Raw genomic sequence first — 57,671 nt, 5'->3', positions numbered from 1 at the left:
CGTCGGCCTTGGCCTCACCGGCGCCGGCGGAGGCACCGCCCGCGGCCTGCGCGCCCTGGGCGTCGGCGTACAGCGCCTGGCCCAGCTTCTGCGAGACGGCGGCGACCTTCTCGGTGGCGCTGCGGATCTCGGCGGTCTCCTCGCCCTTGAGGGCTTCCTTCAGCTCGCCGACCGCGGCCTCGACCTCGGTCTTGATCTCGCCGGGGACCTTGTCCTCGTTGTCCTTGAGGAACTTCTCGGTCTGGTAGACCAGCTGCTCGCCCTGGTTGCGGGCCTCGGCGGCCTCGCGGCGCTTGTGGTCCTCCTCCGCGTAGCGCTCGGCCTCCTCGCGCATGCGGTCGACCTCTTCCTTCGGGAGCGAGGAGCCGCCGGTGACGGTCATCTTCTGCTCCTTGCCGGTGCCGAGGTCCTTCGCCGTGACGTGCATGATGCCGTTGGCGTCGATGTCGAAGGAGACCTCGATCTGCGGGACGCCACGCGGCGCCGGCGGCAGACCGGTCAGCTCGAACATGCCGAGCTTCTTGTTGTAGGCCGCGATCTCGCGCTCGCCCTGGTAGACCTGGATCTGCACCGACGGCTGGTTGTCCTCGGCCGTGGTGAAGATCTCGGAGCGCTTGGTCGGGATCGTGGTGTTGCGCTCGATCAGCTTGGTCATGATGCCGCCCTTGGTCTCGATGCCGAGGGACAGCGGGGTGACGTCGAGGAGCAGGACGTCCTTGACCTCGCCCTTGAGGACACCGGCCTGGAGCGAGGCGCCGATGGCGACGACCTCGTCCGGGTTCACACCCTTGTTGGCCTCCTTGCCGCCGGTCAGCTCCTTGACGAGCTCGGCGACGGCGGGCATGCGGGTGGAGCCACCGACGAGGACGACGTGGTCGATCTCGTTGATGGAGATGCCGGCGTCCTTGATGACGTTGTGGAACGGCGTCTTGCAGCGCTCCAGCAGGTCGGCCGTCAGCTGCTGGAACTGGGCGCGGGTGAGCTTCTCGTCCAGGTGCAGCGGGCCCTCGGCGGACGCGGTGATGTACGGCAGGTTGATCGAGGTCTCCGTGGAGGAGGACAGCTCGATCTTGGCCTTCTCGGCGGCCTCGCGCAGGCGCTGGAGGGCCATCTTGTCCTTGGACAGGTCCACGCCGTGACCGGACTGGAACTGCTTGACCAGGTAGTCGACGACGCGCTGGTCCCAGTCGTCACCACCGAGGTGGTTGTCGCCGTTGGTGGCCTTCACCTCGACGACGCCGTCGCCGATCTCCAGCAGGGACACGTCGAAGGTGCCGCCACCGAGGTCGAAGACGAGGATCGTCTGGTCGTCCTTGTCGAGGCCGTAGGCGAGCGCGGCCGCGGTGGGCTCGTTGACGATGCGCAGGACGTTCAGACCCGCGATCTCACCGGCCTCCTTGGTGGCCTGGCGCTCGGAGTCGTTGAAGTAGGCCGGGACGGTGATGACCGCGTCCGTGACCTTCTCGCCCAGGTAGGCCTCGGCGTCCCGCTTCAGCTTCTGCAGGATGAACGCGGAGATCTGCTGCGGGTTGAAGTCCTTGCCGTCGAGCTGGATCTTCCAGTCGGTGCCCATGTGGCGCTTCACCGAGCGGATGGTCCGGTCCACGTTCGTGACCGCCTGGCGCTTGGCGACCTCGCCGACGAGCACCTCGCCGTTCTTGGCGAAGGCGACGACGGACGGCGTGGTCCGGGCACCCTCGGCGTTGGTGATGACGGTGGGCTCGCCGCCCTCCAGAACGCTGACGACGGAGTTAGTCGTGCCCAGGTCGATGCCGACCGCACGTGCCATGGTTGATTCCTCCAGCTGACTTGAGTGGAACAGGCTCAAGTGTGCACGAGGAGACCCGCTGGGTCAACAGACCTGAGCCAACAAGGCTCAACTCTTATCCGTTCCTTACACGCAAGTGCCCGCTGACCTGCGTCGATGGCGGGCGGCGGCCCTGCGGAGCGGGAATCAAAAGGAGCACGAGAACGGCGAAGGCGACCCCACCGGCCACCCAGAGCACGGCCGAGTCCCCCGTCCAGCCGGTGTGCACGAGCACCCCCACGAGCACCGAGGAGAAGGCGCCGGCCCCCAGCAGCACCACCGACGCCTGCGGGGCGAGCCCGAGCCGCCGCAGCCGGTGGGCGAGGTGGTCGGGACCGCGCCGCAGCAGCGGGCGCCGGGCCACTCCCCGGGCGAGGACCACGAGGAGGGCGTCGGCGACGGCCACGGCACCGAGGCAGAACACCACGGCCGCGCTCGGCCCGATGTCGTACCCCGCGCGCGTGAAGACCACCGCCGACGACAGCACGAACCCGGTGAACAGCGAGCCGCAGGCGCCGAGCCCGACCCGCGCGGGGTGCCAGTTGTGCATCAGGAAGCCGGTGAGCGCGGCGGCGACCACGCTCAGCAGCACGGCGAGCCCGTCCATCACCTCGGCGGCGGCACAGGCTCCGGCACCGAAGGCGGTGACCACGCCGACCGTCCCGGCCAGCCCGTCGGCGTGGTCGAGCCCCTTGAAGGCGAGGGTGGCGAGGACGATCCAGCCGATGGCCAGCAGCCCGCCCGGCACGCCCGTCTCGTCGTAGGGCACCACGCAGACCGCCGCCACGGCCGTACCGGTGACGAGCACGCGCGCGCGGAGCCGCCACACGTCGGCCACCAGGCCCAGCCCGGCGACGGCGGCGGCCGCCACGAGCAGCCGTCCGACCCCGTCCCCGAGCGGGGCGACCCGGGTCCACTCACCCGTTCCGGCGACCAGGCAGGTGACGATCACGACCGCGAGACCGCCGAGGAGGGGCAGCGGCCGCTGGCGGCGCCGGTCCAGGATTCCGGCCCTGCGGGCGGGCAGCCGGAGCGCCGCCGCGAGCACGGCGGTGAAGAGAAGGGCTGCGGTGGCGGCGGCGATCCCGTAGAGCACGGCTCTAAGGTAGGGGCGAAAGTATCAATTCGGTACGAATAACACGATCCGATTGACGGGCGGCGACCCAGATCACCCCGCGCTCTGCTGCATCCCGACGGAAGATGGGGGTAGTCTCAGACGGACTGCATAAGTTACCGCTTAGTAATGTCGATCAGCTCAGACAGCTCGTGTCGACCGAGGCCGCCTCAGGAGCCCCAATGCAACTCGCCGCGATCATCGTGTCGCTGGTCCTGATCGTGGTCGGCGTGGCACTGTTCGGCCGCGCCCTCCTGCAGATCTACAACTTCATGCGGCTGGGCCAGCCGGTGCCGGCCGGCACGCGGACCGACGATCCCACACAGCGCACCCTCACCGTGGTGAAGGAGTTCCTCGGCCACACGCGGATGAACCGCTGGGGCGTCGTCGGCGTGGCGCACTGGTTCGTGGCGGTGGGCTTCTTCACGCTCCTGCTGACGATCGTCAACGCGTTCGGGCAGCTGTTCAAGGCGGACTGGCTGCTGCCGGTCCTCGGCGACTGGGCGCCGTACAACGTCTACGTCGAGTTCATCGGCACCATGACGGTGATCGGCATCCTCGCCCTGATCGTCATCCGCCAGCTGAGCCACCCGCGCAAGCCGGGCCGCAAGTCCCGCTTCGCCGGCTCCAACTTCGGCCAGGCGTACTTCGTCGAGGCCGTCATCCTCATCGTCGGCGTGTGCATCTTCATGCTGCACGCCCTCGAAGGCGCCCAGCACCACGTGGACGGCTACGAGGCCTCGTTCTTCATCTCGTACCCCGTCGTCTCCTGGCTGGAGCACGCGGACGTCTCCACGCTGCAGAACCTCACCTACTTCTTCGCCGGCCTGAAGATCGCGACCTCCTTCATCTGGATGATCACGGTCGCCCTGAAGACCGACATGGGCGTGGCCTGGCACCGCTTCCTGGCGTTCCCGAACATCTGGTTCAAGCGCAACGCCACCGGCGAGACCTCGCTCGGCGCCCTGCTGCCGATGACGTCCGGTGGCAAGCCGATCGACTTCGAGGACCCCGGCGACGACGACGTCTTCGGCGTCTCCCAGGTCGAGCAGTTCTCCTGGAAGGGCCTGCTCGACTTCTCCACCTGCACCGAGTGCGGCCGCTGCCAGTCGCAGTGCCCCGCCTGGAACACCGGCAAGCCGCTCTCCCCGAAGCTGCTGATCATGTCGCTGCGGGACCACGCCCACGCCAAGGCGCCGTACCTGCTGGCCGGTGGCGGCAAGACCATGGAGGGCGAGGAGAAGGCGTCCGAGGAGCAGCTGAAGGACGTTCCCGCCGCCGCCCTCGCCGAGGCCGAGCGCCCGCTGATCGGCACGGCGGAGGAGAACGGCGTCATCGACCCGGACGTGCTGTGGTCCTGCACCACCTGCGGCGCCTGCGTCGAGCAGTGCCCGGTCGACATCGAGCACGTCGACCACATCGTCGACATGCGCCGCTACCAGGTGATGATCGAGAGCGCCTTCCCGTCCGAGGCGGGCACGATGCTCAAGAACCTGGAGAAGAAGGGCAACCCCTGGGGCCTGGCCAAGAAGCAGCGCCTGGAGTGGACCAAGGAGGTCGACTTCGAGGTCCCGGTCGTCGGCAAGGACATCGAGGACCTCACCGAGGTCGAGTACCTGTACTGGGTCGGCTGCGCCGGCGCCCTGGAGGACCGCGCCAAGAAGACCACCAAGGCCTTCGCCGAGCTGCTGCACATCGCGGGCGTGAAGTTCGCGATCATGGGCGGCGACGAGAAGTGCACCGGTGACTCCGCCCGCCGCCTGGGCAACGAGCCCCTCTTCCAGGAGCTCGGCATGGAGAACGTGATGGCCCTGAACACGGCGTTCGGCGAGGAGCTGGACGACGAGGGCAAGGTCGTCCCCGAGTCCGCGAAGCCCAGGTCGGCGAAGAAGATCGTCGCCACCTGCCCGCACTGCCTCAACACGATCGGCAACGAGTACCCGCAGCTCGGCGGCGACTACGAGGTCATCCACCACACCCAGCTGCTCCAGCACCTGGTGGACGAGGGCAAGCTGGTCCCGGTCACCCCGGTCGAGGGCATCATCACCTACCACGACCCGTGCTACCTGGGCCGCCACAACAAGATCTACACGCCCCCGCGCGAGATCATCGGCAAGGTCCCCGGCCTGCGCAACGAGGAGATGCACCGGCACAAGGAGCGCGGCTTCTGCTGCGGCGCCGGCGGCGCGCGCATGTGGATGGAGGAGCGCATCGGCAAGCGCATCAACAACGAGCGCGTCGACGAGGCCCTGTCGCTGAACCCCGACATCGTCTCCACCGCCTGCCCGTTCTGCCTCGTCATGCTCACGGACTCCGTGAACGGCAAGAAGAACGACGGCAAGGCCAAGGAGTCCATCCAGGTCGTGGACGTCGCCCAGCTGCTGCTCGACTCCGTCAGGACGCCGGCCGACCCGGCGGGCGAGGCCGAGGCGCAGAGCGAGCCGGAGCCGGAGCCGGTGAAGTAACGGCCCCTGGAACCCGACGGCGCCCCCTGACCCGCACGGTCAGGGGGCGCCGTCGTCCGTCCGTCAGGCGCCCTTGGGCGCGGCCTGCTGCACCACCTCGAACGACCACAGGGTCGAGCCGGAGGCCGCGGGCTTCGGACGCTCGCCGCCCTCGCCGCCGCCCTGGTGCGCCGACTTCATCGGCCCCTCCATCCACGCCTGGAAGGACTCCTCGTCACGCCAGCGCGTGTAGACGAGGTACTGGTCGGTGCCCTCGACGGGCCGCAGCAGCTCGAACCACTCGAAGCCGTCGGAGTTCTCCACCGCGTGGGCCCGCGAGGCGAACCGCTTCTCCAGGACCTCCCGCTGCTCGGCGGGAACGGTCAGCACGTTGATTTTCACAACACTGGGCACATGACACCTCTCGTCGAACGGGGCCCCGGCTGGACCCCTCATCCGGATCATGTGCGCGCAGTGTCCTACATGCGACGGTCAAAGAAGCGTGAGGACGACTCCGCGTCGTGCCCTGAAGTGTGGTCCGCCTGACCGCGCCGGCCCCCGGGGACCGTGAAGACGTGGAACGGCTCGGGCAGGCAGCGCGCCGATGTGCCGCCCAGGCGGACACGGGCGAGCGGCAGGCCGGACCAGCCGCCGCTCAGGCCGAGTCGCAGGAGACGCCGCCCGGCGCCGAACCGGCGGTGGCCTCCGGTCTCCACCGGCGGTCACAGCGGCCCCGGGAAAATTCACCGAACTCATGTACAACCCTTACGCCCCGGCGCGAGTCTCATGATCGCCGGCCTCCTGTGAACCGCGGAGCAACTCGCGTCGAACACAGGGAGACCGCACCCCATCGACTGCGGATGCCCGCCAGGCATCCCCCGCATGCCGTAGGAGAAACCGCATGCACAAGCACCGCCGACTCGCCCTCGCGACGGCCACCGCGGCCGCACTGACGGGCGGTCTGCTCACCTTCGCCGCGTCGCCCGCGACCGCCGCGGATTCCGTCAAGGTCGCGAAGGCCGACTTCAACGGCGACGGCATCGGTGACGTCGCCACCTCCGCCGCCGGCGCCTACGTCAGCGGCCACAAGGACGCCGGCCAGATCGTCGTGCTGTACGGCACGGCCACCGGCGTCTCCTCCGCCAAGCGCACCGTCATCAGCCAGAACACCACCGGCGTCCCCGGCACCGCCGAGGCCGGCGACGGCTTCGGCCAGGAGACGGCCTACGGCGACTTCAACAACGACGGCTACGACGACCTCGCCGTCAGCTCCCCCTTCGAGAAGGTCGGCACCGACACCAACGGCGGCGACCTCGTCATCCTGTACGGCTCCAAGACCGGCCTGACCGGCAAGTCCGCCCACCTGGTCGACCCGGCCGCCTCCTCCCACGACTACTGGGGCAAGGACCTCGCCGCCGGCGACTTCGACGGCGACGGCAAGACCGACCTGGTCGTCGGCAGCTCCGCCGCCACGCTCTACCTCTACAAGGGCGGCATCAGCGCCTCCGGCACCGCGGGCAGCGTCACCACCGTCAAGCCGCCCATCCTCTCCGGCAGCAACGACTACCCGTTCGGCCCGATGAGCCTGACCGCCGGCGACGTCAACGGCGACGGCCGCACCGACCTGGTGGTCGACGGCTACGAGACCACCACCCAGTACGGCTGGAACACCAACTACTGGCTGCCCGGCACCGCGAGCGGTCTGACCGGCTCCTCCGCCAAGGCCCTCAAGCCCGGCATCATCACGGCGATCGGTGACATCAACGGCGACGGCTTCGGCGACATCGTCAGCGGCGCCGGCTGGGACGCCACCACCGAGGACGGCACCCCCGTCCCGGACGCCTCCAACGGCGGCCGGGTGAACGTCACCTACGGTTCCGCCTCGGGCCCGGCCGGCACCACCGGCATCAGCCAGAACACCGGCAGCGTCCCCGGCACCTCCGAGAAGGGCGACTCCTTCGGCTGGGACCTCGACCTCGGCGACATCAACGGCGACGGCTACCAGGACCTCGTAGTCAGCGCCCCGCTGGAGGACATCGAGGGCGTCACCGACACCGGCGCGGTCACCGTCCTGTACGGCTCGGCGTCCGGCGTGAACACCGCCTCCGGCGCCCAGTCCTTCAACCAGAACACCACCGGTGTCCCCGGCGGCAACGAGAAGAAGGACCTCTTCGGCATCGACGTCAAGCTCGACGACGTCACCGGCGACGGCAAGGCCGACCTGGTGATCGGCGCGAACGAGGACAGCGGCGACGGTGCCCTCACCTACCTGCCGTCCAACGGCTCGAAGATCACCACCTCGGGCAGCCGCTTCATCGGCGCCGGCAGCGCCGGCGTCTCCACCTCGGGCACCCCGCAGTTCGGCTCCGTCTTCGCCGACTGACCAGCCCTCGTCCCGTTCATCCCCGGCCGGGCCCGCGCGTCGCGTGCCCGGCTCCCTCCCACCCGGAGCCCCGCCTTGCGCAAGCGCGTCCTCCTGCTGGCCGCCACCCTGACCACCGGCCTGCTCACCGCCCTGCCCGTCACCCCCGCCTCCGCCGCGCCCTCCCGGCTCAGCGGCGACTTCAACGGCGACGGCTACCTGGACATCGCCCTGAGCGCCGCCGGCCACCAGGTCGGCTCGGCGCAGCAGGCCGGTGCGGTCGTCGTCCTCTACGGTTCGTCCTCGGGCGTCTCCGCCGCCAAGCGCACCGTCATCACACAGAACTCCACCGGTGTCCCGGGCACCGCCGAGGCCGGGGACCTCTTCGGCCAGAGCCTGGCCGCCGGCGACCTCGACGGCGACGGCTACGCCGACCTCGTCGTGGGCGCCCCCGGCGAGGCCATCGGCGACCGCGACGCCGTGGGCAGCGCCACCATCCTGTGGGGCGGCGCGTCCGGTCTGTCCGGCGGCGCCCTGGTGCCCCAGCCGTCCACCCTGGACGAGTGGGGCAACTTCGCCGCCGGCATCGCGGTCGCCGACTTCGACGGGGACGGCAAGAACGACGTCACCCTGACCGGGCGGACCGAGACCCGCCTGTACAAGGGCCCCTTCACCCGCACGGGCACCCCGGTGAGCAACGTCCGGGTCGGCGAACTGGGCAGCACCACCGAGGTGTTCGCGGGTGACCTGAACGGCGACCGCGCCGCCGAGCGCTTCTACCCGTTCCTCGTCGACGGCGACGAGGGCGGCGACGTCACGTACTTCACCTGGAACGGCTCCAAGCACGTCATGAAGGACCTGCCGAAGGCCGACGGTCTGCCCGGCTCGATCGGTGACATCAACGGCGACGGCTACGGCGACGTGGTCCTCGGCGACCCCACCGACCCGGGCGGCTCCAAGAAGTCCGGCCACAAGGGCGGCCAGATCTCCGTCTGGTACGGCGGACCGAACGGCCCCGACCCCGCCCAGACCCCGACCGTGATCCACCAGGACACCGCGGGGGCGCCCGGGACCGGCGAGGCCGGCGACCTGTTCGGCTCGTCGGTCGGCACCGGCGACATCAACGGCGACGGCTACGCCGACGTCGCGGTCGGCGCGCCCGGTGAGGCCATCGGCACCATCCGCGAGGCCGGCGCGGTGACGGTCTTCCTCGGCTCCGCCAAGGGCCTGACCACCAAGGGCGCGAAGACCTGGACGCAGGACACGGAGGGCGTGCCCGGCGGCTCCGAGACCGGGGACCAGTTCGGCCAGTCGGTGCGGCTGACCGACATCAACAAGAACGGCAAGGCCGACCTGATCATCGGCGCGGGCGGCGAGAACGGCTACGGCGCCGTCACGATCCTGCGCGGCACCGCCTCCGGCCTGACCACCGACTACGCCAAGTTCATCAGCGCCCGCGACGTCTCCGTGCAGGGCCTCGGGAACTTCGCGTGGGCCATCGCCCCGTGACGTCCCCCCTCCCCAGACCTTCCCGGGGGAACCCCGTGCGCACACGCGCCCTCGCCGTCGCGCTCGCCGCCGCGCTGGCACCGCTCGCCCTGGCCGTGCCCGCCGCCCACGCGGCCCGGGCCGCCGCCCCGTACGACTTCAACGGCGACGGCCGCGCCGATCTCGCGGTCGGCGCCCCCGACGCGACCGTCGGCGGCCGGTCCAAGGCGGGTGCCGTCTCGGTCGTCTACGGCAGCTCCACCGGGCTGAGGACGGCCACCCGCACCCTGATCACCCAGAACACGGCCGGCGTGCCCGGCACCGCCGAGGCGGGCGACGCCTTCGGCAGCGCCGTCGCCTCCGCCGACCTGGACAAGGACGGCTACGCCGACCTGCTGATCGGCGCGCCCGGCGAGGACGTCGACGGCGACACCAACGGCGGCACGGTGGTCGTCGTCTGGGGCGGCCGGTCCGGTCTCTCCGGGGCCCGCACGGTCGTCAACTACTGGGAGGTGGAGACGGACCGGTACGGGCAGTCCCTGGCCGTGGGCGACCTCGACGGTGACGGTGACCTCGACGTCGTGATCGGTTCCACCGGCTCCAGCGCCCTGAACTTCGTCAACGGCCCCGTCACCCGGTCCGGCTCCTTCCAGGGCGGCTCGGGAGCGGGCTTCCCCGCCCCCTACTCCCCGTCGTACGGCGTCACCTCCGTGTCCGCCGGGCGGGTCTCCCCCGCCTGGTCCACCAGCCTGGTGGTGCACGGCCGGCAGCCCCGCACCGGTGCCGCCGTCACCCACCTGGTCACCGACCCGTCCCTCGGCAACTTCACCGACTGGTGGCAGGAACTGCCCGCCGGCACGGTCTCGGCGATCGGCGACATCGACAAGGACGGGTACGCCGACATCGCCGTCGGCAACCCTGCGGAGACCTCCGCCGATCCGGCGGGAGCCAAGGGCGGCAGGGTCACCGTCGTCTACGGCGGACCGGGCGGCGAGGACACCACCCGCGCCCCGCTGGTCCTCACCCAGGACACACCGGGCGTGCCGGGCGCGGCCGAGACCGGCGACGCGTTCGGCGGCGGCGTCTTCCTGGGCGACGTGGACGGCGACGGCTTCGAGGACCTGGCGGTCGGCGCGCCCGGCGAGGACTCCGGCGCCGGATCGGTCACCCTCCTGCGGGGCACCGCCCACGGGCTGACGACCAAGGGCGCGGTGTCGTACACCCAGAACACCGCGGGCGTCCCCGGCACCGCCGAGAAGGGCGACCGCTTCGGCGCCCGGGTCCTGCTCGCCGACCACTCCGGTGACCACCGCGCCGAGCTGACCGTGGCGGGTCCGGGCGAGAACGCGGCCGACGGCGCGGTCTGGTCGCTGCGCGGCGCCCCCACCGGGCCGACGACGGCCGGAGCGCTCTCGTTCGGCCCGTCGGCCACCGGCATCTCCACGTCGGGCACCCCGCGGTACGGCTCGGTCCTCAACCACTGACGCCGCACGGCATCACCGGGGGCACCTGGGGCGAACCCCGGGGGGAACCCTGGCAGGACCCTGAACCGCCCGCTGACGCTCCCTTAGGGGATGTCACAGGTCGGCCGCAAAGCCGGGCCCGGACCGCCGGGCCCGGCACACCGGTCCTCAGGACCAGGTACGTTCGTTGACGTGGCTGGATTCAGGATCGGACGCGGGGGCCGGGACAACCGCACCCCCCAAGGACAGCAGGCGCCGCAGGGACCGTCGTACGGGCACGGGCAGGGACACGGGCCCGCCCGGCCCGGGGGGCCGTCGTACGGACGGCCGGGCCCCTCCGCTCCCGCGGGCCCCTCGTACGGCTACCCGTCGGCACCGCAGCCGCCGTACCAGCGGCAGGGGCAGCCGTACGGGTACCCGGGGCCGGCCGACGACGGACCGGAGTACTTCGGCGACGGCGGCCACCACCCGGGCCCCGGCCCCGGCGCGCACGACCCCTACGCGGCCGACAACCCGGGCCACACCCAGGCCTTCTCGGTCGACGAGGCCGCCGGCTACACCCAGGGCGCCACCTACCAGGCGGGCTCCGCCACCGCGCCGGCGGCGCCGCTCGGCCCGCCCCTGCACTGGAAGGAACTGCTGAAGGGGATCGTCCTGTCCCCGAACGACACCTTCCTGCGCATGCGGGACTACACGATGTGGACGCCCGCCCTCGTCGTGACCTTCCTCTACGGCCTGCTCGCGGTCTTCGGCTTCGACGGCGCCCGCCAGGACGCGATCAGCGCCACCCTCTCCAACGCGGTGCCGATCGTGCTGATCACGGCGGTCGTGATGGTCCTCGGCCTGTTCGTCCTGGGCGTGGTCACCCACACCCTGGCCCGCCAGCTCGGCGGCGACGGCGCCTGGCAGCCCACGGTGGGCCTGTCCATGCTGATCACGGCGCTCACGGACGCGCCCCGCCTGGTCGTCGCCATGTTCTTCGGCGGCGACGCCGGCTTCGTCCAGCTCCTCGGCTGGGCCACCTGGATCGGCGCGGGCGCCCTGCTGACCCTGATGGTGTCCCGCTCCCACGACCTGCCGTGGCCGAGGGCGCTGGGCGCGTCGGCGATCCAGCTGATCGCGCTGCTGTCGATCGTGAAGCTCGGCACGTTCTGAGTGCCGACGCGCGGAAAGGGCCCCCGGCGGGAAAGCCGGGGGCCCTTTCCGGTGTCCGTGCCCGGGATCAGGCGTCCAGGACCTGCCCCGTGCGCTTCACCACGGGCGGCTCCACGCTCCACGGGAAGTTGATCCAGTCGTCGGTCCGCTTCCACACGTACTCGCACTTCACGAGGGAATGGGACTTCTCGTAGATCACGGCGGAGCGCACCTCGGCGACGGTGTCGAGGCAGAAGTCGCGGACCAGCTTCAGGGTCTTGCCGGTGTCGGCGACGTCATCGGTGATCAGAACCTTCTTGTCGGAGAAGTCGATCACGTTGGGGACGGGCGCGAGCATGACCGGCATTTCGAGGGTCGTCCCCACACCGGTGTAGAACTCGACGTTCACCAGGTGGATGTTCTTGCAGTCGAGGGCGTAGGCGAGCCCGCCCGCGACGAAGACACCCCCGCGCGCGATGCTGAGCACGATGTCGGGCTCGTACCCGTCGTCGGCGATGGTCTGCGCCAGCTCGCGGATGGCGGCCCCGAACCGCTCGTAGGACAGGTTCTCCCGCACGTCTGCGCTGCTCATGCTGTGGTCGCCCTCACACCTGGGTCCGATGGAAATTGAGATAGGACCGCGAGGCGGTCGGCCCGCGCTGCCCCTGGTACCGGGAGCCGTAGCGCTCACTGCCGTACGGGGACTCGGCGGGCGAGGTCAGCCGGAACATGCACAGCTGCCCGATCTTCATCCCCGGCCACAGCTTGATGGGGAGCGTGGCGAGGTTGGACAGCTCCAGGGTGACGTGCCCGCTGAATCCCGGGTCGATGAACCCGGCGGTCGAGTGCGTGACCAGCCCCAGCCGCCCGAGCGAGCTCTTGCCCTCCAGCCGGGAGGCGAGATCGTCGGGAAGCGTGATCACCTCGTACGTGGAGGCGAGCACGAACTCCCCGGGGTGCAGGATGAACGGCTCGTCGCCCTCCGGCTCCACCAGCCGGGTCAGATCGGCCTGCTCGACGGAGGGGTCGATGTGCGGGTACCGGTGGTTCTCGAACACCCGGAAGTACCGGTCCAGCCGGACGTCGATGCTCGACGGCTGCACCATGGTTTCGTCGTAGGGATCGATCCGTACCCGCCCGGCGTCGATCTCGGCCCGGATGTCCTTGTCTGAGAGAAGCACGTAGCGAGGATACGCAAGGCGTGCGGAGCCGTCGCAATCGCGACGGCTCCGCACGCCCGCTGTCACACGCCGGCTACAGCCGGTTCCTCTCCCGCCGCGCCCTTACCTCTTCTCCAGGACGACGGGGACCGCGCTGCGGAGCCGGGCACACCGCGGGCACCGCACGAGCCGGCCGGGGCCGAGCCGCTCGGCCTTCTGCATCGGGAACGAAGCGGTGCTGAAGACGTGCCCGTCCGCGCATCGGACGACGGTGCGTTCCATCAAGTCCCTCAAGTCCCTTCCCCAGGAGCCTCGTCCGGCGTTGCTGCCCGGACGACAAAGGCACATTACGGGATCAAAGAGACGACTCTCCAGGCGGCACTCCGGCCCCACCGGGACCGCCCACGGTACGCCCCAACTCCAGCCGCCCGCAGCCGGTTACCCCGCCGCCACCGACTCATTCCTCCGGGCTCCGGACACCGGGGCCCGATGATGATGTAGAGTGAGCGAGCATCCGGACACCGGACCCTCCTGGGGCCGTACCGTCCGTATTACGCGGGTGTAGTTTAATGGTAGAACATCAGCTTCCCAAGCTGAGAGCGCGAGTTCGATTCTCGTCACCCGCTCCATGAGAAACCCCCAGGTCAGAGACCCGGGGGTTCTTTGTTGTCCAGACCAGTGGGCGGGCTGCGCACCACATCCGCACCATGAGCGGCGGCTAGCTGCCGGTGGACCTCTCCTTGTGGTGCGCGCTCTTGTCCGTGTGGTGCTTCGCACGCTCGACGCGGACCATGTCGTCCAGCTTGCGAGTGGCGCCGGAACGGGTGGACAGCGTGTGTCCGGTGTGGCGAAGGTCGTAGAACCGGAAGTCGTCGGAGAGGCCGGCGGTGGTTCGGGCGCGGCGCCACTTCCGTCCGAAGGAGGTGCGACGGAGGGGCGCCCCCTTCTCATGGGTACCGCGCCGGCTACCGGCGGGCGGCCAGAGAGCGGACGTTCTCCAGCAACGCGTACAGCAGGAACGGGGGCTCCGTCGCGACGGTCCGGGTGGTCTCCAGGTACGTCGCCGAGTTCTTGCCGTCCACGCCCTGGCCGGTGCGGACCAGTTCCTTCCTGCGCTCCTGCCAGGACGGCCAGTGCTCGTCGAGATAGGTCTCCAAGGTGTCCTCGAAGACGGTGTAGCGGCGGGCCGACTCGTCGGCGGGTTGGGGAGTGGGCGCCGCGCCGAGGTACTGGAGGAGGTTGGCGTTCTTGGTCCGGTTGTGCCGGGCCTGGCTCTCGGCCTGCCGCTCCGCTTTCTCGCGCTCGTACGAGTCGCGGTGGCTCACTGCCTCCCGCTTGCGCTCCTCCATGCCCGCGTCACCGTCGAACACGACGTGGCAGGGGACTCCCAGAGCGCTGTACAGCGCGTCGGAGAGCATGAGGTTGTCCTTGCCGTTGACCTGGATGACGCTCACGCCCTCCGCGCCCAGGTTGATCCCCGACCGCTCCGCACAGCCGGTGATCACGCCCTCGTCCCCGCCGCCCTCGACCAGCACTACCGCGTGGGCGAAGAAGCCCTCGGCCAAGGCGCCGCCGAGCGTGCCCTCGGTCCGGCTGCGGATCACCTGCTTGTCGACCAGCCCGTCCAGGGCACGGCACAGGTCCTCCTCCGTGGCCTGCCACACCTCGGTGACCGGGTGCTCGGCCCCGGCGTCGCGGCTGAGTCGGCGGATCTGGTGATAGCCCTTCGGGTCGATGAAGACAGGGTTGTGGGTGGCGTACATGATCTGGGTGCGCTCCCGCGGCGAGGACGCGACCAGCTCGCGCAGCACCTTTGCGAACGTCCGGGCCTGCGGCGGGTGCTGGAAGAGCTCCGGCTCCTCGATGGCCAGGCACAGCGTGCGCACGCCGCCGGCCGAACTCCTGCGGTCGGCCAGGTACTTCAGCGCCGCGATGATCAATGCCCGCTGGAAGCCGTGGCCCTGCCGGTAGACCGAGGTCTGGGCGGCGCCGTCGCGGATGCTCACCTGGAAGGTGGTCCGGGCCGGCCTCGGCACGTGCACTGTCGGGGTGACGACCACCTTGCGCCCGGTGGTGAACTTGGCGACCTCGGCGGACAGCGCGTCCGACACCTCTTCGAGCACCGGACCGTAGACCTTGGTGTGCAGCTCCTGGCGTGCCAGGTGGGCGTTCTCCTCGATCTCGCCGAGCTGCTCGTTCGCCTGCGAGCGGTCCACGGCGTGATCGAGGATGCGGCCGACCGCGGTCGTCTTCTGGTCGTCCGCCTCCTCGTACGCCCGCAGGTCGGCGGAGACGAACACGAAGTCGATCAACTGGGCGAGCCGGCTCTGCCCGGCGAAGCCGAAGAAGTGGGTGTCCTCGACCTCGGCCTCGGTGAGGCGGTCGCGGTGGGCCAACTCCCAGGTCTGCATCGCCTCCAGGGCTTTGTCCTTGCTTCCGGCGGCCGACAGCCCGAGGCTGGGGTCGCTCTCCCGCAGCCGGTCGTAGGCGCGGCGCAAGTCCATCGCCTTCTCGTTCCGGCGTACGTCCTCGAACGGCCCGTACGCCAGCGCCTTGCCAGTGATCTTGTCCTCGCCGTTCTGCCACGTCCGCCAGATGCTCACGCTCCGCGCGCCCTCGGGCGCGTACCGGCCAAGGACCTGCCGGTCGTGGTCCGTGAGGCCGTCGAACTCGACCTCCACGGTGATACGGCCGTCGGTGGATCCGGAGTGGACGTCGTCATCGCTGAGCGAGACACCCCGTTCGCCGTTGAAGAACCAGTCGAGTGCGCGCAGCACGGTGGACTTGCCGACACCGGTCGGACCGATGAAGGAGGTGATGTCTTCGAAGGACACGTCCACCTTGTGCAGACAACAAAAGTTCTCGATGCGAACGCGCTTGATTTTCACGGTCGTCCTGGGTGTCCGATACTGGCGGGGCATTTAAATGCCCATGTGACGAACGTGACGCTAGCAGCAGTCGTGACGGCGGATCTGTCGATTTAAGACAGTCCGAGCAGTTCCGCATAGCGGACAACGCCGTCCATGCGGCGCGACTTAGGGGTCATTTTCTCCCCTCGCGGGCACTTTCTCCTGGTCTTCTCGGGGTGACGTCGCCTGCCGTGAGGGCCGCGGGCACGCAAACGGCCACAAGTGGAGGTTTCAATTCCACTTGATGACGGGCTGCGTGAACTTCTGCGCCTACCGGGCCCTTGCCGTATTTGGCGAACGTCCGCCTTCCCTGCAGGACGGTTCGATACGGCAAGCGTGAACTTCGCGCCGCGCGCGCCGGGCCTCGCCAAGGCCCACGATCCCAAGCTCGTAGCGCAGTCCGCGGGCAAGTTTGCCGGTGATGTACTGGCCACCCGTGAGGATCTGCCCGCAGAACACTTCGAGGGGGCGGATTCCGAGGTCTTCGAAGCTCTGTTCACCTCACTTCCGCCGGTGCTGGCCACGTTGGCGCTCCACGCACTCGCTTTGGGGGAGGGAACTCTTCGGCAGTCGACGGTGGAAGAGGACTGGACGCGGTTCACCGAAACTGCAGCGAAATCGGTTGATGGTCAGGATGGCGGCACAGGGGATGTCGCTGCGGGAAAAGAGCGGCGGGGGAAACCCCGTGGCCGAAGCAGGCAGCGCGGTCGACGAGCGGAGCCAGGAGGCGGCGTCCCTTCCCACGCCATACACGTCAGTGACGCTTCAGGCCCCGATGGCCGACCTTCGCAAGTCCCCGTCCACAACCTGTGGGGGAAAGCACCTCAGGTGATGTCGTGGACATTGTGCTCGAGCAGATCGGTTGCGTGCCGGGCGATTGCCCGGTAGTCGGCATCGTCGTGGAGAACAGCCAGGCCGTGGTGGGCGGCGGTGGCGGCGATGACGAGGTCCACCGCCGAGGCGCTGCGATGCTCCCCGGCGTGGGCCATACGGTGTTGCACCGCGCTGATCCAACGCCCCGCGTGCTTCGGCACCGACACGTCGGGATAGAGGTCGGTGAACATCTCCGCGATCTCGTCGTACTCACGGCCGTTCCGGGCGCTGTGCAGGAACTCGGTTCGCTGCACGTAGCAGGATGCGATGGCACCGGCGTCGATCGCGTCGTACCAGGCCGACTGCAGTTTTGGTTCGCGAAGCAGCCGGACCAGACCAGAGGTGTCGAGCAGGTAGATCACCGGCTGTGCTTCTCCGCCCGGTGCAGGCGCTCGGCGTCCTCGACGGCACCCCACTCACGCGCACGCTCGAAGTGACGGCTGATGCGCGCCGCACGCTCCTGCTGTTCGGCGTAGAAGTGCAGAGCCAGGTTGACCGCCTCCTTCTTGGTCCTGACCTTGGCCAGGGCCATGGCACGCTCCAGGGCGTCGTCATCGATGTCGATCTGGGTCACAGACATACGAGCACCTCCTACGCAATGTTGGTGATGTACGTAGAAAAGTATGTCACCAACATTGACTGCGCCACATCCGAACGTCAGATGTGCGATCCAGGCGCCCTCGCTTCCCAAGCTGAGAGCGCGAAAAACCCCCAGGTCAGCGACCCGGGGGTCGATCACCTCATCGATCCGTCACCCGAGGATCGAGGACGAGTCGCAGCCGAGGCTGGCGCGGCTGGCGACGGTGAAGGAGATGCTTCCGGTGTTCTCCCAGATGTTGTTGATGTTGGCGAACAGCCACCTCGTGGTCAGGCTGTGGTCGGCCGACGAGAGGGTGGCCGTCCGGCCCTCCGTCCCGGGCCTGATGCGGAACGTCACCGCGGTGTCCGCCAGCTTGTACGGCGGTGTCTCCTGGGCGCTCAGTGTCGTCCCGGAGAAGCTGCCCGGTCCCGTCACCGACACCACGTCGGCCACCGCCATCACCGAGGCCAGATTGACCCGGTGGATGTGGTACTGCGCTCCCACGGGATTGCGTGTGGTGTCCGGGCGCCATCTGAACGTGAACGTCGATCCCGGCGCGATCCGGCCGCCGAACGGGTTCGGTGACGACCACTCGTTGATCGCTCCCTCGCCCAGCCGGGTGCCGAAGACGTTGCGCCAGTAGAAGCGGGGGTTGAGCCACGCGTTCCCCGGCTGAATGCACTCCGGGTCCCGCGCGGTCGTGGCCCGCGCCGCCGCCGCTGCGGGCCGGGCCTGCGCCGTGGCGGCGTTCGCGGGCAGTGACGACGCCAGCAGCATCGCTGCGGCCAGCGTGCCCAGGGTCCAGGTGCGCCGCCTCCCCCGTCGCAGCCGTGGCACCGACGAGGCAGCGCGCCGGATACGGCCCGGCAGGGGGTTTTCTGCTCCGTACATCTCCAGCCTTTCTCTGCGCGTGACCCGTCGGTGGCGCCGGTCGGGCCGGCGGGACCACCGACGGGCCGGTTGACCGGGTGGCTCAGTCCTCGTTGGGGTCGAGGACGCGGCCCTTGAGCTTGATCGGGTTGGCGGCGCCCACCTTGAGCTGGCCGTCGGTGTAGCGGCCCGGGGTCGCGCCGTCGACGGCGGTCACCTGGGCGCCGTAGCCGAGGCACTCCTGGTTGGTGGACAGGTACGGGTTGTGGGTGAAGGTCAGGGTGCGGCCCCCGTCACCGAGGGTGCCCTGGGTGGTTTCCAGGTTGCCCTTCGCCTGGAGCGTGTTGACGTCGTGGTAGGCCCAGGACAGCCAGCCGGTGAACACGAAACCGGTGGGCGCCTTCAGGGTGAAGGTGATGTCCCCGGGGTTGACCGGGCCGGGGACGGTGCTGAGGATGCCGAAGCTGAGGTGGGCGGGGACTCCGCCCGGCGCGTCCTCGACGATGCCCTGCTGGAGGATGTAGAGCTTGTTCTCCGATCCCGGCTGGACGGGGGTCTGGGTCTGTGTGGCCATCGTTGTCCCTTCTGTGGGTGGGTGTGTCCGCGTGAGCGGATCCGCCGGTGGCGGGCTTGGAGACCGGGCCCGCTCATGGACCGTCGGGGTGGGGACGGGCGTCATGAGCTAGGCGGCGGACGGCGTGGGGTCGGTCGGTGCGTGGTCGGCCAGGAGCGGGCCGAGGACGGACAAGGCGCCCAGGGCGATGTCCTCGTAGAGGTAGAAGCCCGCTTCCAGCGGCGGCAGTTCCGCGTCCGTGTCGTCCGTGACGGGTTCCGGGTCGGTGGCGTACCCGTCGCCGTCGTCGGGGGCGGCATGCGGTTCGAGCAGGTCGGTGATGTCCTGCGCGGCACCCAGGAGGGTGCTGCGGGCTGTGGTGGCCAACAGGCGCAGGGGGAGGTCGAGGGCGGCGGTCGTCCGCTGACCGGGAACCAGCTTCGCCACCGTCGGCACCTCCTCGGTGGACGCGGCGGCCATCAGTCGCACGGGGAGCGTGCATGCGGCGACGATCCGCTCGGTGGACATCAGGGGCGGGGGGTCGCCGTCGACCATGAGGTCTTCCCACTCCATCAGGTCGAAGAGGAACTGGCCGCCCTTGTACAGGGGCCAGGGCCGTACGGTGTCGAGCAGGAGGCGGGCGCGTTCGGGGGCGTCGCGGCGCAGGGCCACGCCGTGCCTGGCCAGGGTGCACAGGCACTGGCGCAGGCCGCTGTTGACGTGGCCGAGGAAGGCGAAGGCCCGGTGGTCCGTGGAGGTCAGCGGGCCGGTGTCGGCGGGGCCGTCCGGCGGGGGCGGGGTGGTCGTCACAGTGGCCTCGAGGTGACGTAGTGGGCGATCTGCCGCAGGACGGCTTTGCCTTCGTTCTCGGGGATGAACCGGAGGTCTTCCTCGAAGCGGGCGATGCCCTCGGCGGCGAGCCGGTCGGCGAGTTCGGTGGCGTACTCGATGGAGCCGTGCCGGCGCATGGCGGCGAGGAGTTCCTCGGCGTGCTGCTGGGACTTGTCGGTACGGCGCTGCCGCAGGATGTCGAAGAGGCGGGGGCGTTCGTGGGCGTACGCGGTGCGGAACAGGTGGATCAGCATCACCGTGCGCTTGCCTTCGAGCAGGTCGCCGAGGGGCTCCTTGCCGTACAGGGCCTCCTCGCCGACCAGGTTCAGGATGTCGTCCTGGATCTGGAAGGCGATGCCGATCAGGCGGAACGCCTCGTCGAACCGGCCCAGCACGGCGGGGTCGGTGACGCCGGCGCAGACGGCACCGATGCGGCACGGGCTGATGCAGGTGTACCAGCCGGTCTTCTTGGTGCTCATGATGAAGTAGGCGTCGTCGGTCTCGGGGACGACCTCGTGGCGGATCCAGCCCAGTTCCATGGCCTGCCCCTCGATGGACTCCCGGCACATGTGCACCGCCTCGTGGATGAGGCCGAGGGTGCGGACCAGACCGAGCGTTTCGAGGTTGGACAGGACGGCGTCGACGGCGAGCAGGTTCATCCCGTCGCCCACGTTGACGGCCAGGCCCAGGCCGTGTTCCTCGTGCATGGTGGGCAGACCGCGCCGGTGGGTGGATTCGTCGGCGATGTCGTCGTGGACGAGGAAGCCGTTGTGGAACAGTTCGAGGGCCGCGGCGGCGCGTACGGCGTCGTCGGGGCGTCCGCCGAAAGCGGCACAGGCGGCGATGGTCAGGGTGGGACGCAGGCCCTTGCCCTGGCGGGCGGGGTAGGAGCGCATGAGGTCGTACAGCTCGGCACGCGGTTCGCGGTCCGGCAGCAGCCGTTCGATCTCCTCGTTGGTACGGGCCCGGCACCGGAGCATGGTCTCCATCAGGTCCGCGTCCCGGACGGTGTCCTCCAGCGACCAGTCGGTGCTGGTGCGGCCGTCCCACAGCAGGCGCGGCGCGGTGACGGTGGTGTCCCCGATCAGCGCGGGCGGCGCGGGCACGTCCTCGGGGGAGCGCCGGGCGAGGAAGTCCAGGGCCGTCCAGTCGACCGGGTCGGCGGCCGGTTCCCGGACGGCGGGTGTCGCGCTGCCCCACAGCTGGGGGGCCTGTTCGCGGTACACCCCCCACAGTTCCTGCATGCTGCGCAGGCCCGCCGCGCGCTGGGACAGCAGGGTGAACGCCCGCCAGACGGCGAGGGTGTCCTCGCGGGAGCCGCGGACGTCGAGGCTGTCGGGCAGGACCTGGTCGACGGGCGGGCGCTGGAGGTCGAACAGCAGGTTCATGGCCCGGTCGTCGAAGGCGGCCTCGACGTCGGGGTCCGGGCAGCGGCCCCGGTCCACCACGATGCGACTGTGCCGTGCGGTGAGCGTGGCGTGGCTGCCGTCGTTGAAGTGCAGGCCCAGCCGGATGCCGCGCAGGTGGCCGGCCGCGGCGGCGAGGATCGCCGGGGCCCGGTCGGACAGGGCGGCGACCGTCTCGTCCAGCAGCCGGGCCCCGGTGAACGCGGGGGCGGTCTCAGTCACGGGCACCCCCGGCGAACTCCACGATGCCCCCGGTGTGGAAGCCGATACGGCGTCCGCCGACCCGCCCCTCCACGGTGCACGGGCCGAGGGTCTCGTGCACGCTGAACGGGTGCAGGCTGGTCTCGGAAGGGTTGACGATCCGGCCCGCCGTGTGCGAGCGGAAGTCCAGGACGAGGCGGTCGTCGCCGAGTCGGGCGGTGATCAGCAGCCGGCCGGGCACCGCGGCCATCGGCGGGGTACCCAGCAGGCCCGCCAGCGGCGGCACCATCACGACCCGGTCGCGGTCCAGGGTGCCGCTCACCGCCACGCGCAGGGTGCGCCGCGGGAAGTGGCGGACCATGCGCCCGTCCCGCCACAGCATCACCGATCCGTTGGCCGCGTCCGCGGGGTACGCGGGCTGGATCAGGGTGAAGACGACGGCCGCCGGCGGGGCCTGGTCGGCCGGGCCCGAGGGGTCGTTGACGAATCCGAACACCCAGCCGCCGAGCGTGGGCCAGGACCACCGGCCGCGTACCCGCTCGTGGTAGCCGAGCAGTTCCGTCTCCGTCGCCGTGCCGTCGCCGTGCCGCAGGGTTCCGGCGCCCAGGACGCCGGGCTCCGACTGCCAGCGCAGATGCTCGTCGTCCCCGAACGGAGCGCACTGGGAGGTGCAGGGCCTGCTGGTCCGGGTCAGCCGTACGTCGATCGCCGGGACCGCCGACCGGGCCGCCACCCGGAACGCGCCCTGTTCCCCGTGCGGGTGCGGTAACCGGAAGGCCGACCAGGGCAGTTCGGGCTGTTCGGCGTTGAACTGCGTCGCACTCCAGCCGTGCCCCTCCCCGTAGAGGAGCAGGATCGCCATGTGCTGCCCCTCGGCCGCCGTGCCGGTGCCGCTGCGGCGCCCGGTGGCCGGGGCGCCCGGATGCGCGAAGACCGAGCCGGTGGAGGACCCGAGGACGGACAGGTTCGCGATGAGCGCCTGTCGCCCGCACCGCGACAGGAACGCGTAGTGCAGCCACTTGCGGTCGAGCGGGTGGGCGAGCGGGGCACACGGGAAGGGGCCCGGCGGACCGAGCCGTGGAAGGGCGGGCGTGGACACGTTTCGAACGCTAACCCAAGGTCGCCGATCATGTGCAACCCGTGACATTCGTGAGGGTGAGCTGGGAGCACAGAAACGATTACCTCCGCACTCAGGGTTTGAGAACGCAAAGAGCCGCCCATGGCGGATGGTCTGCCATGGGCGGCGCCGCGTCTCGTGCGCACCCTCGTCAGTTGTCGTCGTCCGCGAGAACGCTCGCCTTGAGGCGCACTTCCGGCTGGCCCGCGATCACCGCCCGCCCGTCGGTGTACCGGCCCGGCTCGGCGTCGTTCAGGGCGCGGATGCCGAGCGTGTAGACCAGGGCCGCCGCCGGATGGCCGGGGGTGTTCAGGCGGGGCTCGTCCGTGACGGCCAGCGACCGGCCGCCGTCCCCCGCCGTCCCCGTCGGGTTCCCGCCGGGGATGACCGTGCGATCCGCCCGGTAGTACGCGCAGGTCACCCGGCCGTCGAAGACGAAGCCCGTGGGAGCGGTGAAGTGGTGCTCCACCCGTCCGGGGGTCCAGGGGTCGGTGGAGGAGACCCGTACGTGCAACAACTCGCCCCCACCGCGCGGGACTTCCAGACCGACCTCCTGGCGTACGAGTAGCCGGGCGGGGGTTGGAGTGGGGGCTGGGACGGGTGCGGGTTCCGGCTCCCGCTCCTTCTCCGGCTCCGGTTCGGGTCTCGGCTCCGGTTCGGGTCCCGGCTCCGGCCCCGGTTTCTCCTCCCGTGACCGCTCGGTGTCCTGCGAGGCAGCCGTGGCGAGGGGTACCGATGCGATGCGGTGGTGGAAGTTGTCCGCCACCAGCAGGCGCCCCACCGGATCCACGGCGAGACCGCACGGGTAACGCAGCGCGACGTGGACGACGGCATCGGGCGTGTCGACGGACGCGGTGGCCTCACGGGCAGCCGGATCGGGTTGCCCCGCGACGACACGGACCGCTCCGCCGGCCAGCCGCCACACGCGGTGTCCGGTCTGGTCGGCGACGTAGAGCACCCCCTCACCGTCGAACGCCACCGCGCGCGGTGCGCCCCAGCCGGCCGCCGTGGCGTCGGCGGCTCCGTCCGGCGGACCCGCCAGTACCCGCAGTTCCCCGTCCGAGCCGAGCAGCAGTACCCGTCGGCCCTCCGGGTCGGCGATGTACAGCCGGCCGGCCCCGTCGACCGCCAGGCCGGCGGGCAGGAACGCCTCGCCCGCGTCGGCCGCTCCACAGCCACCGGCTTGCCCGGACGCCGCGACGACCGTGCTGATGACACCGTCGCCGTCGATGCTGCGCACACGCGGAATGCCGGCTTCCCCGACGTACAGCCGGCCCACCGCGTCGACGGCCACGGCGCACGGGGAATCGAGCCGGGCGCGGCGGGCCGGGCCGCCGTCGCCGTCACCCCCGCCGTCACCGCGCGAGCCGTCTCCCGCGACGGTGTCGATGACACCCGAGGGGTCGATACGGCGGATCCGGTGGTTCATCTCGTCGGCGACGAACACGGTCCCGTCCGCAGCGACCGCCAGCGCGGACGGGAAGCCGAGGCGAGCACGTACCGCTTCGCCGCCGTCGCCGGCGAAACCCCGCAGCCCGTCCCCGGCGATCGTCGTCAGGGTGCCGCTGCCGTCGATACGGCGGATCCGGTGGTTCGCGTGGTCGGCGACGAAGATCGCGCCGCCTTTCAGGGCCACGTCCGCGGGGAAGGCCAACTGTCCTTGCGGCGCGGGCCCGCCGTCCCCGGCGAACCCGGCCGTGCCGTCGCCCGCCACGGTGCCCGGCAGGCCGTCCCCGTCCGGCGCGTCCGGCGGACGCCGCAGCGCCGTATCCCTGGCCGTCACGCCATCACCCGGATCGGGCGCGGCCGGGCCTTGATGATGCCCGGCACCTCACACGTCCCCGGCCTCGTTCGCCTCATCCACGTCTCCTTCCGCACCGTCATCGGCATTCCCCCTGCATACCGGTCGGGGGCGGATCGCAGGAGCAGCCACCACGTCGGCCACTCACACGAGGGAGGAACCGCGTGAGGCGGACAGCGAGGTGCTCCACTCCGCCCCTATGCGCCGTTTCTCGCCTCAACTGAACTCGAACAAGTGACGCAGAATCGATTCGGCATTCCAAACGGGGGAACGGCGGCATATCACCGGTCTGTCCGGGCTAACGATGGACCCGGAGGAAAGTCCGGTGCGTGCCGCGGTGCCCGCGCGGACGCCTCGCTCGAAGCCACGGGCGGCGTCCCGCGTTCCGTCTCACGGGCACGCCCTTCACGACGACCGCGATCGGTGCGTGCGGCGCGCGGTGCCGATGCTCCGGCCGCCCCCCGCGGGCCCGGGCGACCCGCACCAGGACGCCTCCCTTTCCGTCGCCCGCTTCGATCACAACACCAGGAGGACCCGGAGATGAGCACCGACGTGCAGACCAGGAAGGAAGCCTACAAGCGGGGGGAGGAACAGGGACGTGCCGATGCGCTCGGCGGGAAGCCCTACGCCGACCCGCCGCGCGACGGCTCGCGCGGGGAGCAGGACCAGTACGCGAACGGCTATGACTGGGGTTACGAACAGGGCCGCGCCCAGAAACTCGACCTGGTGGTGTGGCAGGAGGGCGGGGTCGAGGACGCTCCCGGTGGGCTCGGCACCACCATCAACATCTGCGTCCGCACGCCGAACTGGAGCGAGACGGTCGACGCCGGCGAACGCGAGCACATCTTCACCGCCCCCACCGGATTCCGCTGGAACGGCACGGTGGGCGCCCAGTACAAGCGCATCGACCAGACGACGGGTGGCAACCTGCCCCCCGTCCAGGCCACGGTCAGCGACGACGGGCGCACCCTGACCTTCACCTACCACGTGCACCTGAACACCGGCGGTGAGGACAAGGACTGCATCGTCTACACCTGCGGCCTCGAAGCCGTCGACGGTGCCAAGACCGGCCGCCACACCGACGGCGTCGCCCAGATCGGCACCGCACCGCCGGCCAAGCTCAAGGCCGAGGTCATCGAGGACGAGGACTGAGAGAGCGGGATCCAGACACCATGACCACCGTCGTCACCTCCGGCGTGTTCTCCTCCACCAACCCCGCCATCTCACCGGTCAACGGCGTGGGCACCGACTACATCCAGTGGGGCAGCGCCGGCAGCCAGAGCGGCTACCAGTTCCGCGGCGCGGCCGCAGACGTCCAGCTCGACGGCACCGAGTTCGTCGTCGGCACCTTCATCCACCGCAACAAGCCCACGAACGTCAGCCCGAGCCAGTTCGACGTCCGGCTGACCGTCAACGTCATGTTCGAGGACGGCAGCACGACCGACCTCGACTTCAGCTTCCACCACAACGAGACGCCCAACACCACCGGCACCAGCCCGGCGGACGACGACCTGGTCGACCTGCAGACCTTCGTCCACCCCCAGCCCGTCACGATCGACGGCAAGCAGTACCGGGCGGTACTGAGCGGATTCAAGCGCAACGGCCAGATCGTCCAGCAGTTCCGCAGCCCGGAGGGCGGCATCAACTTCGCCGACGTGGTGTGCATGTTCACGCTCGACGAACCCGACGTGATCATCTCCGGCCTGCGCTATCAGGGCACGAGCGCCGGCCAGGCGGACGAATACGTCGAGATCTTCAACAAGGGCGGCGGACCGCAGGACCTGACCGGCTGGAAGGTGGAGGCCAAACCCACCGGCCGTTCGTTCCCCTTCCCGCCGGGAACGGTCATCCAGCCCGGCCAGCGCTACCGCGTCTACACCAACGAGAACCACCCGGAGTACGGCGGCTTCTCCTTCAGTTCCTCCAGCGAGGTCTGGCGGGACCAGGGCGGCATCGCCCGCCTGGTCGCGGACGACGGCTTCGTCGTCGACCAGTCCCCCTACCTGGACAAGGGGTTCAACAAGACCGGCACTCCGTGAGCCGGAATCCGCCGGTACTTCGATGACAGGTGAGGGGGAACGACTCCTCACCTGTCGTTGCCGAGGTCGGTACGCGGCGGATCATCCGCATGGACACGGCACCGACCTGTGCACGGTCGCGCACTCCCGATCACGCTGTACGGCCCTCGCGAGTCCCTCGCTGTCCAGGACCAGGGCACCGCTCACACGGCCGCTCCAGCGTGTGAGGCGCCACCGGTCAGCCGGGCACGCTGGGCCGCCACGGCCTCCGGATCGGCCGGCCCGTGCACCTTGTCACAGTCCGCGATCAGCTCGTCCAGGTCGTCCCGCTCGATCTGATCCTCGTCGCCCGCTCCACGAAGAAGGCCCAGGTCGGAGACCCGGGCCGTTTCGCTGTCCTGGGCGATCTCTCGCCGCGTGCCAAATGCGGCGTTTGGTCGTGAGTCAGGCGGCTACCCGCCGCAGGGAGCCTGCTCGGACAGCGAGGAGTTGGTCGATATGACCATGGTGACACAAGGGGGCGGCGGAGGCGGTTCCAGCGGTCTGTACGACGTGCTGGAACTCGTCCTGGACCGCGGGCTGGTGATCGACGCGTTCGTGCGCGTCTCCCTGGTCGGTATCGAGATTCTCAAGATCGACGTACGCGTCGTGGTCGCGAGCGTCGACACCTACCTCCGCTTCGCCGAGGCGTGCAACCGCCTCGACCTCGAAGCAGGCCCCCGCAAGCCGGCCGGGCTCACGGAGCTCACGGGGAAGATGATGGAATCCGGCGCCCACGGCAAGACCAAGGGAGCCTTGTCCGGTGCCGCGGAGACCATTTCGGAGGCCTTCAAGCAGGCACGCGACGAGGGCCAGGAGCGGCAGGGCGACCGGGCCGCGCGCAGGAGGGGGGAATAGCAGATGGGCACCTATGTCTACGGGATCGTCCGCGCTTCCCACCCCCCGCTCCCCCAGGATCTGGAAGGCGTCGGGGCGTCCCCGCAGCCGGTACGCGTGCTGCGCCAGGGCGAGCTGGCCGCGATCGTCAGCGACGCCCCCGAGGAACTGCGCCCCAAACGCCGTGACCTGCTCGCCCACCAGCGGGTACTGGACGAGGCCGGGGCCGACGGCGTGGTGCTGCCCATGCGGTTCGGCAGCGCCTCCCCGGACGACGACACGGTGATCACGGTGCTCGCCGAGCGCGCGGACCGGTTCCTGGAGCGGCTGCACGCGCTGGACGGCGCGGCGGAGTACAACATCAAGGCCAACCACGACGAGGAGGCCGTACTCCGCCTGATCATGACCGACCATGACGACATCCGGTCCCTGGCGGCGGCGAACCGCGAGGCCGGCGGCGGCACACAGGAGGAGAGGATCCGGCTCGGGGAGATGGTCGCCGCCGCCGTCCAGGAACGCGAGGCGACCGACGCCGAGCTGCTCCGGCAGGCGCTCGCACCGATGGCCGAGGAGGTCAGCGCCGGGCCGCCGAGCAGCGGCTGGCTGGCCAACCTCTCCTTCCTGGTGGACCGCCCCTCGGCGGAGCGGTTCCTGAGCGCGGTCGACGCGTTCAGCCGGGAGAACCCCCACCTGGAGCTGCGCGTCAGCGGCCCGCTGCCGCCCTACAGTTTCGTCGAGTCCGCCTCCTCCCCGCAGGCGGAAGGCGGCACCACGGAAGCCTTCGGGAACACCGCCACCCAGCCGACCGGGTAGCAGGCCACCGGCCGCCGATCACCGGTCACGCAGGCAGAGGACAAGGGCTGACGTCCTCACAACTGCCCCCGCCCCGACGCGTGCCGGCCGTTCGCGTGGGCCGGCCGGTGGTGTGGGTCGGTCGCGCGGGTGATGGCCTTCTCGACGGCCGTGATCCGGTCCGCGAGCAGCCCGAGCGCCCCCACGGCCCGGATGAGGGGGTCCTCTCCGGGGCCCCCGAGGGCCTGGCTGCGGACGTACGCCGTCTTCACCTCCGCCCAGCGGGCCGCCTGGCCGGCGGTGAGGGTGCCGCGCAGCTCGGCCAGCTTCAGCAGGTTGGCCTCGGCGTCCGTCGTCAGGGTCTGCGCCTCGGCCGTGTAGTGGTCGTCGATCACGGCGGCCAGCTCGGCGCCGTTCATGACCGGCTGGATGCGCTGGGCGATCTTGTTCATGTTGCGGTAGGAGCCCTGGAGCCGGAAGGGCGGTTCGGTGCGGGCCGCGTCCGACTGCGCGGCCGAGGCGATGTAGGCGGCGTTGACCGCCAGCACCGTCTCCCGGGCGGTCAGCAGGTGACGCAGCACGGCCAGCACGCGCTCCAGTTCGGCGGGCGGGCAGGCGTGGGAGAGCCGGTCGGCACGGGCCGTCGGGTCGCCCTGGGCGAGGCGGACCAGCAGGTCGGTGTCGGCGCGGTCACGGCCGGCGAGCGGGGCCAGGACCGGGTTGGCGGTGAGCGCGTTCTCGATGAAGCTCAGCTCGAAGGCGTCCTGTCTGCCGGTCAGGACATCACCGAGGTTCCACACGTCGGCGCGGTTCGCGAGCATGTCCGGCACCTGGAAGCGGCTGCCGGACTCGGTGTAGGGGTTGCCGGCCATGCAGACCGCGAACCGCTTGCCGCGCAGGTCGTAGGTGAGCGGTTCGCCGTCGCGGACGCCGTCGACGCGGCGGGTGGCGTCGCACAGCGGGATGAACTTCTGGAGCAGCTCGGGTGAGGTGTGCTGGATGTCGTCCAGGTACAGCAGGGTGTTGTTGCCCGCCGCCAGCGCGAAGTTGATCTTTTCGACCTCCTGGCGTGCGGTGGCGTTCGGGGCCTGGGCGGGGTCGAGCGAGGTGACGGCGTGGCCCAGTGCCGGCCCGCTGACCTTCACCAGCATCACGCCGAGACGGTCGGCGACGTACTCCATGAGGGTCGTCTTGCCGTAGCCGGGCGGGGACAGGAGCAGCAGCAGGCCGCCGGTGCCGGTGCGCCGGGTGTCGCCGGTGGTGCCCAGTTGCCTGGCCAGGCTGTCGCCGAGGAGCGGCAGGTAGACCTCGTCGACGAGCCGGTTGCGGATGAAGGAGGACATGACGCGCGGGCGGTGGTCGGCCAGGCGCAGGCGGGCGCGTTCGGCGGTGACGAGGGCGGTGCGCCGCCGCTGGTACGCGCGGTGGGCGGGTACGTCCTGCTCGGCGAAGCGGGCCGTGCGGGCGAGGAACTCGTCCAGACGCAGCGGCAGTCGGCGTGCGGTGATGCGCGGGTGGGTGCCCAGCAGGCCCTCGGCCGTCGCCGTGAGGGAGGCGTCGCCGTCGTAGCGCGGCAGGTCCGGGCACAGCTCGGCGGCGACGGCCTCGGCGAGGTCACCCGGGGACGGCTCCGCGCCGGTGGCGGCGGCGTACGAGGACAGCCACGTCTCGGCGAGCTGCCGACGGGCGGCCAGATCGTCCAGCGCGGCCAGGTCGTCGGCGTAGGCGCTCCCGCCGACGGCGCGGTGGAACGCGTCCAGCAGGGTGCGGGTGCCCGCGCTGAGGACGAACCCGTCGGGGGCGGTGGTCAGTTCCTCGAAGAGGTAGGAGGCGGCGGCCTGCGCGTGCTCCCCGGCGATCTCCTGCGCCAGTTCCCGCTCCAGGTCGGCGATGGCGGGCGCCAGGCCGAACGTCTCCCGGGCGCGGGCCAGTGAGCGCGCGCGCCGGGCCCACGTCTCGCGTGCCCCGGCGGTGGTGGCGTGGGCCCAGTGGAGCTGGGCGGCGGCGCGGGCGGCGGGTTCGTGGCGCAGGGGCCCGGCCGTCTCGTACAGGGGCAGGAGCGCGGTGAGGATGAGCGTCGCGTCGTGGTCGTGGACGCCCGTCTCGTACCCCTCGTCGTACGACCGCTGTGCCGTCGCACGCACCAGGGCCGGGAGGTCTTCGGCGGCCGTCAGGGCGGCCGGGCCGTGTTCGCGCAGCAGGCGGGCGGCGAGGTGTTCGGCGCGGTAGACCGCCGGTGACTCCGAGGGCAGGGGGCGGTCCCAGCAGGCCCGGGTGGCCGTGAACTCCGGGTCCGTGACCGGTGCGCGGTAGTCGGTGCCGGTGACCACGAAGGCGAGGCCGTCGTCGTGCGGGACGAGGGCCACGTCCAGGGGCTGGGTGTTGACGGCGAAGCGGTGCGCGCCGAGGCGGAGCGTGCGGCCGTCGTCGGCGTACAGGTCGGTGCGGTCCCGCAGGGCGCGCTCGGCTTCCTGCCGGGCGGCTTGGAGGCGGCCGTCGAGTTCCTCGGCCCGCACGCTGTCGCCCAGGCCGCGCAGTTCGCCGGCGGTGCGGCGGACCTTGGCCGGCATCGGGTCGGAGGCGAAGTAGGCGGCGATCGCGTCGGCGTCGGGGAGGGCGGCGCAGCGCCGGGTGACCGTCTCCAGGATCCGCGTGGCGGAGGCGGCGAGTTGTCCGGCGCGGCGGGCGCGGGCGTCGGAGAGCGCCTGCTTCCGGGCGGCGAAGGCGTCGTAGACCTCGGTGCGTCTGCCGGCGAGGACGTCGAGGAAGTCGTCGGACTCCGCGAACCGGGACTCCAGGTCCTCCAGGCGGGCCAGGAGCCGGGCGAGCTGGTCGTCGCACGCCTGCGGGGTGTCCGCCGCGGCCAGGGCGACGGTGACGGCCTGCCCGAGCAGCGCCCTTTCGGCGGCGAACTCGGCCCGTGCCTCGTGGCCGGCCAGCGTGCGCCGGCGGGCGTCCAGGGTGGCCCGGGCCCGGTTGACGCCGGCCAGCACCCCGGCGATGCGCTCCAGGACGGCCGTGCGGACGGTGGTGTCGCCGATGTCGAGAGCGGTGACGACGTCGGTGACCGTGCGCAGGGCCTCACCGAGTTCGTCCAGCCGGGCGGCCACGGGCGCCGCCTCGGCGGCCGTGGCGACGGCTTCGGCGTCGGCGACGAGCCCTTCGACCTCCTTCTCGTGGCCGGCGAACGCGTCCTCGCGGGCCAGGAACGCCACGGCCCGCTGCCCGAGGGCGGCGAGGCCGGCCTCCGTCTCGGCGGCGAGGGCGTCGATGCGGGGGACGTCGGCGTACCGCAGCTGCTTGAGGGTCAGCAGGTGGCCGTGGGCGTGCCGCAGCTCGGTCAGCCCGCTCACCCAGGCCGCGGCCTCCTTCGGTGCCTCCCCGCGCAGGCGGCGGACGACGGACGCGATCCGCTCGGCGGCCTCGTCCAGGGCGTCGGCGGCCTGCCGGGTCAGCGCCCGGACGGTCTCGAACTCGGCCAGCACCTGCTCGGCCGTGCCGCGCACCGCGTCCAGCGCGCCCAGCAGGTCGCCCAGTTCGTCCTCGGCCAGCCAGTGGTGGGTGTCGGCGGCACGCACACAGGCGGTGACCAGCGCGCGGTAGCCCTCGCCGGTCGTGATGCCCTCCCGGGCCAGGCCAGCGACGGACAGGCAGGCGGAGATGCCGCGCACCAGGTCGGCGTTGCCCACACGCCCCAGCGCGCCGCTCCCGGCCGGAGCGGTCGCGGCGTAGGCGTCGGAGACGTAGGGCGAGTGCCACAGCTGTACCGGGTGGACCTGTGCCGGCTCCTCGCCGTCGGCGCGCAGCACCGCGAAGGTGCCGTCGTCGAGCAGGGCCCAGCCCCGGCAGGGCAGCGGGTTCGCCATCTCCTTGCGGATGGTGTTGTACGACAGCAGCACCCCGCGGCTCTCCCCGCGCGCCTGGAAGGCGTACAGCACGTCCTCGCCGTTCGGCGAGCGGATCTCCCGCTCGAACTCCAGCCCGGCCACGTCGAGTTCGTACGTCTTGTGGACGCCCGTGGCCAGGCAGTAGCCGCCGGGGAACACGATGCCCTGGTCCTCGGGCAGGCGGCGGCACGCCGGCCCGATGCCGTCCAGGCGGACGACCGTCCTGGTGAGGGTGCTGAAAACGAGGTACCGGTGGGCGTCCTCCTTGTACGGCCGCACCCGCAGCAGGATCAGGGCGCCCACGCGGGCGTGCGCGATGTCCGCGTCGGCGAGCGCCTGCAGCGGCTCGTCCACCGGCTCGCTGTGGATGCCCTCGCCCGTCTCGGTGTCGTTCTCCAGCTTCACGGTGAGCGTGCCGCCGACGGTGGAGACGTACAGCTCGTCCTGGACGCGGACGTGCGGGTGCCGGCCCAGGACCTGGTCCTCGCGGGTCGTCCCGGTCCAGGTGAGGTCGTGGGAGGGCGGGAAGACGTCGTCGCGCTCGCCGCGCGCGTCCATGAACGACGGCCGGCCGGCCTCGTCCAGGGCCCAGCGCAGTACGCGGATGTCACCGGCCTTCTCGCCGGTGCGGAAGACCGCCAGCAGTCTGCCGTCGAGCCGGCGCAGCCGGAGCAGGCGGGCCTGCCGGTAGTAGCGGTGCAGGTCCGCGAACTCCCGCAGGAAGGCGGGGTCGTCGAGCAGGCCGGGCACGGCCGTGTCGGGCAGCGGGTCCAGGTCGCGGTCGTACAGGGCGAACACGTCGGCGACCGCCGGCTGCGGGTGCGGGCCGGGCCGGTCGGTGGCGCCGACGAGGAAGGCGTCCCCCACGGCCACGGTGTCGCGCGGCACGCAGGCGTGCTCCGTGCGCAGGCGCCGGGTACCGGCCAGCTCCAGCCGTGCCGTGCCGAACTCCTCGACGCGGCGGGTGTCGAGGAGTTCGGCACGGTGGACGAGTTCACCGGCCTGCGCGGCGAGCCGGGCGCGCAGCACCTCGTAGGTGCCGGCGTCCACGGTGTCGTGCGCACCGGTCTCCGGGGCGGTGGCCATGGGGCGGTCCGTCCTTTCGAGGAGGTGGCGGACAGGCGGTGCCGGAGCTGCCGTCCCCTGTGCGGCAGCTCCGGCACCGCCTGGTGCCGGTCAGGCCCTGGCCGCGCCGTTGAGGGCGGTGAGCGGGGTGTCGGCGAGGCCGAGTTCGCCCGCCTTGTCGAGGAGCTGCTTCAGGTGTCCGGCGTTCGTGCCGTCCGCCTTCATGAGGCGCATCAGCAGGGCGGAGACGGTCAGGTTCTGCACGTCGGCCGTCGAGACCGGGCCGAGGATGCGGGCGAGGTCGTCGGTGAAGCTCGACGTGCCGTCCAGCCAGGGCTTCGCCAGTGTCCGCGCGGTCTGCGAGTTCCGCACGAAGGCGTCGACGCCCTGGCCGAGGGCGATGGAGCCGACCAGCTTGTCGAAGAAGACCGACTCGCCGCCGACGATGTTGATGTCGGCGTTCTCCAGGCCGGTGGCGAGGACGGTGGCCTGCGCCTCGGCAACCTTGCGCTGCGTGTCCAGTCCGGCCAGCCGGATGTCCTTCTCCGCCTCCAGCCGCAGCCGGTACTCCTCGTGCCCGCGGGACGCCTCGTCCAGGGCGGCCATCGCGGCGGCCTTCTCGGTGAGCCCGGCGGCCTCCGCCTTGAGCTTCTCCCCGATCGCCTCGGCCTGGGCGAGGGCCTTGGCCCGCACGCCCTCGGCCTCCGCCCGCAGCCGGGCCCCGGTCGCCTCCGCCTCGGCGCGGCCGGCCTTCTCGATGACCTCGGCCTCCTTGTCGCGGACCTGGACGGCGGCCAGTCCCTCGGCGGCGGCCTCGGCCCGCACCCCCTCGGCGAGCCTCACCTTCGCCTGCGCGTCCAGGTCGGCGCTCTTCAGCCGGGCCTGGGCGAGGGTCAGTTCCTCGGCGGCCCGGTGGGTGGCCGCCTGCTCGGCGGCTTCCGCGGCCTTGATGTCCTTGACCAGCTTCTCCTGCGCCTCGGCCTCCGCGGCGATGACCACGGCCTGCCGCTGCCGCTCGGCCTCCTCCACCGCGCGCAGCTTCTTGATGGCCTCCTCCTGCTCGGCGACCGTACGGTCCACCGCGACCCGCTCGCGGATGACCTCGGCGATCTCCCTGCGCTCCGCCTCGACCTCCTTCTCGGCGGCGATCCGCGTCAGCTGGGTCTCCCGCTCCCGCGCGATGACCTCCAGCAGCCGGTCCTTCTCGATGCGCTCGTTCTCCACGGCGATGACCCGCTCACGGTTCTTCGCCGCGACGGCGACCTCCCGGGCCTGGTTCTCCCGCTGCACACCGAGCTGCTCCTCGGTGCGCAGGAAGGCGGACTGGGCGCGCAGCCGCTCCTCCTCGACCACCCGCGCGGTCTCGGCCTCCTCGCGGGCCCGGGAGGTCTCGATCTCCCGCCGCTGCTTGATCTCGGCGTCCGCCTGCCGGCGCTCCAGCTCCAGGATGGCCTCGCGGGCGTCGACGTTCTGCCGGGTGATCTCCTTCTCCTCGGTGCGCTGGTACTCGTTGGTGCGCACGTGCTCGATCGTCGTCAGCTCGGTGATCTTCCGGATGCCCTGGGCGTCGAGCACGTTGGCCGGGTCCAGCTGGGTCAGCGGCGTCTGCTCCAGGTAGTCGATCGCCGCGTCCTCCAGGTGGTAGCCGTTGAGGTCGACACCGATCAACTCGATGATCTTGTAGCGGAGTTCCTCGCGCTGGGTGTACAGGTCGGTGAAGTCCATCTGCTTGCCGACCGTCTTCAGCGCCTCGGAGAACTTCGCGTGGAACAGCTCCTGGAGAGTGCGCTGGTCGCTGGCCCGCTGGGTGCCCACGGCCTGGGCGACCTTGATGACGTCCTCCACGGTCTTGTTGACCTTGACGAAGAACGAGATGCGGATGTCCGCGCGGATGTTGTCCCGGCAGATCAGCCCTTCCTTGCCCGCCCGGGTGATCTCGATCGTCTTCACCGAGATGTCCATCACCTCGGCCTTGTGCAGCACCGGCAGCACGACCTGCCCGGTGAAGGTCACGTCGACCTTGCGCGTCTTGGAGACGATCAGCGCCTTGCCCTGCTCCACCTTGCGGAACAGCCGGGAGAAGACCAGCACAACGGCCGCTGTGGACAGCAGGAGGGCGACGGCGAGCACGCCGATGACAGACATGGCATACGTCCTTGAGGCAGAGGGCGGTCGAAGGGGCAGGCGCGCGTCGGTGAACGGTGCACCGCGGCGGTACGGGCGCCGGTGCCGGCACCTGCCGGTGTCCGGCATCGGAGCCCTCCGCAGTGCTCCCCGCGGGTCATGATGAGGGACCGGCGCACGCCCGCGCATTGCCGGTGACCGGCAGTGTTCACTAGGGTCTGCATGCTGGTGACATGCCAAGAGAGCGTCATCGGCGCGTCAGGATCGCGGGGGGTGGCGTGACGGGGCGGGACATTCCCGAGCAGTATCTGGACGGCTACGCCCGCATCCTGGCCGAGGTGTCGGCCACGGGCCGCCGCCTCACCCGGGAGGAGATCGCGTCCCGGCGGTCCCTGGGCGAGCAGGCGGCGGAGGCGGGCTACGGGCTGCGGGCCCTGGTCAGCGCCCACCTGACCGCCGCACGCGCCGTGCCGCTGCACGGCCGTGGCTCGGCCGACAGCGCCCTGGCCGCCGTGCACCAGGTGATAGACGCCTTCGCCGAGGGCTACGAACGCGCGCAGCGCCTCGCCGTGCGCCAGGAGGAGGCCGCACGCCGGGAGTTCATCGACGACCTGCTCTACGGCCGCAGCGACCTGGGCCGCCTCGCCGAACGCGCCGAACGCTTCGGCCTCCGCCTCTCCCACGCGCACGCCGTCGCCGTCGCGGAGGGCCCGGTGGCCTACGAGGAAGGCGCACCGGTGGCACGGCAGGTGGAGCAGGCGCTGCTGGCCCGCTTCGGCAACCGCGACGTGCTGCTCACCACGAAGGACGGCCGGCTGCTGTGCATCGCTCCCGGCCACGAGGACGAGGTCCTGCCCTACTTCGCCCAGCAGGCCCACGCCGCCACCGGCAGCGGCACGGTGGCCATCGGCCGCCCGCAACCCGGTCCCGGCGGAGTGGTCCAGTCCTACGAGGAGGCCCTGAACACCCTGGAACTGGCGGAACGGCTGGACCTGGACGAGCCGGTCCTGCGCGCCGCCGACCTCCTCGTGTATCCGGTCCTGACCCGCGACCGGCAGGCCATGGCCGACCTCGTCCTCGGCACCCTCGGCCCGCTCACCACGGCACGCGGCGGCGCCGAGCCGCTCCTCGACACGCTCACCGCCTACTTCGACTCCGGCTGCGTCGCCACCGAGGCCGCCCGCCGCCTGTCCCTCAGCGTGCGGGCCATGACCTACCGCCTGGAACGCATCCACACCCTCACCGGAGCCGACCCGGCCGACCCGGCCCACCGCTACATGCTGCAGACCGCGGTCATCGGCGCCCGCCTGCTGGACTGGCCGGCCAGGGAACTCTGAGCGGTACGGAGGCACCGGGCCGCACCCGCATGCTTGCCGATGCGCCGGAACGCCCGCCAGGCCGCCCCGCCGCGGGGGCGGTCAGCCGCCGGGACCGTGGTGACCGCCCTTGCCCTTGCCCTTGCCGCGGTTGCCCCCGCGCCCCTCTTCCCGGTCACCGACCTGTTCCCGCGCCTGCCGCGGTGTGGGAGAGGCGGCGGGTGCCGAGGCGGGCGACGCCGGTACGCGGCGTCGCACCGGGCCGCACGCGCATGCTTGCCGATGCGCCGGAACGCCCGCCAGGCCGCCCCGCCGCGGGGGCGGTCAGCCGCCGGGACCGTGGTGACCGCCCTTGCCCTTGCCGTGGTTGCCCCCGCGCCCCTCTTCCCGGTCACCGACCTGTTCCCGCGCCTGCCGCGGTGTCGGAGAGGTGGCGGCGGGCGCCGAGGCCGGTGACACGGTTCCTGTCGCCGGTGCGGGGGTGGTGAGCGCGGTGGGAGCGGAAGCGGGCGGGGACGCCGGGGTGTCCCCGCCGGAGTTCAGCGACACCCCGAGGGCCGCCGCCGCGGCGAACAGCGCGAGGCCGGCACCGACGGCCGCTGCCCTGGCCGTCGGTTTCCGGCGGACCCGCGGACGGGAGTGCGTCGCGGTGCGGGGCACGCGGGTCCCCGGGGCGGGTGCCGGAGCGGGGGGCGCGGCGGGGGCCGGAGCGGTGGCCGGGGCCGGCGGAAGGGCGGCGCGGTGCGCGGCGGGTGGGTGGGCGGCCCGGCCGTACGACGCGAGCCAGTCGGCCGCCTGGTCCGCGGTGGGGCGGTGGGCCGGTTCCTTGGCGAGCAGGAGCAGTACGTAGTCCGAGAGCTCCTGCGGGACACCGGGGCGCAGCCGGACAGGCGGTGGGGGTGCCGCGTCGACATGCTGCCGCACCACGGCCAAGGGCGTCGTACCGCGGAACGGGGGCCGGCCGGTGAGGAGTTCGTAGAGCACGCAGCCGAGGGAGTAGACGTCGGACGCGGGGTGGGCGGGGCGGCCGAGGGCCCGTTCGGGCGCGAGGTAGTCGGCGGTGCCGACGATCTTGCCGGTGGCCGTCAGGCCGGCGGCCGCCTCGTCGGCGAAGCGTGCGATGCCGAAGTCCGCGATCTTGGCCGTACGGTCGGCGCTCAGCATGACGTTGGCGGGCTTGACGTCCCGGTGGATCACCCCCTGCCGGTGCGCGGCGGCCAGGCCGGAGGCCACCTGGGCGGCGAGGACCGCCGCCTCCCGCGGGTCGACGGCGCCGCGCAGGGAGCGCTCCTGGGCCAGACTCCAGCCGTCGACGAGTTCCATGACCAGGTAGAGCCGGCCGTGGTGGGAGCCGAAGTCGTACACGCCGACGACGTTGGGGTGGTTGAGCCGGCCCGCGGTCCGGGCCTCCAGCCGGAACCGCTCCACGTCGGCGGCCTCGTCGGTGCGCAGCAGTTTGACCGCCACGGGACGGCCGAGGAGGCGGTCGTCGGCCCGCCACACCTCGCCCATCGCGCCGCTCCCCAGCAGGTCCCGCAGTTGGTAACGACCGGCCGGCCACCCCCGCACATCCACCCCGCTCACCACGACACCGTACGTCCGAATCTGCGCAGGAGCCCCACACAGGCTGCACACAGCCTTGCGAAGGGGTCGTTACCGTTGCTGATCGCTCGACCCCCTGTACGAGCGTGACCAGGCCGTGGCCCGGGCGGGCCGACGGCGCAGTCAACCGAGGAAGACCGCAGATGGACTACTGCTCCACGTGTCGCCGGCATCTCAATGGCGCCCTGGTCTGCCCCGGGTGCGGTGCGTACGCCCCGGACATCGCGCCGCCGCTCCTCGCCGACCGCGTCGGCCCCGGCCGGTCTGCCGAGTGGACGGCCACGGACACGTCCACCCCCTGGGACAGCGAGCCGGGGCCGGAGCACGACACGGAGGCCGCCGCCGGGCCGTCCGCCGACACCCCGGGGATGTCCTCCGCGCGGCCGGGCAGGGCGGCACGCCGCCGCCAACTCGCCCGACTCAGGAAGCACCAGCGGCGGGCCGTGGTCGCCACCGCCTTCGCACTCGTCGGCGGCGGCCTGTCGCTCGCCACGCTGGACCGGCACACCGCCGGCCAGGCGCAGGCGGCCGCCGCACCGGAGGACCGGAGCATGGGCGCGGCGAGGGAGCGGGTGGAGACGGAACCCGCTCCCCAGGCCCCTCGGGCTCCGCAGGCCCCTCGGGCTCCGCATGCTCCGGAGCAGCACGCGCCCCGCACCACGCCCGCGAGGCACGCCTCGGTCAACGTCATCCCCCGGCAGCAGAGCCTCCCTGCCACGCCCGGCACCGCCGCCCCGGTGACGCGGGCGGACTCCGCTCCCCCTCACCGCCCGGCCGTCGTGTCGCCCCCGCGGCAGCAGACCACCGGCCCCGCGTCCTCCGGCGGTACGGCGGGCACCAGCGGACCGGCCCCGGGCCACACCGACACGGCGACCCCACCGGCCCCGGCCCCGACGACCGGCGACACCGCCCCGGACACCCCCGGAACCGCGCCCTCCCCGGCGCCGACGTCCCCCACCCAGCTCTGCCTGCTGGGCCTCTGCCTCGGCTGACGTGCCGTCAGGGCGGCTCGGGCGCACGGAGTTCACCGTGGTCGTGAAGCGGCGCGCGGCTCCGGGCGCCTAGGCCATTCGGCTCCGAGGTGGTGTACGGAGCGAGCGCATCCGGAACGCTCCGGCATGGTGGCACTCGGCGGTGATCCGCGGGCGCTCACCTTCACAGGAACGAAGGAACCGGAGCCGGAGCATGAAACATCGCCTGGTCGCGCTCGCCCTGGTGAGCGCGCTGGCCGCGGCCGCCTCGGTCACGGCCACCTCGGCCACCGCCGCCTCGGCCACGGCACCCTCGGCCACGACCACTGCCGTCACGGCCACCTCCGTCACCACCACCTCGGCCACGGCGGCGCGTCCCCAGAGCCCCCCGCATCCCCCGAGACCGCCACTTCCCGCGCCTCCGCCGGGCAGGGCCGGCGGTGAGGCCTGGGCGTGGACGCAGCTCACCGGCCGCGGGACCCAGATCCGCTACGTGTCCACCGACACCAGCCAGCAGTGCCCCTCGGTCCGCTACACCCTGGGGACGGCCAGGGACACGCACCCGATGCACCGGGTGAGCACCCCCATGGGGGCGCAGTTCCCCACCACCGTCTGCGAGCTGGGTGTGCCGCTCACGGCGTCCGGCGCGCGGCTGGAACAGGTGCCCGCGGCCGTGCTGCACCCCGGCGACCGCCGGCTCCCCCTGCCCGGCTGGACGTCGGCGACACGCCCCGAGAGGATCGCGGTCATCGGTGACACCGGCTGCTCGGTCCCGAAGGCCGGCACGGTCCAGAACTGCGCGAACCACCAGACCGGCTGGCCGTTCCCCACGATCGCGAACAGCGCCGCCACCGTGACACGGCCCGACCTCGTCGTCCACGTCGGTGACTACCTCTACCGCGAGGACCCGGACCGGGAGAACGACAAGCAGCGGAACCCGGGCTGCACGACGACCGCCGACGCGGCGAGCTGGGCCTGTGTCGTCGCCGACTTCTTCCGGCCCGCGGAGACGCTGCTGGCCGGCGCGCCGGTCGCGTTGACCCGCGGCAACCACGAGGACTGCAACGCGAGTTTCCACGGTGGTGCGGGCGGCGCGTGGTTCCGCTACCTCGCCGACGACCTCCGCGACGACGGGTCGTGCGACCGGTTCACCGACCCCGTGGCGATCCGTGCGGGCCTGCTGAACCTCGTCGCCCTGGACTCCTCGTACGCCGACCCCGGGGACACGGGGAGCACGGCGGGCAAGGCCGTCTTCACCAGGCAGCTCAACCAGGTGAACCAGTACGCCCGGCGGCGTCCCGGCGAGGACTTCTTCCTGTTCACGCACAAGCCGCTGTGGATGGTGAAGGCGGCGGGGCACACAACCGGTGACGTGACCTGGCTGACCAGGGTCCTCGGCGACGCGGTCGCCGACACGGCACTGCACCGGCTGGCACGCAACGTACGGCTGGTGCTCTCGGGGCACGTGCACCTCTACCAGATGGTCGATTTCGGCACGGTCCGCCCACCGCAGCTGACCGTGGGCTCCTCGGGCGGCCCGCTGGACAACGGCCCGGACGACCTCCTGGTCCTCGGCCAGCCGGTCGGCACCCCGCCGCAGCCCGTCCACCAGTCGATCACCCAGACGGTGGGCCCCATGGGAGGCACGGGCATCGCCGGGTACGCGGACCTCGGCCACAGCTCCGCCGGCGACACGTGGGTCCTCACCTTCCGCACCACGAACGGCCGCGTGCTCGGCCCCACCTGCCGGCTCGCCGCGAGCCTGGACGACAAGTCGTTCCTGTGCGCGCCGGGCGCCTCGACCGGGCCGGGAGCCGGCCGGCCCGGCGGATACGGGGCGGCGCGATGAGCCGCCGGTCCCGGCGCGGCGGGCACCGCGCGCGGCCGTTGGCCCTCCTCGCCGCCTGTCTGCTCGTCCTGGCGGGTGCCCCGGGCGCGTTCGCGCACGTCCGTGGTCACGCGGCGCTCTCCAGGGCCGGCTGCATCGCCACGCCCGCCGAGTACCGGGCCGCATGGGACGCGCGGCAGGTCCGGTGCGTGTCACCCGCCCTGTTCGGCACCACGCACACGCGGGGGGACTCCTCGCTCTATCCCCGCGGCTTCTGGTACGCGTGGGCCGGGTCCGGCACCAACCTCGAACGGTACCTTCAGTTGCGCAGGCGGTACGGGGACCGGCCGCCGAAGGTGGGCATCGGGGTCCTGTCGTACGTAGGGTACCCGGGACTCGAGACCTGGTCCGTCCCGACGGACCTCGCCGTCTACACCCTCCCGCCGGGCGTCCGGGCGCTGGTGCCGAGCTTCGAGACGTGGTTCCGCGTGCTCGACGAACGGTTCGGCCACACGTCCGCGTACCCGCTCGCCGCCCAGCGGGACCTCGTCGTCGCCTATTCCCGGCTCCGCAGGGACGAGGACGTCGTGGGCGCGTTCCAGAAGGTGACCGGCTGCCGCCGTACCGCGTTGCTCGCGGGCGCGGCGCCTTCGGCGGCCATCGGCTGCAACCGTTCCTTCCTCGGTGCGCTGGCGGCCGCCGGCCCGTCCCCGTACGACGGCGGCGAGTCGAAGGCGTGCTTCGCGCACTTCCAGTCGCGGTACCGGGGCCCCCGGGACGCCGCCGCGCTGAGGGGCGCGCTGTACCAGTGCCAGGACGCGGGCTTCCTCAACACGGGCGTCGGGCTCGGCTACAACACGTACGCCAACCCGTTCGTGTGCGAGCCCGCCGCCCGGCAGTCCGTGCGGGAGAGGTACACCGGCCGGGAGTTCATCGTCCCGAACACACGCCTGCCGGCGCTCCCGGAGCACGTCGACATCCCGCTGGACCTGGGGACGCCTTCCCGGCGCGGGTTCCTCCACGCCGGGTACTGCTGAGCCGCCGTCACGGGACCGGGACGTCAGAACACGCCCTTGTACGCCTGCCATCCCGTGCCGATCCTGGCGCGGGGTCCGAACGACCCCGCGCCGTTGCCGCTGTTGCGCCACAGGTTGCCGGCGGTGTCGCGGGAGACGATGTCCGCCTTGCCGTCGCCGGTGATGTCGCCGACACCCACGACGACGTTGTACGACGAGCCCCAGCCGGAGGCCACCTTCACGCGGGACTTGAAGCCGCCGGAGCCGTTGCCGTCGTAGCGCCACAGCGTGTTGGAGCGGTCCTGGGCCAGGAGGTCGCCGCGGCCGTCCCGGTTGAAGTCCCCGACACCCACGACCTTCTTGTAACCCGACCAGTTCGCCGCGATCCGGACCCGTGCGGACAGCTTTCCCGCGCTCGTGCCCTTGTACAGGAACACCTCTCCCGTCGACGCCTTGCGCGCGATCAGGTCGGGGCGTCCGTCGCCCGTGATGTCCCCGGGAGAGGTCAGCACGTCGTACTGGTTCCAGCCGGTGCCCAGCGAGGTGTGCGGGGTGCTCGTGAGGAAGGCCTGCCCGCGCATGGTCCGGTAGGCCCGCAGTTCGCCGCTGCCGAACCGGACGAGGATGTCGTTGCGGCGGTCGCCGTTGAGGTCGCCGAACGGGACGAGTGTCACGGAGGAGGGCCAGCCCGAGGCGGGCATGCCCTTGGCGAAGGCGCCCGTGCCGTTGCCCGGCCGGTAGCTGACGACGCCGGACGAGGTGAGGGTCAGCGCGTCGCCGGTCCCGTCGGGCGCCCAGGTGCCGCCGTTGGTGAAGTCATGGCGTACGGCGGCCCCGACGGACACCTTCACCGTCCGCGACACCGTCAGCGCCGGTCCCGAGCCGTCGGCGGGCGGGGCCGTCAGGGTGAAGGTGTACGTGCCGTTGGGGACGAACGCGCCCTTGCCGTCACGCGTGTCCCACCGTACGGCCAGGGTGCCGTCCACCTCACCGCCGGAGATCTTGCGGACCACGGCGCCGGTGGCCTTGCTGGTGAGGGTGGCCGTCCAGGAGGCGGCGGGCTTGGACAGCAGTCCGCGCCACCGCCACCACGGGGCGCTCGCCGCGCTGCTCTCCCACGCGTTGTCGGTCACCTCGGACTCGACGACGGCGAGCCGCTGGGCGGCGACCCCGCTGGGGACGAGGTGGATGCGCTGGTCGGCGTCCACATAGGCCACGGGGCCGCCGAACTTGTCCACGGTCCAGGTCACTCCGCGCAGGCTGGAGGTGCCCGCCGCGAGGTCGCCGATCCTGCGGGTGGTGGCGGTGCCGTCGGAGAAGGCGGTGAGGAGGAGCGCCCCGGCCGCGGTGTCGTGCCGGACGAGGTAGCCGTCACCGAGCAGCGCCTGGCCGGACGGGACGGGGATGTTCCTCTTCGCCGTACGGTCCCAGACGCCGGCCGTCGCGGCCGGGCCGCAGGACCAGTAGATCCAGCGGCCCACCACCTGGAGCTCCTTGGGGACGCACGGGGCGCCGGTGGCGACGGTGCCGGTGGTCTTGCCGGTCTTCAGGTCCTTCGCGGTGACGACTCCGGTGCCGGAACCCGGCGTCCACAGGCTGGTCCCCCAGACGGACGCGGCCGTGACGGGGCGGGTGACGACGGGCTCGAGGTCGCCGTAGACGCCGAGGTCGCCGACGTACTGCCTGGCGGGGGAGGACCCGTTGACGATGGCGTAGCGGCCGGTGACGTCGAGGACGCTTCCGGAGGCGGAGGGCACGTGGAAGAAGCCGGCCTCGTCGTTCTTGTCGAGGGACTGGACGTATGAGCCGTCGGGCTCGGGCTCGGCGGTGAACGTGATCGCGCGGCCGTCCCCGGTGGCGTACGGGCCCACCCCGCGAAGGTTCCAGTTCCGCCAGGTCGGCGCGCTCGGTGTTCCGTCGGCGGCGACCCGCCGGGTGTAGTAGCCGCCCATGAGGCTGCTGTCGGCCTCGTCGGTGGCCAGGGTGCCGTTCTGCAGCGACAGCCGGTCGATCTTCGCTCCCGCCGGCGGTACGGTGGTCAGTTCCGTCAGCGCGGGGGTGTCCGCCCCGGTGTCGGTGACCCTGCGCACCGCCCAGTGCCCGGCGTCGCTGCCGCCGACGGCCAGCAGACTGCCGTCCGGTGCCGGGACGAGGGACGTGTTCGCGTGCCGGAGCAGGGTGAGCGGGTCACCGCCCGTGAGGGGGACGGCCATGAGCGGCTCGCCGGACTTGTCGACCAGGTTGTACGGGTCCGACGGCACGGAACGGGCCACCACCAGCCAGCGCCCGGCGATGCCCACGTGCGGGGTGCCCTCGGTGCCGGGCAGCGTCAGTGTCGTCCCGGCGGCGGAGAGGTCGGCGCGGTCCAGGACGTGCGCCGCCTTGAGGTCGGACCACCAGACCAGCCGGTCGGCGCTCAGCGCGACGCCCGTCGGGGCAACGGCTACGGCCACGTCGCCGGTGACCCTCGCGGCGGCCAGGTCCACCAGCGCCAGGTGCTGCTCGCCGTCCGCCCGCGCGTAACCGATGACGGCGGTGCCGCTGTCGCCGCCCAGGACCCTCGCGTTCGCCGTGATTCCGGCCGGCCAGCCGTCGACCGGGGTGCCCTCGGCGGGCGCGCCCTCGCCGTACAGCCACAGCACGCGGTCGCCGTCGGTGCCGCGGGCCTGGGTCAGCACATGGGCACCGAAGGTCGCCATGTACGCGCCGTGGGTGAGGGTGACGTCCGTGGTGGTGCCGGCGGACGGGTCCCGGAGGACGACCTTGCCGGTGGGCGAGACGACATCGGCCACGACATCGGACGACGACCCCAGGTAGCCGGGGAGTTCGAGGCGCGCCAGGCTGCCCAGCCCGGTCGTCGCGCCGGTGTCGTACGACGTCCACAGGAAACCGGAACGCCCCTCCTGCGCGTGCAGGTAGCCATGGGGGCCGGCGCTGTAGAGACGGTCCCTGCGCGGTGTGTAGCGGTCCGCCTGGAAGACCTTCTCCACCGCGAGGGCGGTGCGCGCGACATCGTTGTCCGCGTCGGCCGCGTGGGCCAGCGGGCCGGGACCGGCGGTCGCGGTGAGGATCGCCAGCGCGGCGACGACGCCACGGCTGGTGGTACGACGGGCCATCGTCGCCTCCTGGGCTTCTCAGCGGGGAAGTGCGGGACGGGACGGCCGACGGCCGGTCGGGCACGCGTCGACGGTGCTGCGGAAACACCCAGCCCCCCGACTGCCCCCCCGTGCACAGCGGCACGAGAGTAGCAGCAGGACCGGGCCCGTCCGCCGCGCCGGGGACGGAGATCGCGAAGGGGCCCGCGGTGCGGCCTCCCCTGCGGAGTCATCGCTCAAGTCCGGCCACAGGCAGGTGAGTTCTCCAGACCACTCGGCACCTTGGGCCCCGCCCGACGGGGGCCGGGACTCCCATCGCCCCCGTGCCGCCGTCGAGTTCGGCGTACCGGCGACTCCAGGACGTCGTCGACACCGAGGTGAAACGCCGGCCCCGGCACTCTGCGGATGACCGACGGCCGGCCGGCTCCACACCCCGCCTGGCCGGACAAACCCCGTGCACCGGGCCACGGCACCCCCGTACGATCCCCTCGCCGCTCGTACGGCAGTGCGTATCGGCGCGCCGCGTGCGGGCACCCCATGGGGAGGGAACACTTGACCATGTCCTTCGGCGCGGGACCCCGTGCGGTCCTGGCCGCTCTGGGAACCCTCGCTCTCGCACTGGCCGCCGCCGCGTCGCCCGCGCACGCGGCCGACGGGACGCCCGCCACGCCGACTCAGCTGTTCGACGGCCACCGGCACTGCTCGACCGACGCGGACCGGCCCTCGTACCGCTGGGCCGGCGACGGCCTCGTCGTCGAGGGCGTCCCCGGGATCACCGGCACCACCGGCACCTCCCTGGTCGGCGTCCGGTACCGGGCCTGGCCGGTCACCGACCCGGCGCGGATCACCACGGTCACCCGCGACCGCGTCACCCCCGGCTCCGAGGCCCCCGCCACCCTGCCCGCCGACGCGCTCGCCGACGGGCAGACGTACGCGTGGCAGGCGCAGACGGTGGCCGGGAACGCGGTCTCGGACTGGTCAGCCCCCTGCTACGTCACGATCGACGACACCCGCCCGGCGAACGCGCCCACCCTCACCTCCCCGAACTACCCGCCGGACGTGTGGAACGAGGGCGGCGAACGCGTCGAGTTCACGCTGGGCGCGGGCGGTGCCGACGACGTCGAGGGGTTCGAGTTCTCCTGGCAGCAGGATCTGCCGGTCATCGGCACCGGCATCGGTGACCACGGCGTTCCGCAGCCCGTCGACCCGTACGCCGACACGACGTACTTCAAGCGCGCCGACACGCTCGGCGGCTCGGCCACGCTCAGCCTGGTCCCGCCGCTCGGCTCCGGCCGGATGACGCTGTACGTGCGCAGCCTGGACCGGGCCTACAACGGGTCGCCGGTCACCAGCTACAGCTTCCTGGTCAGCTCCCCCGCGCCCACCGTCACCCCGGCCGTCCCGCAGCCCGGGTTCGGCGAGCCGACCGAGTTCACGCTCCGTCCCGACCCCGGGCTCCAGGCGAAGAGCCCGGTCGTGAGCTACTCCGTGCGGACCTCGGGCGGTCAGAGCGACAGGACCATCGAGGTCGCGGCGGGGGCGGACGGCACGGCGACCGTGGAACTCGCACTGGACGGCATCTACGGCGAGAACGTCCAAGTGACCAGCACCAGCGCGAACGGCTGGGTGAGCGGATCCGCCTGGTGGGGCACCACCTACGACACCACTCCCACCGTCGCCTCGGACGTCTACCCCGAGAACGGTTCGGGCGGCGCCGCCGGCGTCCCGGGGACGTTCACGTTCACGCCGAAGGTGGCGGACGTCGTGAGCTACACGTACACCTTCAACGACGGTGACCCCGAGGTCACGGTCCCCGCGGACGCCCGGCACACCGCGAGCGTCGACTGGACCCCGGCCGCGGCCGGCTGGTACGACCTCACGGTCTACGCGACGACCCGCTCCGGCATCCAACTGGCGCCGTACGACTACACCTTCACCGTGAACTGACGCCTCGGCGAGCGGCGCGGTCCAGGTCGTTCGCCGTCGCCGGTGTCGTCCGTCATCCGCTCGCGGGGGCCCGGCCGGTGCCGCTCAGCCGGTGAAGAGGCGCTTGTCCAGGGCGATCGCCAGGAGCTCGTCCATGCCCAGGGCCGGCGCCGGGCGGGTCACCGGGGTGCTCTCGGCGTACGAGTTGACCTCCCGCACGGCGACCCGGCGGCCGTCCGGACGCAGGGTGTCGACCAGCCACACCGTGGCCGGACCGCCCTTCTCGGAGGGGCCCCTGACCTTCTTGACCCTGGTGCCGTCGGCCAGGGTCGTGGCCTCGCACGCGCCGGCCACACCGGCGCAGCCCATGTGCCGGGCCAGGAGTCTGGTCATGCCGTACTGCGCGTCCACCTGCACCATGTTCTTCCCGCGCCCGTCGTCGTAGACGAGCTGGACCAGATCGTCGCTCGCGTTCAGGCCGGAGGTGGTCCCGCCGCGGGGCAGGTGCGACCTCAGCACCCGGGTCATCCGGGCGCCGGGCACCCGCCGCGCCGCGGCGGAGGCGCCGTCGGAGGCGCCGGTGGAGGCGGCTCCCCGCGGGGCCGGCAGTGCGGCGATCGCCTTGTTCCAGGCCGGGCTGCGCACGATCGAGGTCAGCTGGGCGATCGACAGCAGCGGGTCGCCCCCGTCGGCCGAGCCCTTCTCGCTGCCGCCGCCGAACTCCTGCACCGTCACCTGCGCCCCGGCCGGGGTGGTGAGCACCACGTACCAGCGTTTCTGCCCGGTGTCGCTGCTGGGATAGGTGAACGACTCGGTGGTGGTGAGCACCGCGCCGCCCGGGAGCTTGCGGGTGGCGCACTTGTCGTAGGGGCGGACCTCCACCGGCAGGCAGCCGTCCCCGCTCCCCTGGCCGGCGGTGGTGCCGGGATCCAGCCGCGCGACGGAGACGTCGATGCCGGAGGAGCCGTTCGCGGTGGAGTAGGTGAGCTCGGCGGTCGGCCAGACGGCGGGGCCGTCCCCCGCGGAGCCCCTCCCCGAGGCCGCGGAGACGGTGCCGCCGGGAGGCAGCAGGCTCTTCAGCGTGCGGACCATCTCCTCGCCGCTGACGGACGCCGGAGCCCGGGACGGCGACCGCACGGTGGAGTGTGCGGGACCGCCGGCCGTCGGCCGCCCGGGTGTGCCGCCGAGGGCGTCCGTGCCCAGCAGCGCGCCGCCCGCGGCGACCGCGGCGAAGGCGGCCGTGGCGGCGGCGACCTGGGTGGCGCGGACCAGCCGCATCCGCCGGCCCCGGACGACGGAACGCCGCACCAGGTCGGGGGAGTGGGGCGGGAACGTCTCGGCGGCGCCGGTCATGGCGCGGGCCAGCCGTCGCTCAAGGTCCTCGTCGCGTGACATGGCGGGTCTCCGTTCGTCTGGGGCGTCGGCCGGCCCGGGAGCGGAGCGCCGCCCGGCCGTGCTCGTCATGCGGTCAGGTCGGCCAGCTGGTCGCCGAGCAGGGCGCGCAGCCTCTCCAGGGCGCGCATGCTCCGGGCCCGCACGGCGCCCGGTGACACTTGGAGGACCTGTGCGGTCTCCTCCACCGAGCGGTCCTCCCAGTAGCGGAGCACCAGGACGGCACGGTCCTTGGCCGCCATCCGGGCCAGGCCGTCCAGCAGGGTCATCCGCAGCTCGGGGTCCCGCGCCGGGGCGGCGGCGTCGGGCAGCCGGTCGCTGGGGCGCTCCGTGGAACTGCGGCGGCGCCGCTGGGAGAGGAAGCTGCGGACGAGCACGGTGTCGGCGTAGGCCACCGGCGCCTGCGCCCGGCTGATCCGCCGCCAGGAGCGGTACATCTTGGCGAGGGTCTCCTGGACCAGGTCCTCGGCGAGGTGCCAGTCGCCCGTGAGCAGGCAGGCGGTCCTGAACAGCGGTCCGCTGCGGGCGGCTGCGAACTCCAGGTAGTCCGCGGGTGCTTCCCCCACCGTGTGTCCTTTCGTGGCCGGACGTCATCTCTTACACGCGGTGGGGGTGTTCCCGCGTTACGCCGCCGGCGGCACCGGATGCCGCTCAGGCGGCGCGGGAGGTGTGCCGGGGCGTCCGGGAACGGGCGGCGGTGCCCTGCCGGCCGCCCGTTCCCGGGCGGGCGGGGGACCCCTGGCGGCCGCCCGCGATCAGACGCAGACGGCGCGCTCCGGCGTGCCGGGGCGGCCCCGGTGAGCGTGTCAGCCAGTCCTCCACACGGTCCATGCCGTACAGCAGCAGTCCCACGAGGGGCAGGAGAAGGCAGGCAACGATGACCACGGTCGGGCTCCCTCCCGGCAGGCAACCGTGGCCGGGTGCCCACGGGGCGGCCGGCCACCGGGCGAGTGCGTGAACATGCTGTGTCCGCTCGCCCCGGCGTCGCCGCATCGCCGTGTGCTCCGGCGCTCCCGCTCGGGTGCTCCCGCTCGGGTGCCCCCGCTCAGGCGTGCCGTGCGTGGCGCACCGGCTGCCGCGCGGTGGCCGTACCGCGCAGCCGCCGGGCCGCGGCCAGCACCAGCGCGCCGCTGAGCAGGGCGTAGACACCGATGACCTGGGCGATGGTGAGCGCGCCCACGTCCGGCCGGACCCAGACGAGCACCCCGGCCGCGACCGATACGACGCCGGCCAGGAACAGCACCCACTCGTGGTGCAGTTCGTGCCGGAAGCGCACCGCCGCCCAGATCTCCGCGCTGCCGGTGACCACGGCCCAGGCGCCGATCAGCGCGGCCAGGGCGAGGACGGTGACGCCGGGCCAGGCGATGCTGACCACGCCCGCCGCGGCGCCCAGGACACCCCCGGTCGCGTGCGCGGCGCGGTGGGCCGCGTCCCCTTGCCGGCGGAAGGCGCTCACCAGGAGGGCCAGGCCGTCGGCGAGCGCGTACACGCCGAAGAGGAGCGCCAGCGCGAGGACGGTCACCCCCGGCCACACCAGGGCGACCACCCCGAACAGCAGGGCCGCCGTACCCCGCGCCACGAGCATCCACATCAACTGCCGCCGCACACCATCACCCCTTGATCCGCCGAACAGAGGTGTCCCGGGTACCCCGGCGCACGGCGCGCACCGATCTCGCACAGGAGGAGGCCGTCATCACGGCGGGAACACCGGGAACACCGGGAAAGACAGGGAACACCGCGTGAAAGCACCGCGTGAATGCCGTGCCGCTATTTCCCCCACTTTTCCTCCACAAACAAGGCGCCTTCGAGGAATGTGGGCACCGGCCGAGGGCAAACGGTGGTCCAGGAGGTAGATAACTATGGTTCCCTTGCTGCTTGTGCTGCTCCTCGCGCTGATTCTCTTCGGCGCCGGATTCGCCATCAAGATCCTGTGGTGGGTCGCCGTCGCCGTCCTGGTGCTCTGGCTGCTCGGCTTCGTCATGCGCTCCACCAACGCGGGTGGTGGCCGCGGACGCTGGTACCGATGGTGACCTGACGCACCACTTCCGCACGCGGGGACCGGCTGGGCTTCAGCCGGTCCCCGCGCGTGTGCCGGTCTACCCGGCCGTCGAGGGCGACGGCGGCTGGAAGCACGCGGTGACGTCCTTGCCGTACGGGCAGCGGTGGACCTCCACGGTGTCGGCCAGGGCGTCGACCAGGAGCAGACCTCGGCCGCCCAGCGCCTCGGCTCCGGGGTCACGCTGCTCGGGCAGCCGGGGAGAGGCGTCGTGGACGGTCACGTGCAGACACGACTGGTCCCAGGTGAGGATCAGCTGTGCCGAACTGCGGGCGTGTACATGGGCGTTGGTGACCAGCTCGGACACCGTCAGCAGCACCGAGTCCACCAGGTCCGGCGCCGTCTCGGCCCACCCCAGCGCCGTCAGGTGCACGCGCGTCCAGTCCCGGGCCGCCTTCACCCCGCTGCTGATCGGCAGTGAGCGCGCCCAGCCCACCGCCTTCACCGAGGAGTCCTCGGCCATGTTCTCCTCCTTCGTTCGTCCCGCCGGTGTTCCCCCCGTCTGCCCCGGATTCGCGCGGAGGAGCACCGCGCACCGGTATGCACCGGTACGCGCCGCGAGCCGCCGGCCTCCGCAGGGGAGATCCCCCCGATTCGTGCGGACCCGGGTGTAGGTGCAGGATGAGCGGGTAGCCGCTGCGATGACGCCGGCCAGGGCCGGCGGTCGCGGACAGTTCGAACTCGGGAGGGGAACAACATGGTGCTCACGAGCACGACGGCATCCGACACGCGGACCACCGAACTGCCCGAAGTCGCCGACCCCTCCAAGGTGGCGCCCAAGGACGCCCGGGAGCTGTCGCGGCTCTTCTTCGAGCAGCTGGCGGTCCTGGAAGAGGGCACCCCCGAGTACAGCTACGCCCGCAACACGCTCATAGAGATGAACATGTCCCTGGTCCGCTACGCGGCCGGCCGCTTCCGCAGCCGTGGACCGGAGGAGATGGAGGACATCGTCCAGGTCGGCATGATCGGCCTGATCAAGGCGATCGACCGGTTCGAGCTGTCGCGGGAGGCGGAGTTCACCTCCTTCGCCATCCCCTACATCGTCGGCGAGATCAAGCGGTTCTTCCGCGACACCACCTGGGCCGTGCATGTGCCCCGCCGCCTTCAGGAGGCCCGCGTCCAGCTCGCCCGCGCCACCGAGGAGCTGCGCAGCCGGCTGGGCCGCACCCCGTCCGACAAGGAACTGTCGGAGCTGATGAGCCTGTCCGAGGACGAGGTCCGCGAGGCCCGCCTGGCCGCCAACGGCTACAACTCCGCCTCCCTGGACGCCGCGATCAGCGGCAGCGAGGAGGGCGAGGCGGCCCTGCAGGACTTCATCGGCACCGAGGACGCGGCCCTGGAGCTGGTGGAGGACTTCCACGCCCTGGCCCCCCTGATCGCCGAACTCGACGAGCGGGACCGGCAGATCATCCACATGCGCTTCGTGGAGGAACTCACCCAGGCCCAGATCGGCGAGCGCCTCGGTGTCTCCCAGATGCACGTCTCCCGGCTGCTCTCCCGCTGCCTGACCCGCCTGCGCGAGGGCATGCTCAGCACCCGCTGAAGCCACCGGGCGGAGTCCAGTGGGACGCGGCTGTCCTGGCGGCGGCCCCGGCGGCGCGGCCGCTCGCCGTACGGCGGACGGGCGCGGCCTGGCTGAGCGACGTGTGCGAGCTCACCCCCCGCCCAGGGCCCCCGGGCGGGGGGTGAGCGTCTTCCGGCGACGAGTCCTGCCGGAGCTGCCACCAGCCGGGCGGAGCGGGCGTACCCGGACCTCGTCCACTACGACCGGCGCACCGTCGAGGCGGCGCGGCCCGGACGCGCTCCCCCGCCAGCCCCCGTAAGATCGACTTCGACCAAGTCACGCCATATATGGGGGAATCAACTCATGACCAAGCGTCTTTCCGCCCTGGCCGTCTCCGCGGCCGTCGTCGGGGGCTTCCTCTTCGCCTCGGTGCCCGCGCACGCCGCCACGCCGGCCGGCCGGGGCGCGGTCACCGCCAAGGCCACCGTCACGTGCAACAAGAACCAGATGCGCCAGCAGATAGCCGCCCTCAAGAACAAGGCCACGAGGCTGAAGCAGCTCGGGGAGACCGCGGCGGCCAAGAAGGCGCTGAGCGAGGCGGCCGCCATCCAGAGGAAGCTCGACGCGTGCATCAAGGCCGAGGAGGACGCGAGCAAGCCCTTCCCCGGATGACTTCCCCGGATAACTTCCCCGGATAGTCTCCGGTCCGACGCGTGGCGCCGTCCGGCCCGTTCCACGGGCGGGCGGCGCCACGCCTCTTTTCCGGCCCGGTGACAGCGGCACCGGCCCGGGATCACACCCGCTCGGTGACGGCCGGCGCCTCCTCCTCGAAGGTCAGCTCCGGCGGGGGCGTGCGGAAACCTCGGGTCAGGTAGGCGAGGTAGCAGATGCCGAGGGCGAGCCAGCAGACGCCGAGGACGAGGGCCTTGGTGTCGAGGTGGGTCAGGAGCCAGATGTCCACCACTGCGCCGATCGCGGGGGCGACCACATGGCCGAGCGGACCGGGACGGCGGCCCGCGCGCCGTTCGCGCACGTAGGTGGCGATGACCGAGAAGTTGACGAAGGTGAAGGCGATGAAGGCGCCGAAGTTGATGAACGAGGTGGAGGTCGCCACGCTCAGGCGCAGGGCGATCAGGCCGACCACTCCGGTGAGGAGGATGTTGAGGACCGGGGTGCGGTAGCGGGGGTGGATGTGCCCGAAGATCCGGCGCGGCAGGACGGAGTCGCGGCCCATGGCGTAGAGCAGCCGGGACGTGCTCGCCTGCGCGGCGATGCCGGACGCGAACTGGGCCACCACCAGGCCGGCCAGGAAGACGGAGGAGAACAGGTCGCCGCCGATGGTCCGGGCGATCTCGAAGGCGGCCGAGCTGGGGTCGTCGAAGGAGCTGCCGGGGTGGGCCAGCTGGGTGGCCCAGGCGACGGCCACGAAGATGCCGCCGCCGATCAGGGCGATCAGCAGGATGGCCCGGGGCATGGTGCGCTGCGGCTCGATGGTCTCCTCGGTGAGCGTGGTGACCGCGTCGAAGCCGAGGAAGGAGTAGGCCGCGATCGCCGCTCCGGCGGAGATGCCCGCCAGGGTGGTGCCGTGGTTGGCGAACGGTGTCGTGCCGGCCAGCGCCCCGGCGCCCCCGACGTGCACCACGTGCCGCAGGGAGAGCGCGACGAAGATGCCGATGACCAGCACCTGGAAGGTCATGAGCAGGTCGTTGGCCCGCTCGGCGGTCTTGATGCCCCGCACGTTCAGGGCGGTGGTCAGCGCGATGAAGCCGATGATCCACACCCAGAACGGGACGGCGGGGAACTGGGCCTGGAGGTAGGCGCCGCCGATCAGCCAGATGACCATGGGCAGGAAGAAGTAGTCGAGCAGCGTGGCCCAGCCGATCAGGAAGCCCACCCGCGAGTCGATGGCCCTGCGGACGTAGGTGTACGCCGACCCGGCCACGGGGTGCGCGGCGGCCATCTTCCCGTAGCTGTGCGCGGTGAACAGCATGGCGAGCAGGGCCAGCAGATAGGCGGTGGGCACGGTGCCGCCGGTGCTCTCGGCCACGACGCCGAACGTGCCGAGCACGATCAGCGGGGTCATGTAGGCGAGGCCGAACAGGACGACGGATCTGAGCGTCAGCGCACGGGTGAGGCCCTGGGCGGATGCGTTCTCCATAGCGGGCTCCATGTCGGGCTCCATAGCGGGCTCCATGACGGGCTCCGGGGGGAGCTCCGGGGGACGGGGACGGACGAGCGGGCGGGAGGATTCAGCCGGTGGCGGGGCGCCAGCGGCCGGGGTCGATGCGGCCGCCGTACAGCGGCAGGTCGATCGGGGTGTCGGCGTCGGTGAACTGGTCCCACATGCGGTTGAGCCCGGCCGTGCCGAAGGTGCGGACGCGCGTGACGTCGTCCAGGTCGAGCACGTCGGTCAGCACGGTGGGGGCCGAGTCGGGGGCCTCGGCGCGCACCCGTCCCTCGGGGTCCACCACCAGGCTGCGGCCGGTGCCGAGGGGGCCGGCGGTGTTGACGCTGAGCACGAAGACCTGGTTGACGATGGCGTTGGCCCGGGCCAGCACCAGTTCCTGGGCGCGGTCCGCCGTGGTGGTCATGACCGGGTTGACGATCGCCTCGGCGCCCAGCCAGGCCAGCTGGCGCGCGACCTCCGGGAACCAGGCGTCGTAGCAGATGGAGATGCCGATGCGGCCGACGCCGGGCAGGTCCGCCACGACGAAGCGGTCGCCGGGGTCGTACGGCTCGTGCGGCCGCCACGGGAAGATCTTGCGGTACGAGGCGACGAGGCGGCCCTCCGGCGAGTAGACCGGCGCCGTGTTGAACAGCTCGCCCCGCTCGCCGCGCTCGCACACGGTGCCCGGTACGAGCCAGATGCCCAGGTCGCCGGCCAGCTCGGCGAGCTGCCGGGAGCGGGGGCCGTCCAGCGGCTCGGCGGCCTCCTGGAGCTGCTCGGTCGCCGACGGCGAACCGTCGACGCCGCACAGGTGCAGTTCCGGGTACACGGCGAGGCGGGTCTGCGGGAAGCGGTCCAGCAGCTGCCCGACGTCCTCGGCGAATCCGGACAGGGGTGCCGTCGCCGGGCGGGGAGGTGCCTGGACGAGGGCGAGGGGGAGGGGACGGGACATGGCGAGGAAATTAGCTCAAGGTGAGCTGTTAATCAATAGAATCATTTTGATCCGATTTCCGTTCTCGCTACATTGACGGCATGCCTCACCCCCAGGACGGCCCCGCCCCTGACGGCCCCGACCCTGACGGCTCCGACACGCGGACGGCCGGCGCGGCGGCGCTGCCCTTCGACGCCCCCGCGCTCGACGGCATCCGCCGGCTCACGGCCCTGGACACCGTGCGCGCGCGCATCGGGCTCGCCGTCGACCTGGGACTGCTCGCCCCGGGCGAGAAGCTCCCCACGACCGACCGGATAGCCGCGGCGCTCGACGTCGGGGAGATCACCGTCCGCCGCGCGCTGTCCACGCTCTGCCAAGACGGCGTCCTGGAGCGCCGCCGGGGCCGCAACGGAGGCACCCGGGTCGCCGAGCGGCCGGCCCGGGGCGTGGTCGGCGCGATGGACGACTACCGCGCGCGGAACAGCGAGGTCCACGCGCTCGTCGACCAGCGGCTCGTGCTGGAGTGCGGCCTCGCCCACCTGGCCGCCCGCAACGCCGACGAAGCCGCCCTGGCGCACCTGGAGCGGCTGGCCGACGAGATGGACCAGGTGCCGACCTGGGCGGAGTTCCACGGCTGTGACGAACGGTTCCACCTCGCCGTCGCCGCCGCCACCGGCGTCCCCGCGGCGGCCGAGGCCTACCGCGGCGTGCTCCAGCAGCTGTACCGCTTCTACCTGCCCTACCCGATGGACGCCCTGCGCGAGTCCAACCTCGAACACCGCGCCCTCGTCGACGCCCTGCGCGCCGGGGACACCGCGGCGGCGGCCGACATCGCGCGCCGGCACGTGGAAGTGCTCCACCGGACCATGTTCGTGGGGCTGCTGGAGACGGCCGGGGGCCGCGGGAGCGAGCCGGGCGGGACCGCCTGACTCACCGTCCGCGGGGCTCCGGCCGGCCCGGGCGCGGCTGGGGCGGTGTGCGCAGGGCGAGGAGGGCCACGTCGTCGAGGCCGGGCGGGTGGACGCGGCGCAGGAGCTGGTCGGTGAGGGACGGCAGCGGGCGGTGGGCGAGGGCCGCGGCGTGCTGGCGCAGCCGGCTCAGGCCCTCGTCGAGGGTGTAACCGGGTGCCTCGATGAGGCCGTCGGTGTACAGCAGCAGGGTGCAGCCCGGGGGCAGCACCACGCTGGCGTCGGGGCGGGGCGCGCCGGCCCCCGTGCCCAGCAGGAGGCTGTGACCTTCGGTGAGGTAGTCGGCCAGACCGTCGCGGGTGACGAGCAGGGGCGGGGGGTGGCCGGCGTTCGTCCAGGTCAGCTTCCAGTTGCCGTCGTCCGTCCGGGTGAGCCGGGCGAGGATGAGGGTGGCCATGGTGACGTCGGTGATGGGCATGATCGCCTCATCGAGCCGCTGGACGATGCGGCTGGGCGGTTCCTGCTGGGACCAGGCGTAGGCGCGGAGCATGTTGCGCAGCTGGGCCATGCCGGCCGCGGCCTCCAGGTCGTGGCCCACGACGTCCCCGATGGCCAGGGCGGTGGCACCGTCGGGCAGGGTGAAGGCGTCGTACCAGTCGCCGCCGACCTGGGAGGCGTCCGGGGCGGGCAGGTAGCGGACGGCCATCTGGAGTCCGGGGACCCGCGGCATCTGCGGCAGCAGGTGGTTCTGCATGGTCTCGGCGACCGCGCGCTGGCGCTGGTAGAGGCGGGCGTTGTCCAGCGCCACGCCGGCGCGGCGGGCGATGTCCTCCAGCAGGGGCAGGTCGGCGGTGGTGAAGTCCCCCGGCTTCCCGGCCCGGCCCAGGGTGAGGGCCCCGAGGACCTCCCGGGTGCCGCGGATGGGGGCGATGGCCGCCGAGTGGATGCCCGTGGCCTCGAACAGACGGCGCTGCTCGACGGCGATGCCGGAATCCGGGGCACGCCGGTACGTGGCCGGCCCGGCCAGGGCGGAGGCGACACCGCGCAGTGCCCGGGACAGCGGCATCGGCGACTCCTCGGGCACCGGCGGCATCGGCCCTTGCAGGTCCTCGTGGTGGACCAGGCGGTCGCCCTCTGCGTGCACCACGGCGGTGCGCCACACCTCGTCGTGCTCGGTGATCAGGTCGATGACGGCCCAGTCCGCCAGCCGGGGCAGCACCAGGGACACCAGCCGGCGCAGTGCCTCGTCGACGTCGAGGGTGGAGGTCAGCCGGGTGGTGGTCTCGGCGAGCAGGGCCAGCCGTTCGAAGTCGGTCAGCGTCTCGGTGGCCCGCTCCGGGTGCGGCTCGGCGACGTCCGCCCGCTCGGGGGTGTGGAAGAGGGCGAGCGTGCCGGTCCGCCGGTCGCCGGTGTCGCCGAGGTCGTACGGGGCGATCATCCAGGAGACGGGCAGCAGGGAGCCGTCACCGCGCAGGAAGTGCTCCGTGTGACCCTGCGCCGGGTTCCCGGCGTGGAACGCCTGGCGCATGGCGCACTGCGTCGTGGGCAGCGGCTGGCCCTGCGGCCCGCGGTGCAGCAGGTCGTGGGCGTCCTGGCCGAGCAGGTCCGCGGCGGGGCGGCCCAGCAGCCGTTCGGCGAGGGAGTTCACGGCGAGGATGTGCCCCTGCGCGTCGACGACGTAGGCTCCGGCGCCGATGGCTTCCACCGCGTCGGTGAGCCGGGCACGGGCACCGGGTTCCGTCCGCTGCCGCTGCCGGTCGGTCCCGGCTCTCTCCGCCCCTGCCATGTCGTGGCCTCCTGTGCTCGTGAGGCGCCGCGCGTGTACGTCGACCGGTGCCGTGGGCGCCTGGTCTTCCGTATGCCCCGTCACGGGCGGGAACTCTCCTGATGACGGGCGCACCGGCCCGGACAGCCGCAGGCACCGGCTCCCGGGCACCCCTCCCGCCGGCCCCGGCGAGGCGGACGGCCTCACCTCCCGGCAGCCCGCACCGCCGGCGCCGCCCGCACCTGGTGAACGACCGGCCGGCGCTACGCGGCGATGACGGCGACGCCCGTCCTGCCCCCGTCGACGTCCACCACGGTTC

Annotated in this window: 45 protein-coding genes, 1 tRNA gene and 1 pseudogene (2 of these 47 running past the window's edge); 19 read left to right on the top strand and 28 right to left on the bottom strand. The window is 72.1% G+C overall.

Translation table 11 applies throughout. The features are described 5' to 3' along the window. Both dnaK and AB0947_RS11415 read right to left on the bottom strand, forming a co-directional pair. Window positions 1-1,789 carry the 5' portion of a molecular chaperone DnaK gene (dnaK, locus tag AB0947_RS11420; RefSeq protein ID WP_366750112.1) on the bottom strand. The gene continues 56 nt to the left of window position 1, outside the view, so only the first 1,789 of its 1,845 coding nucleotides appear in the window; it begins with the start codon at window positions 1,787-1,789; the stop codon falls past the left edge of the window. 94 nt (window positions 1,790-1,883) lie between these two features. Next, window positions 1,884-2,903: an MraY family glycosyltransferase gene (locus tag AB0947_RS11415; protein WP_366750110.1), complete on the bottom strand. Its 1,020-nt coding sequence runs from the start codon at window positions 2,901-2,903 to the stop codon at window positions 1,884-1,886. A 200-nt stretch (window positions 2,904-3,103) separates the two neighbouring features. Between AB0947_RS11415 and AB0947_RS11410 the strand changes: the two genes are divergently transcribed. Further along, window positions 3,104-5,386, top strand: coding sequence for a (Fe-S)-binding protein (locus AB0947_RS11410; RefSeq protein WP_366750108.1), 2,283 nt, complete (start codon window positions 3,104-3,106; stop codon window positions 5,384-5,386). Between the two features lie 63 nt (window positions 5,387-5,449). Here AB0947_RS11410 and AB0947_RS11405 read toward each other — a convergent pair whose 3' ends face one another. Beyond that, window positions 5,450-5,779: an antibiotic biosynthesis monooxygenase gene (locus AB0947_RS11405; protein ID WP_366750106.1), complete on the bottom strand. Its 330-nt coding sequence runs from the start codon at window positions 5,777-5,779 to the stop codon at window positions 5,450-5,452. 487 nt (window positions 5,780-6,266) lie between these two features. On the opposite strand from AB0947_RS11405, the gene AB0947_RS11400 reads away from it, so the two are divergent. The 4 genes from AB0947_RS11400 to AB0947_RS11385 all read left to right on the top strand — a co-directional run bounded on the left by AB0947_RS11400 (window position 6,267) and on the right by AB0947_RS11385 (window position 11,833). After that, a complete protein-coding gene (locus AB0947_RS11400) occupies window positions 6,267-7,748 on the top strand; it encodes an FG-GAP and VCBS repeat-containing protein (protein WP_366750105.1) in 1,482 nt (493 codons plus the stop codon). 75 nt (window positions 7,749-7,823) lie between these two features. Further along, the gene (locus AB0947_RS11395; protein WP_366750104.1) at window positions 7,824-9,236 is read left to right on the top strand and encodes an FG-GAP-like repeat-containing protein; all 1,413 of its coding nucleotides are present in this window, start codon (window positions 7,824-7,826) and stop codon (window positions 9,234-9,236) included. 35 nt (window positions 9,237-9,271) lie between these two features. Next, on the top strand, window positions 9,272-10,699 hold the full coding sequence (locus tag AB0947_RS11390) for an FG-GAP-like repeat-containing protein (RefSeq protein ID WP_366750103.1): 1,428 nt from the start codon (window positions 9,272-9,274) through the stop codon (window positions 10,697-10,699). Window positions 10,700-10,789: 90 nt separating this feature from the next. Then, complete coding sequence (locus AB0947_RS11385) at window positions 10,790-11,833, top strand: YIP1 family protein (RefSeq protein ID WP_366750102.1); 1,044 nt, start codon at window positions 10,790-10,792, stop codon at window positions 11,831-11,833. 67 nt (window positions 11,834-11,900) lie between these two features. Here AB0947_RS11385 and AB0947_RS11380 read toward each other — a convergent pair whose 3' ends face one another. Together AB0947_RS11380 and dcd are read right to left on the bottom strand one after the other, a co-directional pair. Further along, window positions 11,901-12,404 (bottom strand): phosphoribosyltransferase, encoded by a 504-nt coding sequence (locus AB0947_RS11380; protein WP_366750101.1) that lies wholly within the window; start codon window positions 12,402-12,404, stop codon window positions 11,901-11,903. Window positions 12,405-12,417: 13 nt separating this feature from the next. After that, window positions 12,418-12,993 carry a dCTP deaminase gene (gene dcd, locus AB0947_RS11375; RefSeq protein ID WP_014673940.1) on the bottom strand — a complete coding sequence of 192 codons (576 nt, stop codon included), beginning with the start codon at window positions 12,991-12,993 and terminating at the stop codon, window positions 12,418-12,420. 534 nt (window positions 12,994-13,527) lie between these two features. Here dcd and AB0947_RS11370 point away from each other — a divergent pair. Continuing rightward, window positions 13,528-13,601, top strand: a tRNA-Gly gene (locus AB0947_RS11370). Between the two features lie 155 nt (window positions 13,602-13,756). Here the strand turns inward: AB0947_RS11370 and AB0947_RS11365 are convergent. The 10 genes and pseudogenes from AB0947_RS11365 to AB0947_RS11320 all read right to left on the bottom strand — a co-directional run. After that, a pseudogene (locus AB0947_RS11365) lies at window positions 13,757-13,921 on the bottom strand (site-specific integrase); the annotation flags it as partial. A gap of 16 nt (window positions 13,922-13,937) precedes the next feature. Further along, window positions 13,938-15,893, bottom strand: coding sequence for an AAA family ATPase (locus AB0947_RS11360; protein WP_366750100.1), 1,956 nt, complete (start codon window positions 15,891-15,893; stop codon window positions 13,938-13,940). Between the two features lie 812 nt (window positions 15,894-16,705). Continuing rightward, window positions 16,706-17,116, bottom strand: coding sequence for a PIN domain-containing protein (locus AB0947_RS11355; protein WP_366750099.1), 411 nt, complete (start codon window positions 17,114-17,116; stop codon window positions 16,706-16,708). Further along, window positions 17,113-17,334, bottom strand: a complete 222-nt coding sequence (locus AB0947_RS11350) for a type II toxin-antitoxin system VapB family antitoxin (protein WP_180989643.1) — start codon at window positions 17,332-17,334, stop codon at window positions 17,113-17,115. The genes AB0947_RS11355 and AB0947_RS11350 overlap by 4 nt, the downstream gene beginning before the upstream one ends. A 171-nt stretch (window positions 17,335-17,505) precedes the next feature. After that, window positions 17,506-18,225: a hypothetical protein gene (locus tag AB0947_RS11345; protein ID WP_366750098.1), complete on the bottom strand. Its 720-nt coding sequence runs from the start codon at window positions 18,223-18,225 to the stop codon at window positions 17,506-17,508. Window positions 18,226-18,307: 82 nt separating this feature from the next. Continuing rightward, window positions 18,308-18,778 (bottom strand): hypothetical protein, encoded by a 471-nt coding sequence (locus AB0947_RS11340; RefSeq protein ID WP_366750097.1) that lies wholly within the window; start codon window positions 18,776-18,778, stop codon window positions 18,308-18,310. A gap of 108 nt (window positions 18,779-18,886) precedes the next feature. Further along, window positions 18,887-19,567: a hypothetical protein gene (locus AB0947_RS11335; RefSeq protein WP_366750096.1), complete on the bottom strand. Its 681-nt coding sequence runs from the start codon at window positions 19,565-19,567 to the stop codon at window positions 18,887-18,889. Continuing rightward, window positions 19,564-21,216: a polyprenyl synthetase family protein gene (locus AB0947_RS11330; RefSeq protein WP_366750095.1), complete on the bottom strand. Its 1,653-nt coding sequence runs from the start codon at window positions 21,214-21,216 to the stop codon at window positions 19,564-19,566. Before AB0947_RS11330 ends, AB0947_RS11335 begins: the two co-directional genes overlap by 4 nt. After that, window positions 21,209-22,294, bottom strand: coding sequence for a hypothetical protein (locus AB0947_RS11325; protein ID WP_366750094.1), 1,086 nt, complete (start codon window positions 22,292-22,294; stop codon window positions 21,209-21,211). The genes AB0947_RS11330 and AB0947_RS11325 overlap by 8 nt, the downstream gene beginning before the upstream one ends. A gap of 169 nt (window positions 22,295-22,463) precedes the next feature. After that, entirely contained in the window at window positions 22,464-24,095 is a 1,632-nt protein-coding gene (locus AB0947_RS11320) for a serine/threonine protein kinase (RefSeq protein WP_366750093.1), read from the bottom strand. A 558-nt stretch (window positions 24,096-24,653) separates the two neighbouring features. On the opposite strand from AB0947_RS11320, the gene AB0947_RS11315 reads away from it, so the two are divergent. The 4 genes from AB0947_RS11315 (at window position 24,654) to AB0947_RS11300 (ending at window position 27,820) form a co-directional block, all read left to right on the top strand. Next, the gene (locus AB0947_RS11315; RefSeq protein WP_366750092.1) at window positions 24,654-25,265 is read left to right on the top strand and encodes a hypothetical protein; all 612 of its coding nucleotides are present in this window, start codon (window positions 24,654-24,656) and stop codon (window positions 25,263-25,265) included. A 20-nt stretch (window positions 25,266-25,285) separates the two neighbouring features. Next, entirely contained in the window at window positions 25,286-26,152 is an 867-nt protein-coding gene (locus AB0947_RS11310) for a lamin tail domain-containing protein (protein ID WP_366750091.1), read from the top strand. A 477-nt stretch (window positions 26,153-26,629) separates the two neighbouring features. After that, window positions 26,630-27,028 (top strand): gas vesicle structural protein GvpA, encoded by a 399-nt coding sequence (locus AB0947_RS11305; RefSeq protein WP_366750090.1) that lies wholly within the window; start codon window positions 26,630-26,632, stop codon window positions 27,026-27,028. 3 nt (window positions 27,029-27,031) lie between these two features. Further along, on the top strand, window positions 27,032-27,820 hold the full coding sequence (locus tag AB0947_RS11300) for a GvpL/GvpF family gas vesicle protein (RefSeq protein WP_366750089.1): 789 nt from the start codon (window positions 27,032-27,034) through the stop codon (window positions 27,818-27,820). A 56-nt stretch (window positions 27,821-27,876) separates the two neighbouring features. On the opposite strand, the gene AB0947_RS11295 is transcribed toward AB0947_RS11300, so the two are convergent. Further along, window positions 27,877-32,772 carry a DNA repair ATPase gene (locus tag AB0947_RS11295; protein WP_366750088.1) on the bottom strand — a complete coding sequence of 1,632 codons (4,896 nt, stop codon included), beginning with the start codon at window positions 32,770-32,772 and terminating at the stop codon, window positions 27,877-27,879. Between the two features lie 90 nt (window positions 32,773-32,862). After that, the gene (locus tag AB0947_RS11290) at window positions 32,863-34,896 is read right to left on the bottom strand and encodes an SPFH domain-containing protein (protein WP_366750087.1); all 2,034 of its coding nucleotides are present in this window, start codon (window positions 34,894-34,896) and stop codon (window positions 32,863-32,865) included. A 257-nt stretch (window positions 34,897-35,153) separates the two neighbouring features. Between AB0947_RS11290 and AB0947_RS11285 the strand changes: the two genes are divergently transcribed. After that, window positions 35,154-36,212, top strand: coding sequence for a helix-turn-helix domain-containing protein (locus AB0947_RS11285; RefSeq protein WP_366750086.1), 1,059 nt, complete (start codon window positions 35,154-35,156; stop codon window positions 36,210-36,212). 303 nt (window positions 36,213-36,515) lie between these two features. Here AB0947_RS11285 and AB0947_RS11280 read toward each other — a convergent pair whose 3' ends face one another. After that, window positions 36,516-37,775 (bottom strand): protein kinase, encoded by a 1,260-nt coding sequence (locus AB0947_RS11280; protein WP_366750085.1) that lies wholly within the window; start codon window positions 37,773-37,775, stop codon window positions 36,516-36,518. A gap of 161 nt (window positions 37,776-37,936) precedes the next feature. Here AB0947_RS11280 and AB0947_RS11275 point away from each other — a divergent pair, with 161 nt between their 5' ends. From AB0947_RS11275 to AB0947_RS11265, 3 genes are all read left to right on the top strand, one after another. Next, complete coding sequence (locus tag AB0947_RS11275; RefSeq protein ID WP_366750084.1) at window positions 37,937-38,785, top strand: hypothetical protein; 849 nt, start codon at window positions 37,937-37,939, stop codon at window positions 38,783-38,785. A 193-nt stretch (window positions 38,786-38,978) separates the two neighbouring features. After that, window positions 38,979-40,613: a metallophosphoesterase gene (locus AB0947_RS11270; protein ID WP_366750083.1), complete on the top strand. Its 1,635-nt coding sequence runs from the start codon at window positions 38,979-38,981 to the stop codon at window positions 40,611-40,613. Further along, window positions 40,610-41,629: a hypothetical protein gene (locus tag AB0947_RS11265; RefSeq protein WP_366750082.1), complete on the top strand. Its 1,020-nt coding sequence runs from the start codon at window positions 40,610-40,612 to the stop codon at window positions 41,627-41,629. The genes AB0947_RS11270 and AB0947_RS11265 overlap by 4 nt, the downstream gene beginning before the upstream one ends. Window positions 41,630-41,652: 23 nt before the next feature. Here AB0947_RS11265 and AB0947_RS11260 read toward each other — a convergent pair whose 3' ends face one another. After that, the gene (locus AB0947_RS11260; protein ID WP_366750081.1) at window positions 41,653-44,724 is read right to left on the bottom strand and encodes an FG-GAP-like repeat-containing protein; all 3,072 of its coding nucleotides are present in this window, start codon (window positions 44,722-44,724) and stop codon (window positions 41,653-41,655) included. A gap of 537 nt (window positions 44,725-45,261) precedes the next feature. Here AB0947_RS11260 and AB0947_RS11255 point away from each other — a divergent pair. Further along, window positions 45,262-46,650, top strand: a complete 1,389-nt coding sequence (locus AB0947_RS11255; RefSeq protein ID WP_366750304.1) for a hypothetical protein — start codon at window positions 45,262-45,264, stop codon at window positions 46,648-46,650. 84 nt (window positions 46,651-46,734) lie between these two features. Here AB0947_RS11255 and AB0947_RS11250 read toward each other — a convergent pair whose 3' ends face one another. From AB0947_RS11250 to AB0947_RS11235, 4 genes are all read right to left on the bottom strand, one after another. Beyond that, window positions 46,735-48,024: a hypothetical protein gene (locus AB0947_RS11250; RefSeq protein WP_366750080.1), complete on the bottom strand. Its 1,290-nt coding sequence runs from the start codon at window positions 48,022-48,024 to the stop codon at window positions 46,735-46,737. Window positions 48,025-48,089: 65 nt separating this feature from the next. Beyond that, window positions 48,090-48,587 carry a SigE family RNA polymerase sigma factor gene (locus AB0947_RS11245; protein ID WP_366750079.1) on the bottom strand — a complete coding sequence of 166 codons (498 nt, stop codon included), beginning with the start codon at window positions 48,585-48,587 and terminating at the stop codon, window positions 48,090-48,092. 85 nt (window positions 48,588-48,672) lie between these two features. Then, window positions 48,673-48,906, bottom strand: a complete 234-nt coding sequence (locus AB0947_RS11240) for a hypothetical protein (RefSeq protein ID WP_366750078.1) — start codon at window positions 48,904-48,906, stop codon at window positions 48,673-48,675. A gap of 160 nt (window positions 48,907-49,066) precedes the next feature. Continuing rightward, a complete protein-coding gene (locus AB0947_RS11235; RefSeq protein WP_366750077.1) occupies window positions 49,067-49,627 on the bottom strand; it encodes an HdeD family acid-resistance protein in 561 nt (186 codons plus the stop codon). 253 nt (window positions 49,628-49,880) lie between these two features. Here AB0947_RS11235 and AB0947_RS11230 point away from each other — a divergent pair, with 253 nt between their 5' ends. Then, window positions 49,881-50,051 carry a hydrophobic protein gene (locus AB0947_RS11230; protein WP_171154443.1) on the top strand — a complete coding sequence of 57 codons (171 nt, stop codon included), beginning with the start codon at window positions 49,881-49,883 and terminating at the stop codon, window positions 50,049-50,051. Between the two features lie 66 nt (window positions 50,052-50,117). Here the strand turns inward: AB0947_RS11230 and AB0947_RS11225 are convergent, their stop codons facing one another. Then, window positions 50,118-50,540, bottom strand: coding sequence for an ATP-binding protein (locus tag AB0947_RS11225; RefSeq protein ID WP_366750076.1), 423 nt, complete (start codon window positions 50,538-50,540; stop codon window positions 50,118-50,120). 234 nt (window positions 50,541-50,774) lie between these two features. On the opposite strand from AB0947_RS11225, the gene AB0947_RS11220 reads away from it, so the two are divergent. Then, a complete protein-coding gene (locus AB0947_RS11220; protein WP_366750075.1) occupies window positions 50,775-51,620 on the top strand; it encodes an RNA polymerase sigma factor SigF in 846 nt (281 codons plus the stop codon). A 324-nt stretch (window positions 51,621-51,944) separates the two neighbouring features. Beyond that, on the top strand, window positions 51,945-52,253 hold the full coding sequence (locus AB0947_RS11215; RefSeq protein WP_366750074.1) for a hypothetical protein: 309 nt from the start codon (window positions 51,945-51,947) through the stop codon (window positions 52,251-52,253). Window positions 52,254-52,374: 121 nt separating this feature from the next. On the opposite strand, the gene AB0947_RS11210 is transcribed toward AB0947_RS11215, so the two are convergent. Together AB0947_RS11210 and AB0947_RS11205 are read right to left on the bottom strand one after the other, a co-directional pair. After that, the gene (locus tag AB0947_RS11210; RefSeq protein ID WP_366750073.1) at window positions 52,375-53,739 is read right to left on the bottom strand and encodes an APC family permease; all 1,365 of its coding nucleotides are present in this window, start codon (window positions 53,737-53,739) and stop codon (window positions 52,375-52,377) included. 91 nt (window positions 53,740-53,830) lie between these two features. Continuing rightward, a complete protein-coding gene (locus AB0947_RS11205; RefSeq protein ID WP_366750071.1) occupies window positions 53,831-54,700 on the bottom strand; it encodes a carbon-nitrogen hydrolase family protein in 870 nt (289 codons plus the stop codon). Window positions 54,701-54,780: 80 nt separating this feature from the next. Between AB0947_RS11205 and AB0947_RS11200 the strand changes: the two genes are divergently transcribed. Continuing rightward, the gene (locus tag AB0947_RS11200) at window positions 54,781-55,608 is read left to right on the top strand and encodes a GntR family transcriptional regulator (RefSeq protein ID WP_366750069.1); all 828 of its coding nucleotides are present in this window, start codon (window positions 54,781-54,783) and stop codon (window positions 55,606-55,608) included. Window position 55,609: 1 nt separating this feature from the next. On the opposite strand, the gene AB0947_RS11195 is transcribed toward AB0947_RS11200, so the two are convergent. Together AB0947_RS11195 and AB0947_RS11190 are read right to left on the bottom strand one after the other, a co-directional pair. After that, window positions 55,610-57,373 (bottom strand): SpoIIE family protein phosphatase, encoded by a 1,764-nt coding sequence (locus AB0947_RS11195; protein ID WP_366750068.1) that lies wholly within the window; start codon window positions 57,371-57,373, stop codon window positions 55,610-55,612. 242 nt (window positions 57,374-57,615) lie between these two features. Further along, window positions 57,616-57,671, bottom strand: partial view of an SDR family oxidoreductase gene (locus AB0947_RS11190; protein ID WP_366750067.1) — the end only. 715 nt of this gene lie beyond the right edge of the window; the window shows 56 of its 771 coding nt (coding positions 716-771); its start codon lies off the right edge, out of view; it ends in the stop codon at window positions 57,616-57,618.

Origin of the sequence: Streptomyces sp. NPDC047841 (assembly GCF_040704085.1) — a bacterium.
GTDB classification, from domain to species: Bacteria; Actinomycetota; Actinomycetes; order Streptomycetales; family Streptomycetaceae; genus Streptomyces; species Streptomyces argyrophylli.
Note: the sequence above shows the minus strand (reverse complement) of the source record. Positions and strands in the feature narration are given on the sequence as shown.

Excerpts from the sequence above, each read along its gene's own strand:
- AB0947_RS11410 (WP_366750108.1), top strand. The coding sequence starts at position 3,104 with ATGCAACTCGCCGCGATCATCGTGTCGCTGGTCCTGATCGTGGTCGGC.
- AB0947_RS11400 (WP_366750105.1), top strand. The coding sequence starts at position 6,267 with ATGCACAAGCACCGCCGACTCGCCCTCGCGACGGCCACCGCGGCCGCA.
- AB0947_RS11385 (WP_366750102.1), top strand. The coding sequence starts at position 10,790 with ATGTCACAGGTCGGCCGCAAAGCCGGGCCCGGACCGCCGGGCCCGGCA.
- AB0947_RS11380 (WP_366750101.1), bottom strand. The coding sequence starts at position 12,404 with ATGAGCAGCGCAGACGTGCGGGAGAACCTGTCCTACGAGCGGTTCGGG.
- AB0947_RS11360 (WP_366750100.1), bottom strand. The coding sequence starts at position 15,893 with ATGCCCCGCCAGTATCGGACACCCAGGACGACCGTGAAAATCAAGCGC.
- AB0947_RS11350 (WP_180989643.1), bottom strand. The coding sequence starts at position 17,334 with ATGTCTGTGACCCAGATCGACATCGATGACGACGCCCTGGAGCGTGCC.
- AB0947_RS11345 (WP_366750098.1), bottom strand. The coding sequence starts at position 18,225 with ATGTACGGAGCAGAAAACCCCCTGCCGGGCCGTATCCGGCGCGCTGCC.
- AB0947_RS11340 (WP_366750097.1), bottom strand. The coding sequence starts at position 18,778 with ATGGCCACACAGACCCAGACCCCCGTCCAGCCGGGATCGGAGAACAAG.
- AB0947_RS11315 (WP_366750092.1), top strand. The coding sequence starts at position 24,654 with ATGAGCACCGACGTGCAGACCAGGAAGGAAGCCTACAAGCGGGGGGAG.
- AB0947_RS11310 (WP_366750091.1), top strand. The coding sequence starts at position 25,286 with ATGACCACCGTCGTCACCTCCGGCGTGTTCTCCTCCACCAACCCCGCC.
- AB0947_RS11305 (WP_366750090.1), top strand. The coding sequence starts at position 26,630 with ATGACCATGGTGACACAAGGGGGCGGCGGAGGCGGTTCCAGCGGTCTG.
- AB0947_RS11300 (WP_366750089.1), top strand. The coding sequence starts at position 27,032 with ATGGGCACCTATGTCTACGGGATCGTCCGCGCTTCCCACCCCCCGCTC.
- AB0947_RS11295 (WP_366750088.1), bottom strand. The coding sequence starts at position 32,772 with ATGGCCACCGCCCCGGAGACCGGTGCGCACGACACCGTGGACGCCGGC.
- AB0947_RS11290 (WP_366750087.1), bottom strand. The coding sequence starts at position 34,896 with ATGTCTGTCATCGGCGTGCTCGCCGTCGCCCTCCTGCTGTCCACAGCG.
- AB0947_RS11275 (WP_366750084.1), top strand. The coding sequence starts at position 37,937 with ATGGACTACTGCTCCACGTGTCGCCGGCATCTCAATGGCGCCCTGGTC.
- AB0947_RS11270 (WP_366750083.1), top strand. The coding sequence starts at position 38,979 with ATGAAACATCGCCTGGTCGCGCTCGCCCTGGTGAGCGCGCTGGCCGCG.
- AB0947_RS11265 (WP_366750082.1), top strand. The coding sequence starts at position 40,610 with ATGAGCCGCCGGTCCCGGCGCGGCGGGCACCGCGCGCGGCCGTTGGCC.
- AB0947_RS11260 (WP_366750081.1), bottom strand. The coding sequence starts at position 44,724 with ATGGCCCGTCGTACCACCAGCCGTGGCGTCGTCGCCGCGCTGGCGATC.
- AB0947_RS11255 (WP_366750304.1), top strand. The coding sequence starts at position 45,262 with ATGTCCTTCGGCGCGGGACCCCGTGCGGTCCTGGCCGCTCTGGGAACC.
- AB0947_RS11250 (WP_366750080.1), bottom strand. The coding sequence starts at position 48,024 with ATGTCACGCGACGAGGACCTTGAGCGACGGCTGGCCCGCGCCATGACC.
- AB0947_RS11230 (WP_171154443.1), top strand. The coding sequence starts at position 49,881 with ATGGTTCCCTTGCTGCTTGTGCTGCTCCTCGCGCTGATTCTCTTCGGC.
- AB0947_RS11225 (WP_366750076.1), bottom strand. The coding sequence starts at position 50,540 with ATGGCCGAGGACTCCTCGGTGAAGGCGGTGGGCTGGGCGCGCTCACTG.
- AB0947_RS11220 (WP_366750075.1), top strand. The coding sequence starts at position 50,775 with ATGGTGCTCACGAGCACGACGGCATCCGACACGCGGACCACCGAACTG.
- AB0947_RS11215 (WP_366750074.1), top strand. The coding sequence starts at position 51,945 with ATGACCAAGCGTCTTTCCGCCCTGGCCGTCTCCGCGGCCGTCGTCGGG.
- AB0947_RS11210 (WP_366750073.1), bottom strand. The coding sequence starts at position 53,739 with ATGGAGAACGCATCCGCCCAGGGCCTCACCCGTGCGCTGACGCTCAGA.
- AB0947_RS11205 (WP_366750071.1), bottom strand. The coding sequence starts at position 54,700 with ATGTCCCGTCCCCTCCCCCTCGCCCTCGTCCAGGCACCTCCCCGCCCG.
- AB0947_RS11200 (WP_366750069.1), top strand. The coding sequence starts at position 54,781 with ATGCCTCACCCCCAGGACGGCCCCGCCCCTGACGGCCCCGACCCTGAC.
- AB0947_RS11195 (WP_366750068.1), bottom strand. The coding sequence starts at position 57,373 with ATGGCAGGGGCGGAGAGAGCCGGGACCGACCGGCAGCGGCAGCGGACG.